The sequence below is a fragment of the Hymenobacter sp. HD11105 genome (assembly GCF_054051685.1).
Map to the genome: position 1 here is coordinate 516116 of NZ_JBSWBR010000001.1, position 55935 is coordinate 572050.

A 55935-nucleotide genomic window follows, 5' to 3' on the forward strand; every position below is an offset into this window, starting at 1 on the left:
CCGCAAAATAGCCGCTGAAATCAGCGAAGAAGAGCGGGAAAAAGAGCAAGCAGAGGAAGCCGCTACGGCTAAGTAAGAATCGTGGCGGTGATCCGCAGTTGTATTACAAGCCAACCAGACTCAGTTGAACATCTTACTAAGCCGCTACTTCCGTGGCGGTGGAGGCGGTTGACGACGCCGACTTTTTCGCGGCTACATCAAACAACATCTCGTTTAGTTTAGCCCGCAGATCAGAAGAAGACAGGTTGCGAAAAACTTCGCCACCGCGCACCAGCGAAATCTGGCCAGTTTCCTCACTTACCACCAGCACCACGCTGTCCGTAACTTCAGTAAGCCCAATGGCAGCGCGGTGGCGCAAGCCTAAGGAGGCAGGCACATCGGGGTTTTCACTCACGGGCAAAATGCAACGCGCGGCCTTGATGCGGTTGTGGGCAATAATAACGGCGCCGTCGTGCAGGGGGCTGGTTTTGTTGAAAATGCTCATCAGTAGGCGCTTACTCACGGCCGCGTCAATCAGGTCGCCGGAGTCGGCGTAAAATTTCAGCTCCGATGACATCGTAAAGGCGATGAGGGCGCCCGTGTTTTTGCCCGCCAGGCTTTTGGCCGCTTCTATAAAAGGCGTGATGCTCATGCGCTCGGTGGCTTGATCGCGGCGCCACGGAAATACGCGCATGCGGTCGAAGGTGGTTGCCTTGCCGATGGTGAGCAGAAAGCGCCGTATTTCCTGCTGAAACAGAATAATACCCGCCAGCACACCCACGCTCATAAACTGGCCTAAGATGCTGGTCAGCAGTTCCATACCAGCGGCTTTTACCACTAGATACAGCAGATAAACCGACATGAAGCCCAGAAAAACCTTCAACGCCACGCTTCCCGTCAGCAGCTTATAGAGCTGATAAAAGAGCACCGTGACCAGTAAGACGTCAATCACGTCTATCCAGCCAATGCGCAGGAAGCCGACGGAGAATGAGCCAATCACGGGGAGGAGGGAATAAAGGTTTGTTGGACGAGGCGTACTGTGTGCACGGCTTCCGCTACATCATGTACGCGCAATAATCGGGCACCGTTGAGTAAAGCCACGGTATTAGCGGCAATAGTGCCGGTGAGAGCAGTAGCAGGAGTAAGCCCTAAGGGCTTATATACCATTGATTTGCGTGATAAGCCCGCCAGTATAGGTAATCCTAAAGTAGCCAACTCGGATAAGCGCCGCAGTAGCTCGTGGCTTTGGTCAGGCGTTTTGGCAAACCCAAAGCCAGGGTCCAGAATAACATCGGTGACGCCGGCAGCGCGCAGCTGAGTAAGCTTATCACGGAAATAGCGCACGAGTTCCGTTACCAAGTCACCGTCGTAGTGGGTTAGCTGGGTCATGTTTTGGGGAGTGCCGCGCATATGCATGAGCACGTAGGGCACACCGAGCCGGCCAGCCGTAGCAAACATTTTCGCGTCGAGGGTGCCGCCGCTTACATCGTTGATGATGTCGGCGCCCGCGGCTATGGCCTCCGCCGCCACGTCGGCCCGAAAGGTATCAACCGACAGAAACGCCTCTGGAAATGCCCCCCGCACCGCTTCAATGGCAGGTAGCACCCGAGCCTTTTCTTCCTTAACAGATATATCCTCGGCGCCGGGCCGCGACGAATAGCCCCCCAGATCGAGGATAGCGGCCCCGGCCCGAAGCATGGCCTCAGCGCGGCCCAGCAACTCGTCGGGGGCAGCTATGCGGCTGCTGGCATAAAACGAATCGGGGGTCAGATTTAGAATGCCCATGACTTGAGGCCGGCGCAAATCCAACACGCGTCCGCTGGGGCAACGCAGCATTTGCCTCGGGGAAAAACACGTATCTTTCGCGGCGGTCTGGAGCATAGAAATCTGGGGTTTGAGCGCTTAGGGACTCGGTTTTAAGCGAAAAGCTGCACGGGTTTCCGGCTTCTTGCCAAAGAAGCAAAGCGCAACAAGCTCGCGCCACAAAGGGCTCTAGTTCTCCACGCCAGCCTACCTGCCAGGTACCCAAGTCACCACGATCCGAAGTTCCTTAAATCTATAGTGAAAATCTTGCAAACCCAAACCCAGCAGGAGTACGATCAGGTAATAGAGCAGTGCCGGGCGCTGTTTCTGGCCAAAACCCACGACTATGGCACGGCCTGGCGCATCCTGCGCCTGCCCTCCGTTACTGATCAGCTTTATATTAAAGCGCAGCGCATTCGCTCCATTCAAGAAAAAGGCACGCAGCTGGTGGCCGATGGCATAAATGAGGAGTTCGTAGCTATTATTAATTACTGCGTAATTGCCTTAATGCAATTGCACCTGCCCGCCGACGCGCCCCAAGATTTGCCCCCCACGGAAGTAGCTGCCGCCTACGACCGCGAAATACAAGCTAACCGCGACCTGTTGTTTGCCAAAAACCACGACTACGGCGAGGCCTGGCGCCAAATGCGCGTGCCCAGCATTACTGATATTATCCTAATGAAGCTGCACCGCACCAAGCAAATTGAGGATCTGGGGGGCAAAACGCGCGTGTCGGAAGGCGTGGAAGCCAACTACCGTGATATGCTAAACTATGCCGTATTTGCTTTAATTAAGATGAGCGGAGAAAATGGCAGCGCTTCGGCCTAACTGCTTTACCTACCTCGCTCTAGCCGCCACTTCCCCGATCTTTTTGTTTGCGTATGGGGTTTTACCTTTCGGCATACTACCCTAGTTCTATAGTCTACGCTTCATGAAACTTTTCACGCATATCTGCTGGGTGCTGCTCGGCTCCGTGTTTATTTTTTCGGGATTAATTAAGCTCAACGACCCCGTGGGAATGGGGCTGAAGCTGGAGGAATACTTCGAGGTATTTGCTCAGGATTTTGGTTCTTTCTTTTTGGTCTTTAAAGGCTTTGCCCGCACGATGGCCATTTTGCTCAGCTCCTTGGAGGTGGTGCTGGGTGTGTCGTTGTTGCTACGCTGGCACCTGCGCAAAACCCTCTGGACTCTACTGGCCCTGCTTGTATTCTTTGGCTTTTTGACATTTTACTCGGCCGCCTTCAACAAAGTAACCGACTGCGGCTGCTTTGGCGATTTTATCAAACTCACGCCCTGGCAATCGTTCTCCAAAGACTTGGTTCTGTTGGGTTTATGGGCGGTTGTGTTCTTTAATACTCGCTACTTGCGGCGCGTTTTTGCCAAAGGCACCTTAGGCGTCATGTACATCACGGTAGCCTTTGCGGTATCTATTGGGATCGGGGTGAGGGCGCTGGGCCACTTGCCGTACTTCGATTTCCTGCCGTATAAAGTAGGCAACGACATTGGGGCGCTGATGAAGCCCCAGGAGCAGGCGCGCTACAAGTACGTGCTGGAGCGCAATGGCCAGACCCAGGAGTTTGATCAGTACCCGACCGATACCACTTGGAAATACAAGAGCATGGAAGTACTTAACCCAGTGACATCCAAGCCTGTCATCACCGATTTTGCCATCTTCGACGCCGATGGTAAGGATCATACCCAGGAGGTGCTGCGGGGCAATAAGCTGCTGCTCATTATTCAGAACACCGCTAAGTCGGACCGTGACCGCTATAACTTAATTAACGCGCTGATAGCCGGCGCAGCCAAGTCATCTAACAAGCTGGAGGCTTTGGTGATTACCAGCAGCAGTCCCGCTGATATTGACGACTTGCGCCACGATGTGAACTTGTCGGCGCCTGTGTTCTACGCCGATGCTACCGTGCTGAAATCCATGATACGCTCAGATCCGGGCATTATGGTTCTGCAAAATGGGGTTGTGAAAGGCAAGTTTCATTACCACGACATTCCCGATCAAGAAGAGGTAGATCAGCTTTTGTAAAGCAGGTGATTACCTTGTCGGCCTGTTAACCGAATGTTTTTCCGCTGAGATGCTGAGCATGGGCTGATTGCCGGGCCCGGGAACTAAGCATCATTAATTTGCCCCCCAGACTTATGTTTTCGTTTGTACTGCGCCGTTTAGGACAAGGTGTACTGATACTGGCTGGCGTGGCGCTTACCGTGTTTTTCCTGTTCACAGTATTGCCCGGCGACCCCGTGGCCTTACTGGCTGGACAGCGCTCCGATGTAGCCACCCGCGCCGCCATCGCTGCCGATCTGGGACTTGATCAGCCGTTGCCTACGCAGCTTGTGGCTTACCTCAATGACGTGTCGCCGCTGGGCTTGCACCCGCGCGACTCGGCCGGCGTGGCTAAGTACGGCGGCGTGACCCTGCTGCCGCTGGGGGGCAAAAATGGCTTGGTGCTTAAAACTCCTTATCTGCGCCGGTCTTTTCAAAGCAACAAAGACGTGCTCAGCATCTTGCTCGACCATTTCACGGGCACACTCTGGTTGGCGCTCGCCGCTATGCTCATTGCGGCCGTCCTGGGCATTTTGTTCGGTGTATTGGCCGCCGTGCGTCCTCATTCCTGGCTCGACCGCGCCCTGATTACTACTTCCGTATTAGGTATTTCGGTGCCCTCGTTTGTGGCAGGTATTCTGATTGCCATGACGTTTGGGTTTTACTGGAGCCATTGGACGGGCCTCAACCTGACCGGGCAACTCTACGAAACCGACCCATTTACCGGCCGCCACTTAGTGCTACGCAACCTGCTGCTGCCGGCTTTTGCGCTTGGTATTCGTCCCTTGGCCGTTATTACGCAGCTCACCCGGTCGTCTATGCTCGATGTGCTGAGCCAAGACTATATCCGCACGGCGCGGGCCAAGGGCCTCTCCGGCTATCAAACTATTGTGGGCCACGCGCTTAAGAATGCACTCAATCCGGTCATTACCGCAGTTTCGGGCTGGCTGGCTTCCCTGATGGCGGGGGCTTTCTTTATTGAGTATATTTTCAATTGGAAAGGGCTCGGAACGGTGACGTTGCGCGCGGTGGAAAACCTGGATTTTCCCGTTGTGATGGGCGCTACTATTTTCATTGCCTTTCTTTTTGTAGTCATCAACATTGCCGTTGATGTGCTCTATGCGGTGCTTGATCCACGGGTCAAAATCAATTAAGCATTGAACTGTTAACAATTAACGGTTATCAATTAACACGCGGTTGTAAGGGTTGCGTATCGAGGCACAGCGTTTCAAGCATACTAATGCTGACCCTTATTACGCACGAGGATAATGATGCTGTAAGCCTTTATATACCCAATTGCTAAATGTTTATTGATAGATGTTAAATGAAAGTCTCTACCTGATTGGAATGCCCGGTGCCGGCAAAACCACGCTGGGGCGGGGCCTAGCTACGCGTCTGGAAATGCCTTTCCGTGATTTGGACCAGGAAATTGTAGAGCAAGAAGGCCGCAGCATTCCGGAAATCTTCGCAACTGATGGGGAGGCCTACTTTCGAGCTACGGAAGCCTCGGTGCTGCGGAAGTTGGTAGCCGCGCTGCCTCGCTTTGTGTTGGCTACGGGCGGTGGCACTCCCTGTTTTCATCAGAATATGGATTTGTTGCAGGCAACTGGTACAGCACTTTATCTATCTGTGCCAATAACTGAGCTAGTCCGGCGTTTGCTGCAAGCGAGCAGTAGCCGTCCACTCTTAGCTGCTATTCCCGATGAAAAAATCTTATTAACCCACTTGACTGAAACCTTAGCCTTCCGCGAGCAGTTTTACGCCCAAGCGCCATTGCGTTGTGAAGGAACCTGTACTGTGGAAGCCGTGCTGCATCTGCTGACCCGCTACCACTCCACCGGCTAATCGACAGCCTGCCGCGCTTTATTTGCGTTGTGGTTTGTACTTTTGCTCTGAATAAGAAGCTTATTTGTATATGAATACCGCTCCCGCCTCTCTACCTGATACTAAAGTTACGCCGGTTAAGACCCCGGATGCCATTAAGCCTAAGCACAAAGGCTCAGCTCGGCTTTTCGAAAACCCGGTGCTGGAACGGCTCACCCACACCCACATTGCTCTTCCCGTATCCATTTTCATGATTACGGCCTTGGGAAGCTTTTATTATGGCTTGACCCACGGTTTTATTGCAGGTTTTTCGGCCTTTGGGTTGTTTCTGATCGGCTGGTTCATGTTTACCTTCGCCGAGTACGCCATGCACCGCTACCTGTATCACTTGCCGGCTACCACGCCTAAGCGGGCCAAGTTTCAGTACACTATGCACGGCGTGCACCACGAGTTTCCGAAGGATAAGTCTCGCTTGGCTATGCCGCCCATTGTATCGGTTTTTGTAGCCTCGCTTCTTTTCTTCCTGTTTCGGTTCGTGTTTGGCAACGCTGCGTTTGGCATCTTGTCGGGCTTCATCTTCGGCTATGCGCTTTATCTGTTTGTGCATTATGCCATTCACGCCTACGCTCCCCCAAAAAACTTTTTAAAGGTATGGTGGCACCATCACGCCCAACACCATTATCGACAGGATGAAATTGCCTTTGGTGTGAGCACTACTATTTGGGATCATATCATCGGTACTATGCCCGATCAGAAAGACAATAAGCAGAAAGCTTGAAAGCACTTACAGTACTAACAAAAAAGGCCCCCCAGCGAGCGTGCTGGGGGGCCTTTTTTGTGCATTTTAATAACTCTTTAGCGTCTCATTTTACGCACCAGGAAAGCAATCAGTACGACCACCAGGAATACGCCAATCAGGGCAGTCCAGGCGCCGGCTTTGAATATGTCGCCAATTACGTCGCAGCTACTAAGCGAGAAAGTGAGTACTGCGAGAAAGGCGAAGAGAAAGGGACGAATGTTTTTCATAGGAAGTCAGGCAGGAGAGAGGGAAGCCGACACGAGGCCGGAATGATTTATAATACTGCCCGAAGTCACAAAAGGTTGAGAACGTAGCATCAGCTACCTTTTCAGGCTCTTGCGGTTCAGTCATGATCAACGAACTCTGAATAAAGCGAGGAGTAATAGTCTTGGTGGCTCCGAACACGTACTCCTGCGTATTCCAACCAACTATTTACCAGATGAAAGAGCATCACTTACAACGCTTTCTCGACGCCCAGGAATCTAGCTTCTCTCAGGCCTTGGCCGAGCTACAGCGGGGCAATAAGCAGAGCCATTGGATGTGGTATATATTTCCCCAGATTCAGGGCCTTGGCTTTAGTGCTACTTCTAAGTTTTATGCTCTTCAGGATATAGATGAAGCAAAAGCGTTTGTGCAACATCCACAGCTAGGAAGTCGGCTGCTACAGCTTTGCGAGGTCTTGCTGGCCCTCCCCAACCGCGACGCAAACCGCATTATGGGTAGCCCCGATGATATGAAGTTACGCTCCTCTATGACACTGTTTGCGGCTGCGGAGCCGACGCAAACAGTCTTCCAACAAGTGCTGGATAAATTCTATCAGGGCGAGCCCGATCCGCAAACGTTGCGCCTGCTTAAGTAGGATTCTTAAAGCTAGGGCAAGCTCGAGTAAGCACATGAAAAAAGCCGCTGCAATCAGATGATTACAGCGGCTTTCTCAGTACAAGCGCTCCCTCCTGGGCTCGAACCAGGGACCCTCTGATTAACAGTCAGATGCTCTAACCGGCTGAGCTAAGGAAGCGGTTATGGCGACTTTATCAGTCGTTGCGGGTGCAATGTTAGGGTAAAGCTTCAAAATTCGCAAATGCTTTTTGCCTTTTCTTTCTTCGTAATTTATTAGTTGGTGATAGTCAGTACGTTGCTAGATAGCGCCGTAGCATATTGTCGCAACGATCTAGCCGACGGGCCGCCCCGCACTTGGCCTTGCAAGGTGAATTGCGACCCGCAACAGGCATCCACCAAGAATAAACGAGAGGCATCGATGCTTACGGTAGAGCAGGACGCCTCGTACGGGCGGTAGGGGCAATTACGCTCAAAAGCTAAGTACGTATTGGCATTTTGACGCACAATTATAAGTCCCCGCACCCCACCAGGGATTTCTACCGCGCCATTATCAGTGCGTAGCTGCGGATAGCGCTGATCGAGCACGCTGATGCTTTCGTTGAAGCTAACGATAGGAATCAGCGGCTCCGCGTTGTTGGAGTTGCCGCAAGCCCCCAAGCTGAGCATAAGCATGAGCGCTACCACCTGAAGAAGGCGCTGGGGGACTTTTTTAACTGGAGTAGTCATAGAACCCTTTACCTGTTTTGCGACCATGGTGGCCGGCATCTACTTTCTGTTGCTGTATGCGGCTGGGGCGAAACTTCGAGTCGAAATGAAAAGCCTCAAACATGGCGCTCGTCACGGAAAAGTTGGTGTCAACGCCAATTAAATCCATAAGGCGAAAGGGACCCATGCGGAAGCCACTAGCCTCCAGTAGCTCATCTACCACCTCAAAAGGCGCGACTTGCTCCTCTACTACCTTGAGGCTCTCGACATAGAAGTGTCGGGCCACGCGGTTCACGATGAAGCCGGGTGCATCGGCGGCGCGCACGGGCTGCTTACCTAGTTGCTCAGCTAAGGCTTGCACCGCATCAGCCACCTCAGGTGCAGTAGCCACCCCGCTAATTACCTCTACCAGCGCCATCAGCGGGGCGGGGTTGAAGAAGTGCATTCCTACTACCCGCTCCGGATAAGGCACCGCTGCGGCGAGGCGCGTGATGGGTAGGGAGGACGTATTGGAGGCTAAAATGGTCTGGCGGGCATTTTGCGCAGCGAGCTGCTGAAAAAGCTCGTGCTTCACGGCTAGCTTTTCCACTACGGCTTCAATAATGAAATCAGCTTGCACGGTGGCTAGCTCGGTAGTGGGCCGCAGACGCGCCAGGGCCTCTTCGCGGGCCTTGGGGGGCATTTTGCCCTTATCTACCAGCTTGCCTAGGCCCGCTGCAATAGCAGCTTCGGCTTTAGCCAGAATAGCGCCATTCAAATCAAATAGAATAGTTGGGAAGCCATGCTGCACGCAGAGCTGCGCTATGCCTAAGCCCATCGTGCCCGCGCCCACCACCGCTATTGTCTTGATCGGGGGATAAGCCACTGCACCATTAGCGGGCTGTTCGGGGCGTGAGGGGTTGTTGGCGGAGGTAGGCATAGCAAATCACACGAGACTTAGGGGCAGAAAGCGTATTGGTCAGCTTCAGGCTGAGTTGGTGAATCAGGAAATTACTCCCTCAAACTGGCGCAGAAACCGCAAGTCGTTCTCGGTGAACAAACGCAAATCCTTGATTTGATATTTCAACATGGTAATGCGCTCAATGCCCATGCCCCAAGCATAGCCCGAGTATACTTCGGGGTCGATGCCGGAGTGCTGGAGCACGGCTGGATCGACCATACCGCAACCGCCAATCTCGACCCACCCAGAGCCTTTGCAGATGTTGCAGCCCGTGCCTTTGCAGATCAGGCAGGTAATATCAATTTCGGCGCTGGGCTCAGTGAAAGGGAAGAAAGAAGGACGAAAACGGATGTTAATATCTGCCCCAAACATCTCCTGCACAAAGTAGTACACCGTCTGTTTCAGGTCGGCGAAGCTCACGCCTTCGTCAATAAAAATGCCCTCCACCTGATGAAACATCATGTGGGCGCGGGCCGAAATAGCTTCGTTGCGGTACACGCGGCCGGGCATAATGCTGCGAATGGGCGGCTTCTGCGACTCCATTACCCGCACCTGCACGGTGCTGGTGTGGGTGCGCAACAGAAAATCCTCCCTGGGTTCGTTGGGGTTGCGCCGCACGAAGAACGTATCCTGCATGTCGCGGGCCGGGTGGTTCTCGGGAAAGTTCAGGGCCGTAAAGTTGTGCCAGTCGTCCTCAATTTCGGGGCCTTCCGCCACGTTAAAGCCAATGCGGCCGAAAATGCGCACCATTTCCTCCCTCGCCAAACTTAGCGGGTGGCGGGTACCCAGAGCCAGGGGTACAGCAGGCAACGTATAGTCGAAATCGGGGTTCTGGGGGGCATTTTCGCGGGCCGACTCCAGTTCTTGCTGGCGCTGAGTAAACCGATCCAAGGCCAGCTGCTTGAGCTGGTTAAGCTCCTGCCCAACGGCGCGACGCTCATCCTGCGGCACGGTCTTAAGCTGATCAAACAGATCCGCTAGCTGGCCTTTGCGGCCGGTGAAGGCCAGGCGAAATTGCTCTAGTTGTTCGGGCGTAGAAAGGTCGTGGGCTTCGATAGCCGCCCGCAGCTGGGTGATAGTCTCCTGCATAGTACTAGCAAAGGTAAGCGTCCGGCTTAAAATCCGACAGGCTCTGTTGCCTGTATCAAATTCGGGCTTTCCAGAAATTGGTACGATTGCTGCAAAAAGCTAGACATAACCGGTAAAACACTAAACGTGGGGCGCCACCCGTTTGGACTTCCGATAGCGACCAGGGGTCTGGTCCGATACGTACCATCTACTTGCCCTTCCTATGAAATCTCTCTTGTTATCTGCTTTGGCGCTGGTCGCCGCGTTTACTACTGCTACCACTGCTCAGGCACAAACCACTAGTGGTTCAAAGGCACCAACTAATGAGTGGTTTGAGCCAGCGGCCCCAGCTTCGGCGGCTCCTGCCTCGGCTGACGACGATGTGTGGGGAAGCGCCCCCACGACGGCCGCTCCGGCCGCCGCAACTGAAGAAGCCACTGGCTATCGCACCGGTTGGATGAGTGCCCCCGGCATTAGCCTCAGCACCCACCAAAAGCCCACTACTGATTATTGGGGACGCCCTTTGGGCAAAAAAGCCAAGGCTGCCAAGAAAGCATCTACTTCAGTTGCGGCTGCTATAGAGGCGGAAGCCAACGCCGAAACCGACCCTATGATGCGCTCCTCCGGAGTGATGGTAGCTCCAGGTATGAGCAGCTCGCCCTACCGTGGCGTAAGCACCGACTATTGGGGCCGCCCGCTCAAGCGTAAAGTGCGTCGCTCGGCCTCCTCTTCGCTGGCCGCGCAGCCAACACCCGCCACTGCCGACGACGATACCCCGACTTCCTGGTAACCAGGAGTGATGGCCTCAAAATACTGATTCAGCAGGGTAGCTGCTATTTCGGAGCTCAACTGTCTATCGTCGCAAAATACTCGCATAATACAATCCAGACGCCTGCCTGGCTGTCGGCCCGATTTTAGTAGCTGTCTGGTATAGCGTCGCGTATTTTGCCCCTACGATAAAAATCAGTTTCCGAAGTAGTCGATACAGCTTAAGGTGAGTAGGTAGGAGGCTACAACGCTGCTACCTACTCACTTTTTTATTATCTCACTTTCCACCCTTACCCTATGAGAATCAGTTTACTTGTCGCCGCAGTTTTCATCTTCTTCGTGGCTGAATCGGCCCAGGCCCAGACCACCGCAACCAAGAAGACGACCACCACTACTAAAAAGACTACTGCCAACGGCTACCACCGCACTAGTAATGTGCGAGCTAAGCCCCGCGCCGGCGCTTATTCCCGCTACGACCGCTCAGGCCGGCGCAACGAGGAAAACCTCAAGCTGGCTCCTGGCGTGCGCCTGAATATGCCCAGTCCGCCTACCACCGACTATATGGGCCGGCCCTTGAAAAAGAAGACTGTGGTTAAGGCTACTTCCACTTCCTCCACTATATCATCGGAGCCTGTCCCCGCCAAAAAAGCGCCCGCTACCACTCCTAAGAAGAAGTAGTAAAAGGTTGATTTTCAGAGAAAAAGTTGAAATGCCTGAATAGTTTTTCGAATAATCGATTACTATTCAGGCACTTTTATCTCAAGATTCGTATTAGGGGCGTTACAACCCGTAACACTAATCTTTCAGTTATGCTCCGACTTGCTTTTTCAGCCCTCTTACTAAGCGCTTGCCTAGGCGGAACTAAAGCGCTTGCCCAGCAGCAGCCAGCTCCAGCCGCGACGCCCGCACAGGCCGCGCCTCAATCCGCTCAGCCGGCTTCTAAAACCGACACACCACCTTCCTCCTGGATTGCGGCTGCCGCTTACGTAGACGAGGCCGAATCTGATCCGGTGACGCGCAGTGGCGGTCAGCAGGTGGCGCCCGGCTTTACCGCCGCCCCCACGCACCGCGTAACAACTGACTATCAAGGCCGTCCGCTGAAGCCATTCAAGCGCGTGCGCCGCTCAGTGCCAGGGGCTGAAACACCAGCTCCGGCACCGGCTCCGGCTACCAATACCATGGGCACCCCAACGGCGACCCCGGCCCCAGCACCTGCTACCCCCGCGCCTAAGTCAGGCAGCGACTGGTAAGCAAACAGTAACCACAGACACAAAAAAACCGGACGAAATAGTCCGGTTTTTTTGTGTCTGTGGTGAATTGGGCTGCTAGTGCTTTACTCAGCATCGACTAATTCTGCAACTGCTTTAGGCTGAGCCCGGTAGTACAGAGTGCTACTGTTTTCAGGGCGCAAAATTTCGCGGGCGGCTTCCAGCACTGCTTCGGGCGTTACAGCCTGAATACGTGCGCTTTCCTCGTTTACTAGGTTAGCGTCGCCCATGAGTTTGCTGTAAGCTAGGTTCATGGCACGGTTGAGCAGCTCAATTTCGCTGAAGACGATGCTGGCCTCCGCTTGATTCTTTACTTTCTCCAGCTCGTCGTGTGGCACGGCTACTTCGCGCAACTCGGCCACTACCGCTTCCACCGCTGCATCGGCCTCTTCCAAGCTAACCCCGGTGTTTAGCTTGCCACTGATTACGAGCAAGCCCGGCTCGAGCGAACCCGTGCATGAAGCCGAAATACCATTAAAAAGCTGCTGATCTTTTACCAAGCGCTGGTAGAGGCGCGAAGATTTGCCCCGGCCCAACACATCGGAGAGTAAGTCAGCGGCGGTGTACGCCTCATCGGCGCGACCAGGCATGTGGTACACTTTATAGAATGCACTTGCGGGCACATCAGCCGTGATTTCAAGGAAGCGGGCTTCCGTCTGACGCGGCTCTAGAGGCAGGTTGCGCTCATAGCGTGGGCCGCCAGCAATGGGACCAAACCACTTTTCGGCCAATCGTTTGGCCTCATCCAATGTCACGGCACCCGCGACTACCAGAATAGCGTTCTGGGGGGCATAATGCTTGGCAAAAAAGCTGCGTACGTCATCCATTACCGCGTTTTCGATGTGGCTGATTTCCTTGCCAATCGTTGACCAGTTATAAGGATGGTGCTGGTAGGCAAGTGGGCGCAGGCGCAACCACACGTCGCCGTAGGGCTGGTTGAGGTAGTTTTGCTTGAATTCCTCTACCACCACTTTGCGCTGCACTTCCAGGCCATTATCCGAGAAAGCCAAGCCAAGCATGCGGTCCGACTCCAGCCAGAAGCCGGTTTCGATGTTGGCAGCCGGTAGGGTCAGATAATAGTTGGTGATATCAGGCGAAGTGAAGGCGTTATTTTCGCCTCCCACGCGCTGCAGAGGCTCGTCGTAGCTCGGAATATTCACCGAGCCGGAAAACATTAAGTGCTCAAATAGGTGTGCAAAGCCAGTGTGGCTCGGGTCTTCGTCGCGCGAGCCTACGTTGTACAACACGTTGAGCACGGCCATCGGGGTGGAGTGGTCTTCGTGAACAATGCAGCGCAGGCCGTTGGCGAGGGTAAACTCCTGAAAGTGTATCATAGGAAAAGAAGGGTCGGAAGAAAGTTACTATTTCACAAACTACCAGTAAGGGCATTGGGTTCGGGCTAGTCACTTGGATACTCGCCAAAGGGAGGGCACCACTGATTACCACCCTTCTTTTTGGTAGTAGTATTTTTTGCTTTTAGTTATGCCCCAGTACTGCAGTAATTGGGCTTGTACTTCACTATGACCCGGATGCTCCATCCGACCCCAGGCCACCACTGTACAGCTGTTATCTAGCTCTACGATACTCTCTGGCGACTGAGCCAACTCTTGCAGTGCTCGACGCTCGCAGTTGTTGTTTTCCTTGATCCACAACTTGTCGGCATTCATATAGATAGCAGAAACTGCCACTACTCCGCCTATATACCAGCGCCGCCACTGCGAGGGCAAATGGTGAAGCAGATAATACGTAGATAGCCCATAAAAGTATATCAGGCCTAAAATCACGGGCATAATAGAGTCGCGCCGGACAATGAGGGGCCGGTAAGTACGATAGCCCCCAAGAGGCAGGAGTAAAATATAAATTAAAGCAAATAAGCCTAGCCATTGCAGAATGCGCAACAAGCGCTCACTCTCAGCGCTGGGGGGTAGAACCCGGCGAATAAGCTGGGCATTGAGTAAGATGGCCGCCAGTAGTACTGGTAGGCCCAGTTTGCGTAGCTGCCAAAAAATTCCGGATGGTATGCGCAGATACCTTTCCCAGAGCGGCAGAGTAAATGTTAGGCTCTCTGCCTCATTGAGACCAATATATAGGGAGTACAGGCAAAGAGTCGTGAACACTCCTAGCAGGAACAACGGCTGCCGAGGCACTTGCTGTACGCGGGTTAACCAGGCTCCTAGGTGTAGACGATCTGACCCAAGCGTTTTCCATTGCTTAATGAGCCAATGGAGCCCAATACCAAAAAACAAGACTGCAACTGCTCCCGTAATAATGGCCCCATTGAAAGCCAAAACGATCATCAGCAGAATTAAAGCCAGCTGACGAGGCCATGAAAGCTGCAATGGCTGGCCGCGGTACGCAGCCCTATAAAAGGGCAGCAGCAGCAGTAGCAGCAGCGTCATAGGGAAGGCATAAAAGAAGGTATAGGTGATCGAATGATCAATGATGCCCATTTGATCATTATAGCCAGCCCCCTGAAATAGCGGCGTCAGTAATGCCGCTGCTAGCCAAAGTTTGTAATTATTGAGCCGATAGGTGCCGGTAATGTAAACCCCCAATACATAGAGCAACAACGCTTGTAAGCACATAGCAAACAGTGCGCACGCTGCATAAACACTATTGATAGGCTCAGTAATCCGCTGAAACCAGAAAGGAACCGACTTGAAATACCCCACCATGGCTGCGTGGGCAAAGAAGCGATTGGGCGCTATATATACTTCATCCCTGACCAACGCTGCCCACCCAAATGGGTCCTCCAGCACTTGACGACACTCAGGGGCGGGCATTACGATAACGGCCAGATCGCCTTCTAGTGGGTACTGGTAAACTTGAAAGAAACTACAGCCCAAATCCACCAGCACAAACAAAACCAGCAGCCCAACCCAAAAAGGCTTCTTCATCGAAGTAATATTCTGATACATACTGTACGCTTGCGCCGATCTAGCTCATCAGCTGGCGAAAAATTCATCGTATCAGTACGGCCGATAATGCAGGCTCAACCAATACAAATTGAAACTAAACGCGGGCGTTGCGCGGCAAAGAAAAATCGAAGCTACGCGCTGTAGTTGATCTGTGCAATCAAAACAAATTTGTCATAAGCAGGCATGAGGTAGAGCGGCAGAGTAGTTTACGGGCATGGTAAGGCTCAACTTTCTACCTTTGGAACGACTAACCGCCCCCTTATTTTCGTCCTGCCCAATGCACTTTGACCGGAAAGAGTACACTCAAGATGTACTGCTGCGCTTATACCAAGGCTTGTTGAAGCCTCGTTTGATTGAGGAAAAAATGCTCATTCTGCTGCGGCAGGGGAAAGTGAGCAAGTGGTTTTCGGGTATTGGGCAAGAGGCCATTTCGGTAGGCAGTACGCTGGCTCTGGAGGCTGATGAGTACATTTTGCCCCTGCACCGCAACCTAGGCGTGTTTACGGGGCGCAATGTGCCGCTTGCTCAGCTTTTCGCGCAGTGGCAAGGCAAAACGACCGGCTTCACCAAGGGCCGCGACCGCAGTTTTCACTTCGGTACCAACGAGCACCATATCGTCGGGATGATCAGCCACTTGGGACCCCAGTTGGCGGTGGCCGATGGTATTGCTTTGGCCGACTTGCTTGATAAAAACCCAAAAGTAACACTGGTATACAGCGGCGACGGTGGAGCTTCGGAAGGCGACTTCCACGAGGCGCTGAATGTGGCGGCGGTATGGCAATTGCCGGTCATTTTTATGATCGAAAACAACGGCTATGGCTTGAGTACGCCCAGCCGGGAGCAGTTTCGGTTTGGCTCATTCGTGGATAAAGGCCCCGCTTATGGTATGGAAGCCGTGCAAGTAGACGGCAATAATGTGCTGGCGGTGTACGACACCGTGCGCCGCCTGGCCGAAGATCTGCGTGAAAACCCTCGTCCGGTGCTGGTGGAGGCCCTTACGTTTCGGATGCGTGGGCACGAGGAAGCATCGGGCACCAAGTATATACCGCAGGAACTGTTTGAGGAATGGGCCAAGAAAGACCCGGTAATCAACTACGAACAGTGGCTGCTACGCGAAGGCATTCTAGATGAAGAAGCCAAGATGCGCTTCCGTGAAACCATCAAGCGGGAGATTGAGGAAGGCTTGCACGTGGCCGATGCCGTGCCAATGCCAACGGCCAACGTAGCCGAGGAAATTGCCGACATGTACCGCCCCTTCGAGGCTCCAGTGCATGAGGCTGCCGAAAATGCCGCCCAGACCGAGAAACGCTACGTGGATGCAATCAGCGACGCGCTGCGCCAGAGTATGGAGCGCTTTCCGGAGCTAGTGCTTATGGGCCAAGACATTGCCGACTACGGTGGTGTGTTTAAAATCACGGACGGGTTTGTAGCTCAGTTTGGCAAAGACCGTGTGCGCAACACCCCGCTCTGCGAGTCGGCCATTTTGGGAGCCGGACTGGGGCTTTCTATTAAGAAAAAGAAGGCCATGGTAGAAATGCAGTTCGCCGATTTTGTGACCTGCGGCTTCAACCAGATTGTAAATAACCTAGCCAAAAGCCACTACCGCTGGGGCCAAAACGCCGATGTAGTGGTGCGTATGCCTACCGGGGCCGGCTCGGCGGCGGGGCCGTTTCATTCCCAAAGCAACGAAGCCTGGTTTGTGCACACGCCCGGCCTGAAAGTGGTTTTCCCCAGCAACCCTTACGACGCCAAGGGCCTGTTGAACGCGGCCATTGAAGACCCTAACCCCATCATGTACTTCGAGCATAAGCTGCTCTACCGCTCCGTGAGCGGCCCCGTTCCGGATGAATATTATACCGTGCCCATCGGTAAAGCCAAACTGGTGCGCGAAGGCGACACTATCAGCATCATTACTTATGGTTTGGGAGTGCATTGGGCCACACGTCTGGCTGAAGAAATGGACCTCGACGCCGATATTCTCGACCTACGTACGCTGCTGCCTTGGGATGAAGAGGCGGTGCGTCAAACGGTGGAGAAAACCGGCCGCGTACTACTACTCCATGAAGACACTCTCACGGGCGGTCTGGGGGGCGAAATTGCGGCCTGGATTGCAGAGCACTGCTTTGAGCACCTGGATGGGCCAGTGCAGCGCGTTGCTTCCCTAGATACGGCTGTTCCGTTTTCGCCGCCTCTGGAGCAAGCCTTTTTGCCTCAGCAACGCCTGCGCGAGCGAATAGAAAAGTTGTTAGCTTATTAGCCTAAGTAAGTAGAAAAAGTGGCCGCTACACTTCGGTTGGCGGCCACACTTCCGCACAAGCTATCTGAGTTTGTTGCGTTGGATTAATAATTGAGGAGGGTAGATAGAAATCCTGGCGAGGCCGGTGCCTTTCGGGATGATAGCGAGTATTCTTACTTATTTAGCCATGTTCACCCCTAGCTGCCGCTGGCTGTTTGTGCTGGTCGCTCTGACTTTTGCTACTGCTTGTCGGCCTTATCGTTTGCCTAGTCCGCAGGCGCCGCCTCAGCCCAAAGCCACCACCAATACGGGCGACAATGGCGGCGTGGCTCCGGTAACAGCACTCAAAGGCCAGCGCAATAGCTACGACAAAAACGGTCTGCTCAAAAAGAAAAAATACGAGCGTCGGCGCCTTAAGCGCAAAACCGGCCAGCGACTGCTCTTTGGGCGGCCGTTGCCTTTTGAGTAAGCAAGGCCCCAATTGTCGAAGCTGCACCAGTTTGCGTACAATTGAGTACTACAATATCCCTAACTCAGCCGACGAGGTAGCTGGGGAGCAAATTGAGCGATTTTTACCCTTATCCTTATTTCTTACTCCTATGCGCTACGTCTTACTGTTCTGCTGTAGCTTAATATTGAGTTGTATGGCACATACTGCATCGGCCCAAACGGTAGTTAAAAGCCCCGGGCGCCTGCGCGCTGAAAACCGGCGGGCGTTGCGCGAAACTAAGAAGTACGAAGCCGAATACAAGGACTCACACCTAGCCGTGAATCGGGATGACCTGAGACGTAGCCAAGGCCGGGAGCTGCCGCACGATGGACGTCGCCGCTTACAGTTCGATCATACGGGTACACCGAAGGTAAGCGAACCATCACGTGTCAATCTACGTCTGGGAAAGAGGAGAAAGAACTAATCCTTACCCCCAAACTATGATTCCCTGGCAACCCCTTACCCAAGCAGACCAACTAACTGATATTGCGCGCGAGTCGCATGAGCAGCCGGTTCTGATTTTTAAGCACAGCACGACCTGCTCCATCAGTGCGGCGGCCAAGAGCAAGCTAGAGCGGCAGTGGGCCGATGCTGGCCTCGCGGATGCCAAAATATATTACCTAGATCTGCTGCGCTTTCGTCCCATTTCCAGCGAAATAGCTGATAAGTTTAGCGTCCGCCACGAGTCGCCCCAATTGCTGCTGATTCAGGATGGTGAGTGTCGCTACAGTGCCTCACACATGGGTATTCGCCTCAGCGAGGTGAAAAGCGTAGTGAGCAGCTAAATAAACAAACGCCTACCGGCGTCGGCGACCAATGGTTAATTAAAGCAAAAACCACTGATCTGCCGACGCCGGTAGGCGTTTATAGTTCATCTACTTAATCTTCGTACGTGAACTGAACCTGTTGCTTGATGTCTGGGCTCAAGCTAAGCGCTACGGGGCAGGTACGAGCCGCGTTTTCGAGCACGGCGCGGTCCTTAGCCGATAGGGCAGAGGGCAACCGAAAGTCCACATCGATTTGGGAAATGCGGCGTGGGTCACTGGTCATGTGCTTGGTCACGGCGAAGGTAGCCGTGGCTAAGTCCAAACCGCTCCGCTGGGCTACGATACCCATAATGGTCATCATGCAACTACCCAAGGCTGTGCTTACCAAGTCCGTTGGCGAAAACCCCTCGCCCCGGCCATGGTTATCAATGGGAGCGTCGGTAAAAATTACGTTGCTGGAGGCTGTATGCGTTGCTTCAGTGCGCAAATGGCCGGTATAACGGGCGGTGGCGGTGCTCATAGTCAGATAGTCAGAAAGATGGCAATACTTTGCGCGCAAATTTACGTACTTTCGGTGGGGCCGCTATCTGGGGGCCATTTTTGTTTGAATTTCTCTGTTGTATAGCCGTGCAGCTACCCATACGACCTCTGCTTTTTCTCGGCATCGCCCTACTACTGCTCGGCACTGGCTCAGTGGCGCAGGCCCAGGACGCTACCCCCAACGATGGACCTTCTTACCGTAAGGAGTTCACGTACGGCATCAACTTTAACACCCGCGGAGGCCTAATCGGCGGAGTTAATGTGCGCTCCACTCGCGTGCTGAGCGATAAATGGTCACGCTTTTGGAGTATAGAAGGCGTGGAGGTGAAGCACCCCAAGGAGCAGCGTGTTGGCAATCAGTTTACGGGCGGCACTTATGTGCTGAATAAGTCGAACTATATGTTCGCTCTGCGTCCATCGTTTGGTGCTCAACGCGTTATTTTCCGCAAAGCGCCTGAGTCTGGGGTGCAGGTGAATGCATTGCTAGGGGGCGGCCCCTCAATAGCGCTGATGATGCCCTATCAAATTTATTACGACTACACCCAACGCGACGGCACCGGCCGGCCGATTGGGATAGAAGATATTCGGGCCGAGCAATTTGATCCTAACAGGCACGCACAAGCAACTCTGCTCGTTGATCGGGCGCCGTTGTTTAGTGGGGCCAATAACGTGAAGCCTTATGCTGGTGCTCACTTGCGCGGGGCCCTGAGCTTTGAGTACGGCCGCTACCGCGACGCTGTAGCCGGCATTGAGACGGGCTTCTTGTTTGAGTATTTTCCGGGCCGTCCCACTATCCTGCGGGCTACTGGCATCTCGGATACCAAGCTGAATGAAACGTTTTTCCCCTCCGTGTACTTAACGTTGTACTTAGGAACACGCAATTAAAAAATTTGCCCCCAACACAGCTACCCCGCAACGGAAACCAAGTTGGTGGCCGCTGCGGGGTAGCTTTTTTTGCCTCAACTTTGTTGTGAAGACTATTGCCAATGCGGCCGTGTCAGGGTTAGGTGCTACGTGCTGTTAACTCCTGTCTGACCCTTACCTTTGTAGTATGGACGAACTGTTGCTGACCTTACCTATTATTCAGCCCGAGCCGGCGGCCCCGGCCCGGCCGCGCAAGCCCGACTGGCTGCGTGTAAAACTGCCCGTCGGCCCCGAATACGCAAAAGTTCGTCGGCTCGTGGATGAGCATAAGCTGCACACCATCTGCGAGAGCGGCAACTGCCCGAATATGGGTGAATGCTGGGGCGCGGGTACGGCCACCTTCATGATTCTGGGCAACATTTGTACGCGCTCCTGTTCCTTCTGCGCAGTGGCCACTGGCCGCCCCAATGAATATGACACCGACGAGCCCCGCCGCGTAGCCGAAGCTATTCAGCTGATGGGCGTAAAGCATGCCGTAATCACCTCCGTTAACCGCGACGAGCTAAAAGACCGTGGCGCCAGCATCTGGCTGGAAACAGTGGTGCGGGTGAAAGAACTGTCGCCTTCTACTACCATTGAAACGCTAATTCCGGACGTGAAAGCGAACTGGGAGGCGCTGGATACTATGATTGCGGGTGGCCAAGAAGTTGTGTCGCATAACATCGAAACTGTGGGCAGCCTGTATCGGCTGGTGCGCCCTCAGGCCAAATACGAACGCTCCCTGGAGCAAATCCGACGCACCAAAGCAGTCGGTAAGCGCACCAAATCGGGTATCATGCTGGGCCTGGGCGAGAAGAAGGACGAAATGTATCAAGCCATGGACGACTTAGTTGCCAATGGTCTCGATATTCTGACTCTAGGACAGTATCTACAACCTACCAAACGTCACTTGGAAGTAGCTGAATTTATTCACCCCGACCTATTCGCTCACTATCGCGAGGAAGGGCTGGCTCGTGGATTGAAATACGTAGAATCAGGGCCCTTAGTGCGTAGTAGCTACCACGCCGAGCGCCACGTAAACGTGCCGATTTAAGCTCCGTTCTAGAGTTGAATTTGAGTGCAATATAAAAGCTCAACCCATAATGGGTTGAGCTTTTTGCTTTTTCTAGAAAAGCGCTTTAACGCCTTCTCTGGGAAGTCTATATTTGACTAATTGACCACTCGACTACCTTGGTTTAGCCCTACTGCATGAAAGAGTTTTTTATGTTTCGTGGGCGGCTGCGTCGCCGGGCGTACTGGGGTCGGGTGATAGGGTTGTATGGTGCGTTGCTACTCGCCTATGCCGGCTTAGATCGATGGGTGCAGCATCGGGCTGACCAGGAAGATCTGGCTATTCTGGTCATGGCGGTGCTACTGATTGGGATTAGTTTGCTGGTTATCGTTCAGACCGTAAAGCGCCTGCACGATACCAACCTTGCGGGCTGGTGGTGGCTGCTGCTGATAGTGCCAATAGTGGGTAACTTGTTTGGCGCCGGCATTCCACTAGTAGATGGTACTGCGGGACCCAACCGCTTCGGACCCGACCCTAAAAAGCGTCAAGCGTACAGGCCTCTTGACGAATCAGAAACGCTTGCTGCCTTCTAGAGAAAGCAAAAAGCAGCTTCGCCAAACGGCAAAGCTGCTTTCAAACTAAAGACGAAGCGAATTAGCGACGAGCGTTCGAGTTAGCACCATCCTGGGGTGGATAGTTCTCCAAAATGCCACCCACAATGCGGTATACTTCTTCTTCCGAAATCGTGTTCTTGTCTACCTGAGCTTGGCCCTGACCGCGCCATGCCAACTCCTTGCGCTTGGCATCTACAAGGTCGATGATAACGGTGCCGGCCTTGTACTGGGTTACTGGTGCATATGGCCCCCGGCCATACATTCCGTAGGCGCCATAACCATAAAAGGGATAGCCAAAGCCACCGCCATTAATCTGCTGCTTATCTTCTACTTTGGCGCTGTAAGCCACAAATAAATCGGGTGTTTGCTCTGTGTAGGTCAGGCCACGCTTTTTCATTTCCATTTCCACAGCCGTGCGTAGGCGCTTGTCGAGGAAAGAGTTATAGCCGCGGGCCGGGCCACCCTCGGCGTCAGCCGTTTGCTGTGGGTACCACGACCAAGTTTTGTAGTTGCGAAAATTAACGGAATGGTCGTAGTCGGAGGTAACGCCTACTCGGGAAGAAGAGCAGCTGGTAGCGCCCAGTAGTAAAGACAACCCCACGGCTACTAAAGCAACCGGACGGGTGAATAAACGGGTGAATAGGTTCATGTTGATTAGCGAAGAGTTAAAGTGATGAGCCAAGATAGCTTTTGCCCGTTACAACGAACGAGCAGAACTGATATTTGACTCTGGCCTTACAACGCTATGCTGGGGTGCAATGTTCCCAAAATAACGGCCTTGCAAAATGAGTAAAACCAAATTTTTTCGGGGAAAAAACCTTGATCAACTTGAAATTTCTATATCTTCCCCAACCTAAACTCTACCTATGCGCAAACTCTACCCCTGCCTATTTGGCTTCGCTCTGCTTGCTTCGTGCAGCGCCGTCCGCGACGATGCTTTCTCCTCGCGTAGCAACAAAAAACCAGTAGATCACAACACCGTTGTGGAGTGTATCCTTTACGATGGCATGACCAAAGAGTCTAACCAGCTAACTAACCTCGGCGTGAACACCAAAGTACAGGTGATCGACACGGTTGATGCATACTTCGTCCGAGCCCGCGTGACGGAAAACGGAAAGGTGCTGAATGGCTACCTCTACCGCACCTGCTTCCCGCAGATATAAGCCAGTTAACAGCAAGCCGAATATCTGCTATAAACATAAAAAGCCCCCCAGAACAGTTCTGGGGGGCTTTTTATGTGCCGATTAAGAGCCGAAGCTTAATACGATGGGCCTTTGTCGGTTTCGACCAGCTTCTCCTCGGCGTCCACATACTCCTCAATGGGCGTGCAGGCGCAGATTAGGTTCCGGTCGCCGAAAGCGGAGTCGATGCGGCTGACAGTGGGCCAGAACTTGGCGGCGCGCACGTACTCGATAGGGTACGCAGCCTGCTCACGGGTGTAAGGGCGGTCCCACTCGTTGGCCATGATGGTAGCCGCCGTGTGGGGCGCGTGCTTGAGCAAGTTGTCCTTGGCATCGGCGCGGCCTTCTTCCACGGCCCGAATCTCCTGCCGAATCTTGATCATAGCGTCGCAGAAGCGGTCGAGCTCTTCTTTGCTTTCGCTTTCGGTAGGCTCTACCATCAGCGTACCGGCTACGGGGAACGACACAGTCGGCGCGTGGTAACCGTAGTCCATGAGGCGCTTGGCAATGTCTTCTACCTCAATGCCAGCCTTTTTGAAGTGGCGGCACTCTAGAATCATTTCGTGGGCGCAACGACCTTTCTCCCCTACATACAGCACCGGATAGTGCTCTTCGAGGCGAGCTTTGATATAATTGGCATTCAGAATAGCAATGCGGGTAGCCTGAGTCAAGCCTTCACCGCCCATCATTGAGATGTAAGCGTAAGAAATAGGCAGAATGCTGGCTGAGCCCCAAGGAGCCGAAGAAACGGCGCCAGTAGCTTTCTCATGTCCTACTTCTACGACCACGTGGCCAGGCAGGTAAGGGGCCAAATCAGCTACTACACCAATCGGGCCTACGCCAGGACCACCACCACCGTGCGGAATGCAGAAGGTTTTGTGTAGGTTGAGGTGACACACGTCGGCGCCGATATTGGCGGGCGAGGTGAGGCCCACTTGAGCGTTCATGTTGGCGCCATCCATGTACACGCGGCCGCCGTGCTGGTGAATGGTGCGACAAATGTCGATGATGGTTTCCTCGTACACGCCGTGCGTGCTGGGGTAAGTCACCATGAGGCAAGAAAGATTGGCAGCGTGCTGCTCGGCTTTCTGCTTTAAGTCAGCAACGTCGATTTCACCTTTCTCTGAGCTTTTAACCACCACTACCTGCATGCCTGCCATAACGGCCGAAGCGGGGTTGGTGCCGTGGGCCGAAGCAGGAATCAGGGCAATGTTGCGGTGGCCTTCGCCCCGGCCTTCGTGGTAGGCACGAATAACTAGCAAGCCAGCATACTCGCCCTGAGCGCCAGAATTTGGCTGTAAGCTCATGGCAGCAAAGCCGGTTACCTCACACAGCCAGGCTTCCAGTTCCTCAAAAATCTGCTGGTAGCCTTGTGCTTGCTCCCGGGGGGCAAAAGGATGGAGGCCACCGATTTCAGGCCACGTTACTGGAATCATCTCAGCGGTGGCATTGAGCTTCATGGTGCACGAGCCTAGCGGAATCATGGAGTGAGCTAAGCTCAAATCCTTGTTTTCCAGGTGCTTCATGTAACGCAGCATCTCGTGCTCGGAGTGGTGCGTGTTGAAGATCGGGTGCGTGAGATAGTCGCTGGTACGTACCAACTCTTCAGGCCAGGTTAGCTCCACGTTGGCGGGCATTTCTACCGCGCTAGCTTCTTTACCAAGCACTTTGGCGAATACGCTTACGATGTCGGCAACGTCGTGAATTTCGGTGTTTTGGTGCAGAGAAATACCTACGCGCACCTCGTCGAAATAGCGGAAGTTCAAGCCAGCGGCTTCAGCTTCACGCTTCACAGCTTGCTGCAACTCCTGGCTTTCCAGACGCAGATTTAGCGCGTCGAAGTAGAACTCATTGCTTTGTTCCACGCCCAGCGCCGTCAACGCTTTTTCCAGCGTTTGGGTCAGGGCGTGAATATTAGTGGCAAACTGACGAATACGCTCCGGACCGTGGTACACGGCATACATACCGGCCAGCACGGACAGTAGCACCTGCGCCGTGCAGATGTTGCTCGTAGCTTTTTCGCGGCGAATGTGCTGCTCGCGGGTTTGCAGCGCCATGCGCAGCGCCTTATTGCCGGCCGCGTCGATGCTTTGACCGATCAGGCGGCCCGGAATGACGCGCTTAAACTGGTCTTTGGTAGCAAAGAAACCAGCGTGAGGGCCACCGTAGCCCATCGGTACACCGAAGCGCTGAGAGTTGCCTACGCACACATCAGCGCCCATTTCGCCGGGCGACTTCAGCAGCGTCAGCGCCATCAAGTCGGCAGCTACGGTTACGAAAAGGCCGTTAGCGTGTGCCTGCGTGATGAAATCGGTGTAGTCGAATACCTGGCCGTCGGCGGCGGGGTACTGGAGCATAGCGCCAAACAGGGCCTCATCGGTGAGGTCGGCGGTAAGGTGGTCGCCGATTATCAACTCGATATTCAGCGGCGTGGCGCGGGTGCGCAGCACGTCGATGGTTTGGGGCAATACCAGCTCCGAGACGAAGAACTTAGTGGTGTTCTTTTTCTTGGTCTGGCTATGAAACATGTTCATCGCCTCGGCGGCGGCAGTGCCTTCGTCGAGCAGGCTGGCGTTGGCAATTTCGAGGCCGGTCAAGTCAATTATCATCGTCTGATAATTGAGCAGGGCTTCTAAGCGGCCTTGAGCGATTTCGGCCTGGTAGGGCGTATAAGCAGTGTACCAGCCGGGGTTTTCAAGAATATTACGTTGAATAACGGCTGGCAGCTGGGTGTCGTGATAGCCCAGGCCGATGTAGTTTTTATAGATTTTGTTCTGACCAGCTATCTGCTTGAACTTAGCCAAAAAAGCGCGCTCGGTAAGCGCGGCGGGCAGGTTCAGAGGGCGTTTTAGGCGGATGGCCGCCGGCACGGTTTCGTCGATAAGCTGATCGAGGGATTCCACGCCAATGGTGCGCAGCATTTGAGCTACAGCAACTTCGTCGGGGCCGTTGTGACGGTCCACGAACACATCAGCGGGCTTGATTTTCAGCAACATAAAGAGAAGATAGAGGTGGCGGGAAGATGTGGCCGCGCGAGCAGCCGAACCTGTAACAAAGGTAAGGCGAAAACCTCTCCTGACGATAGGATTATTAGGCTTAGGAAGCCGGTTGCGCTTCTAGGCCAAAATAATTAACCAGATTTGTTCTCCCACCCATCCAATCTCTTTTCTCACATGCGCCCACTAACTATTGGTATCATTCGCGAAGGAAAAATGCCCCCCGACCTGCGCGTGACGCTCACGCCCAAAAAGTGTGTAGAGGCCGAAACGCTGTTTCCTGGTGTGCGCATTGTCGTACAGGAATGCCCTTTGCGCAGCTTTAAGGACCAGGAATACCGCGATCTGGGTATCGAAGTTCGGGCAGATGTATCTGGTTGCGACTTGCTGTTGGGCGTGAAAGAGGTGCCGCCTGCCAAGCTTATACCCAACAAAACCTACATGTTCTTTTCGCATACCGTAAAAAAGCAGCCCGCCAACCGGGAGCTCTTGCGGCAAGTCTTAAAGAAGAACATCACGCTGATTGACTACGAACTGTTGACCAATGAGAAGGGCGAGCGAATCGTGGCTTTTGGGCGCTGGGCCGGCATTGTGGGCGCTTATAACGGACTACTGACCTACGGCCGCAAGCATCAACTGTATGAGCTGAAACCCGCCTACCAGTGCGTGGACATGGAGGACATGCAGGAGGAATTTTTCAAAGTGAAAAAATTGCCCCCCATCAAGATGGCCGTGACCGGCTCGGGGCGGGTGGCGCAGGGCGCGGTAGAAGTGCTGGATAAAATGGGCATTCGGCGGGTGAGCGTCTACGATTACCTGTATCTGAACTTCAATGAGCCGGTATACACTCAGCTCCGCAGCAGCGACTACAACCGCCGTCGCGACGGCCGGGTGTGGGACACGCCCGATTTTCACCGCAACCCCCAGGAGTACGAATCAACCTTCGGAAATTTTCTGCCCGTTACCGATTTGCTGCTGGCCTGCGCCTACTGGCATCCGGCGGCACCCAAACTGTTCACCGAAGCCGACACCCAGCGCCCCGACTTTCGGATAAACACCATTGCCGACATTACCTGCGATGTGAACGGCTCCATCCCAACCACGAAGCGCAGCAGTAGTATTCAGGAGCCAGCTTTCGACTACAACCCCCAAACTGGCGAGCTGGAACCGCCTTATTCTCGGGCTAGCAATATCACGGTAATGGCAGTGGACAATCTGCCCTGCGAACTGCCCCGCAACGCCAGTCGCGACTTTAGTCGGCAGCTGCTTGACAAGGTGTTCCCTCACTTGGGCAGTGAGCAGCCTGAGCCCATCATTGAGCGGGCTACTATCGCCATGGGCGGCAAATTGACGGAGCGCTATAGTTACCTAGCCGACTACGTAGCTGATTAAATAAGCCAAACACAAACGGGCCTTTACCACGTCGTATAAGATATACCGACGCGGTAAAGGCCCGTTTGTGTTTAGGTCAAGAGCTGACTACTTATACGCCTCGCAGCACCGGATACTTAGCCTGGACCAACATATACACACCGTAGGCCATAAGGCCCAGCGCTACGATGGCTAATACTGCGGGGCCCATGCTGGCGAGCAAATCGAAGGCGCCCTCGGTGCCTTGGGCTGCGTTGGAGTTGGACTGCATAGCAGCTTGCAGCAAGAAATAGCCGATGATGGCCATCACGATGCCGCGGGCGGTATAGCCCACTTGGCCAGTACGGTACACAATTCTTTGCTGTTCAGCTGGCAATCCGCTGCTGTTTACGTGCTTGGAAAACTTGCCGGAGTAAGCCCGGTAGATCTGGTAAAGGCCGGCGCCAATTACACCTAGCGCAATAGCACCCAGCGCCCATTGGCCCCACGACTGATCTAGGAGCTTAGCAATTAATGATTGTTGGGTACCGCCGCCCTGGCCGCTGGCGCCGCCGCTTAGGGCTGCACGCCCAGCCGCGAAGGCTAAACCGGCGTAGAGCAAGCCACTACCCGCGTAGCCCAGTCGCCGGGCCATGCCTTTGGCATCAGAGCCTTTGTCTTCTGTGTCGCGGAAGGCCTGAACCAGCCGCCACACCACGTAGCCCAGTAGTCCGAAGGCAACTAGCCCCAGCAATACCCGCCCAAATGGCAGGTCCTGAATAGTTTGCAAAGCCTGCTGTTTATCAGCAGTTTTGCCCCCCTGCACACCAGTAGCGGCCATCACGGCTAAGGTGCCTACAACAATGTATACTACCCCTTTAGCCGCGAAGCCAAACCGGGCCAATGCTTTAATGCCCGAGGAAGGAGAGTGGGGGAGAGAAGACGTAACGGAGGAGGTGTTCATCATAGCGGTAGGTAGGAAAAGAGCGGAAAATGAAAACAGAGCAAACCCAAGCAGTGCTAGGAAGCCACTGAGTACATCATTGGCCGGCCTAGCAATCCTTCGGGCTGATACAACTCGGCTCCGAGCCGGAACAACGCTTCATTCTCGGCCAGATCGAGGGTGAAAATGGGCTTGCCTTCCAGAGCACCACTTTGCAGCAGGCGCTCCAAATTGCCTCCCGGCGTCATATACGGAATAAAGAATTGATCGGCCAGATCGGCTACCAGCAGGTTGCGGATGTCGGCAGTTTCCTGGGTGATGGTGGTTACATCCTCCTCGAAAGGAGTAAGAAAAAGCAGACGACCAGCGCCTATTTCCGTCTCATATTCCAGCCTGATATTAGGCCTGATACCCCGACCGAGCGCGTATACAATCGGCTGCTGCTCGCCCTGAAGCAAGTAGCGGAAGACGGTTTGCTCCAGCAGAGAGTGGAAGCCTGACACCACGCAGTTGCCGTTGGCACGTTGTTCTAGCGCCCACAAATAAGTAAGGTGCTCTACGTAACCGGGGTAATTGCGAGAGCAAAGGAAAGCTGTTTTGGGAAGCGTCAGTAAATCCAGGTTTCCCAAGGAATACAGTTCTTCCGGGAAGATCTTCATACACAAAAGCCAACGTAAGCTAACGGTGACGGGCCGGAGCTTATTAATAAGAAAGAATAGAGGGCAAACAGGGCGGGTACACAAAAAGCTCCACAGCAGCTTTTTACAGCTGGTACGGAGCTTTGTGAAAAAGGTCAACCGGAAAGGCTAAAAATTCCGATTAAACCAAGATTTTATTTCGTCGGCCGTTTTGCCCGCTTTTTGTTGCAGCTGGCCCAGCCACTCTTCCTGCTGGCCTTCGGCGTACTCCATATCGTCGTCGGTCATGTTGGCGTGCTCCTGCCGAAACTTTCCTTTTACTTCGTTCCAGTTGCCACGAGCGCGCCATTCGGTGCTTTTGTCGATATCCATTGTCGTAGAGCTTAAGGGTGGAAATGAAGTGCTTACCCTCTGGCTTACGCCTATGATGTTGTAAAGTTGAGCTTAGCAGTTAGAAGTGATTGGTACGCGAGAGGGCTACTACAAACCATAAAACCGTACCGGTGACGAGTCCTATACCCAAACCGCCCCCTACTTTGCCTAGCTTTTTGCGTTGGGCCTGCTTCTGGTAACCATCTAAGTAGTTTGGGTCATTGAGCAGTGCCTCGTCTGGGACTATAAAATTCTTATCCTGCACTGGGGAGGCAGCGATGGCGGTGCCAGTAGCTATACCGCCCAACGTGCCCAGCGCAGAAGGACCAAAAATCATCACACTTAAGGTGGTCGCGGCAGCAGTTCCAAATAAGCTTCCAGGTGCCTTGAAATACTGCTGCGCATCCATACGGCCCTGGATTGCCATTTCTGCTGCTGTGCGTTCTGAAGCTCGTTTCGGCGCTTTAGAAGCGGTAGTGTTTAACAGTACCTTTGAACCACTAGCGTAGCGAACCATAAATATATCGCTAGTAGCTAAATAGACGGTATCGGTGCTCGGCCGCTCGTTAATAGGCAGATATTTAACTTCCCCAAGTGTAATAGTTAACACTCGCGCCATTATTTCCTCGCCATTCGTGCGCAAAATAGTGTCTTGGGCCTGGATACGCAGTATAGTGCAGCACAGGAGAGTAAAAGCAAGTAGAAAAACGCGCATAGAGGATTGAAGCAAAATGATGCTTTGATATAAGAATGTAACTGCATTGGTAGGCTAAGCTTGAACTACTTAGTGCGCGCCGAAAGCTACCATCAGAGCAACAAAGCCTACTACTACTCCCGTTGCTAATCCTGTTCCAAATCCGCCGGCTGCACTGCCCCATTTTTTACGTTGGGCCTGCTTCTGGTAGCCGTCTAAGTAGTTTGGGTCGTTGAGCAGTGCTTGATCAGTAGTTATCATATTATGGCGCTTCGGTGGCGAGGCCGCAATGGCTACGCCGGTAGCTACTCCCCCGATGCCGAAGGCAGAGATGCTAACGAATGTAGCCCCAGCAGTGCCCCAAAAAGCACCTGGCGCTTTGAAATATCTTCGCGCATCCATGCGACCCAGGTTATTCATCTCCTGCGCCGTACGTCCTAGCCCTACAGCAGGAGCAGCGGTAGCCGAGGAGGTGACTATTTCTTTCGTGCCATTGGCGTAGCGAATTAAGAAGACGTCGGTGGCGGCTAGACGTAGTGTATCGGTGCTCGGCGGCTCGGTGATGGGTATGTATGTAATGTCGGTGGGCGTGATGCTTAGTACCCGCGCCTTCACCTCATCGCCGTCGGTGCGTAGTATGGTGTCTTGGGCTGAGGCACTTAGCGCAGCCAGGCAGTAGAAGCAAGCAAGTAGAAAGGAGCGCATAGTAGTAGAGATATAAGTCAGAGAAAGGGATATGGGTACGTTAGCGCCGCCGCGAGTTAAAGCCGACCAGCAAGCCGAACCGGACTCCCCCGTTGCCGGGAACCACGGCCAGATTCACGGGGAAGTTGACCCCATTAGAGCGAAAAGAGGTGCCCACGGCCAAGGCTATGCCAGCACTTTGAGGTGTCAGATTTGGTCCCAAACCGAACTCTAGTCCCTTTGGCCCGCGGATACCCACTAGGGCATTTAGGCTCGGAATGAATTTGCCCTGCTCTAAGCCGCCAATCAGCGGCACTATCTCTAGCAGGCCAGCGGTTCCGTTGGGCAATCGAAAAATGCGGGTTTCGAACTGCCAGCCGAACTGGGTGATGAACGGGTTGAGGTTACTCAAATAGCTGTTCTCGCGCGCCTTATCTAAGACACCGGATGAAAGGATGGAGAAGCCAACACGAGGACCATTTAGATGCACATCTTCATATGCAGAATCCTCGTCGCCGGGTACTACAGGACCGGGCGGGGGCGGGATGGTGCCGAGTTGGGGGGCATTTTGAGTGGGTCTAAATACCTCCTTGGAGCCCGAAGCGTACCGAATCATGAATACGTCGGCGCGGCGCACGCTGATAAGGGGGCCGTCGGGGTTGTCGGTGCGCTTGTAGCGCACTTCGGTAGGTGTAATCTCCAGAACTTTCACCTGGAGCTCCTCCCCATTTTGCTTGGTGAGCAGGTCTTGAGCCTGAGCTGAGAAGGCCACGAAAGCCAGCATCAGCAGAGAAAGTAGCAAGCGTTTCATATAGGTAGTGTTTAAAGTGAAATCCTAACCGAAGGTGCAGGCTTCACCCTATAAAACACGAACCACTTTTTGGATTTTTCAGACTTTTATTATCAATCAATAGCGAGGATAAATACTTGATTTACAGTTGTTATAAATGATATTTTATTAGACTTTACAAAATGGCCCCCAGCGGCTATATTTAGCTTTTCCAATTCGTATATGGATGACCTGCGCACCACCCTGGCTACTTTCTCGCCCGACGACCGCAAGGAGTTTGGCCGCTTTGTGCAGCGCCAGCGCAAAAAGGCTAAGGGGCGCATGGATTCGCGCCTGTATGAGCTGTTGTTGGCGCCCAAGGCTTATTCGACGGAGGAACTGCTAGCCAAGCTTTACCCCGACGAGCCCAACGCCGTGGCGTATTACGCCTTGCGCAAGCGCCTCATGCGCCACCTCACCGACTATCTGCTGCTGCGTCAGCGCCAATTCGATCCTACGGCGGCGTCTTCGGTGCGCGGGCAGCTCACGCTGGCCCAATACCTGTTCGACGCGGGTGTGCCGCGGCTGGCGTGGTCCACATTGCGCAAAGCCGAGAAGCTAGCCCACCAGAATGAGCAGTATGAGTTGCTTAATTCCATTTATAACCTTCAGATTGCCCAAGCCAGCAGCGAGTACGCCGACGACTTGGACGACATTATCCGCCGCCGCAACCACAACAAAAAGGCTGCCGACGAGGAGGAGCGCGCTGGTATTGCCGACAGCCTGATTCGGGCCCGCCTGCGCGAGGCCCGCAGTCGGGGCCGGGCCGGGGAAGCCTTTGATAGCATTATGCAGGAAGTGCTGCGCGAGTATGACTTGCAGGAAGCTTTTGCCCGCAGCCCGTCGTTGCTGTACCGGCTCATGTCCATTGCTCGCAGCTCTATGCTGGTGCGCCGCGATTTTGTGTCGTTTGCGCCCTTCGTGCGGCGCTGCTACACGCTTATGGAAAAGCGCCACGGCTTCCGTCCCGCCCACCGCTACTACCAGCTGGGCCTGCTGTATATGATTGCTCACGCCCAGTACCGCTCCCGTCGCTTCACCGAGTCGATAGCTTCCCTGGAGCAGCTGCGCACGGCGCTGTACGCAGGCTCGCGCAGCTACATGAGCGATTTTTACCCTAAATACATTTTTCTGCTAGCCGCTAATTATTCATTTTTACGTCGCAACGCGGAGAGTATTAGTCTACTAGAAAACTTGCTGCAAGGCCGCGAAGTAACGCTTACGCCCGCCGACCAGCTCACGGCTCGGCTGGGGCTAGGCTTTCATTACTTTGCCGAAAACCAATTTGCCAAAACCAACCAGGTTCTCATTGGTATCGGCCGCTCCGACCACTGGTGTGAGCAGAAAATGGGCGTGGAATGGGTATTTAACAAAAATATGGGTGAGATGCTGGTGCAGCTGGAACTGGGCAACCCCGACTTGGCCATGAACCGCCTGCGTGCCATTGAGCGCGGCTTCCGCGAGCGGTTTGGGGAAGGCGGCCCCTATCAGTACGTGCTTCGTTACCTGAACTTAGTGCGCGACATCATCGACGATCCGGCCGCGGCCACGCGCCCCGGCTTCCTAACGCGGGTGGAGCAAATGGCCGATGCCGTACCGCTGGATAGTGAGCGGGAAGACCTTCACGCCATGAGCTTCTACGCCTGGCTAAAGGCCCGCGCCCTGGACCGGCCGTACTACGATGTGCTAATGGAACTGGCCAGGGCGGGCAAACCCGAAGTGCAAGCGCCTGTACAGTAACCACAACAAAAAGCCCCCCAGACCAGGTCTGGGGGGCTTTTTATGATTGCTTAAGCAGCAGAACTAGTTTTGCTTAGCAGGTACTTTTTCTACAAGCTTGTCAGCTTCTTTGTTTTGAACTACAGCCGTATCGCCGGGCTCACGCTGCATATCAGCATTCAGGTCAGCAGCAGCGTTGTCGGTAGCACCTTCGATGGCGTCGCCAGCGTTTTCAACATTGTTAGCAGCATCGTTGGCAGCACCTTCAGCGGTAGCTTCGGCGCTCTTCTCGGTGCTCTCTGAGCAAGAAGCAAGAGCGAAAGGAGCGAAAGCGGCTAAAACGAGCAGGGATTTGAAAGTGGTTTTCATGGCTAAGGGAAATAAATTCTGGTGAGTAAATAATGGGTTCATACCGCTTTCTGTAAAAAGTAACCCGCTCACAACTAAATTTTTCTTGATACTAGCCAATTATGTAAGCAACTACAGCAGTTGGTGCAGTGCCCAGAGCCGCGAAATGAACTTGCTGCTGCGCCCGGTGGAAGCACCTAAGCTGCCGCAAAAGCAAGCGCTGCATCAGTCATTACACCTAGCGCTTAACTTTTAAGAGCTGATGCCAGTATAGCAAAGACGTTCCCTTCTCTTTGCCTCTCTGAACTATGGATTCCACCGCCCAAACCCCCCAAACGCCCCTCACGCCCACCATCCCGCTCGACGTGACTGAGCAGCAAAACACGGCGCTGCTCGACGATACCCTGAAGCTGCTCAACGACGGAGTGCCCAGCCGCGAGAACCAGTATGGACTAACTGAAATTGACCGCTGGATAGAAGTGTTGCGCGCATCGGAGCGCCCTGGCTTGGCCAAAATAATCCAGGAGCTGAACACACTGCGCGAGCAGCTCACCGACGACGATACCGAGTCGCACTCCATTGCCGAAACCTTAGCTACGCTAGGCGCCGAAGCTAATAAAGTGGCTGACGAAGCGAATAACACTTACACTGCCTCGCTCAATCATTTGGGCAAGGTTCTGATCAAGCTTGGTTCTTCCCTGTCGCGCTAATCAAAGCCACCAACGAATAAAAAAGCCCCCCAGAAGATTCTGGGGGGCTTTTTTATTCGTTGAGAAAGAGCGAATAGCTGCTGCTGTCGGCGGGAGGTGGATAAGGTGCGGGCTGCCGCCTATTTTTGCGCTTTCTTCTTTTGCTGCGCTATGCCTACCTCCACACCGCCCGACCTCACACTCTACGATCCGTTCAGCCGCATGCAATTCGGCGACCAGCACTGCTTTCTGTGCGGCGCGCCCACCGATCCGGCCCTGGATTCGGTGCCAGTGTTTGCCGAGTGGCTGCAAGCGCGCTACCAGCTAACCGAGCGGCAGATTCTGCTACTCGACCAAAGCATCCGCACCTATCAAGACCTGCGGATTCCGTGCTGCGCGCGCTGCCGCACCCAGTACGTGGAGCCCTTGGAAGCGCAAATGGCTGATACGGCTGCGAAAGAGCTGGAAGGCTGGCGCGCTTTGCCCGAGAAAACGTTGTTTCTGTGGTTGGGCAAAATGTTCTACGGTATTTTGACCACCGAATTGCTCACCGAACTCGACCCGCTGGTGAAGCCTCGTTATCCTTTGGCCGAAAACGCACAGATGTTTCGTCGCTTTCAAGCCTTCTTCCAAACGTTTCAGGCTTTACGCGTGCCCATCGAGTTCTCGGACTTCCTGCCAGCCTCGGTGTTCATTCTTGAAACCGCTCCGCACGAGGATACCATTGCCTTTGAGTACGACGACGACCTGACCACGATGGTCTTCAGCATCAAGCTGGATAATGTGGTATTGATGGCCTGTCTGATGGATAATGGCATCATTCGGCAGGCAATGGGACAGGTGCAGGCCGACGCCCAGCGTCCGCTGCACCCTATTCAGGTAGCCGAGTTCAAAGCCCGCGTATACTATGCGGCTTATTTGTTCGGCGTGATTCCCGATTACTTTGTGCGCACCCCACGGCCCGGCGATCAACGCCTTACCTACGATACGCTCATTGATGACGTGACAGGGGGCATTTTTGCTCCTTGGCAAAACTCAGCCTATGCCCAGTCATTACTGGAAATGTGGAAACGCTGGCAAATTCCGTACACTACCATTATGCGCGACCCGGAGCAGCCGTTAAGCTTTTTGTATGAGCCCGATGGGCAACCCCGCGAAATGACTGCGTACCAGCCGGAGGTACAAAGCTGAGCGTCTGGGGGCAAAATATGTGGCGTCGGCTTAACTGGCCTGCCACTGCAATTCGGGTTTGAGTACTTTGCTGATGCGCACATCGTCCCACTTGCCGTAAATCTTTTCGTCTTTGTGCACCAATAAGTCAATAGTGCGGCGTAAGCGACGATTCATTGTGTCGTGGAGTTCATACACGCCATCAAGTTTGGGCGAGATTCCACTGACGTGAACTAAGTCACCGTATTCAAACTTGCCACCATTTTGCTTAAGCATATCCCGGGAAAGAGCTATCCAGCGGTGCTTGCTCGAATGATTTCGGCTAATGCGCGAGTTATCGGCGGTAATAAGCGGGTCAGAGTCCGTTTGTCTGGGCTCAGCCCAATAAACTGTGGCCGTTACTTTGTAGCCAGGTAGGTGACGGGGCAGCACAGCGGCTACCGGTGTAGGAGCATCAAAAATGATGTGCCGAGGAGTAAGATTAGTAACCGCCGGCGTAAGTGGCAGCGGTGCAGAGGTACTTGTTTGAGGCGGGAAGAGGAGAGTTAGGATAAATAACGCAATAGACATGACATCAGGTGTGGTGACTCTTCTATAACTCCCGAAGAGGATGGGCCGCTCCCGCAGTCGCGCGAACAGAACCGATTAACTCGCACCTCCAGTAAAAGGTTGCACTACATTCTGACTAGTAGATGAATACGTTGTTTAAGGGGATGAAAGGGCTGTTTTTAGCAGTAAATTTATTTATGATTGGCTTTATTTAATATTTTAAGCAATATATTCGACTTTTTTAATTATAGAGCAAGTTTATAGTGTCGTCCAAACAGCATCATTATTACCCATATTTTCTGTTGCATTTCGCCCATCCGAATCAGGAAAACTTGCTTACGTAAGGGGACGTAAGGAAAGTACAGTCCGGGTTACTCCGTGATTTTTCGCCGCCTTCTTAACCCCTTACATCGTATGGCAGTATCTGCCCTAACTACCACGTGGCGCTCGACCTTAGCGCTCAGCGCGGGCTTGTTTTTAATAAGCGCCGCCTTCAGTTGCTCATCACCTTCTGGCTCTGGTGCTACCACTCCCGGCTCCGACGACAGTGACTCTACGGGTACCGCTCGGTCAGGAGCACCGGCCAACTCACCTCTTCAAGTGGTAGCTGAGTTTCGGGAGCCGCAGATAGTAGGAGTAGCCGTTGTGCCCGATGGGCGAGTATTTGGCGTTTTCCCACGCTGGGACAACAATCCCGTCGCTCCGGTAGCGCTAATTGGCACTGATAACTCAGTACAGCCTTACCCCGACGCTGGTTGGTGCACTTGGAATGACTCAGTGCGCAACGAGCCCCAAAAGCATTGGGTCTGCCCGCAGAGCGTGCACGTCGATCAAACCGGCATGCTCTGGGTTCTCGACCCCGCCGCGCCGGGCTTAGCCGCCACCGTGCCGGGCGGCCCCAAATTAGTCAAGATTGACCCCAGCACTAATAAGGTAGTGCAGAACATTAGCTTTCCAGCTTCCGTGGCCCCGCGCAAATCTTACCTAAATGATGTGCGCATCGACACCCAGCGCAACGTCGCTTACATCACCGACTCTGGCATGGGCGCCATTGTAGTAGTCGATTTAAAAAACGGTACCTCGCGCCGCCTACTCGCCGACCATCCATCAGTCCACCCAGAGCCCGGCCTCATATTGAAAGCCGACGGTCACCCTATGATTGACCCTAAAGGCAAACCCATGGCTCTACACGCCGACGGCATTGCTCTTAGCCGCGACAACGCCTATTTATATTGGGCACCTCTGACAAGCCACACGCTTTACCGCATCAAAACCGAAGCTCTGCGCAGCACGGCTCTATCAGCTGCTCAGTTAGGCCAGCAAGTAGAAAACATGGGTACGATACCGGCCACCGACGGTATGGAGATAGACGCCAAGAACAATGTGTATCTAACCTCCTTCGAGAATAATGCCTTGGTGCGGCGTACCCCCGATGGCAAAGTGCAAACTCTTGTGACCGAGCCTCGTTTGCAGTGGCCTGATACCTATGCCATTACTGGGAAGGATGAGTTGTTTGTGACAACTTCTGCTATTCATAAAGTACCAACATGGAATAAAGGCGTTGGTAAGCAGGATCAGCCCTATCGCATTCTTAAAATGGCTTTGCCACAGTAGAAATTCGCTTAAACATTCTGTGTTTTATCAAAGCCTTTCCTCTTTTAGAGGGAGGGCTTTGTTTTTATTTTGAATAGATTGGCTACTGAACGCAACGTAACGATTGCAGCGTAAAAATCAATTGGTTGAAATACAGGCGTATTTGTGAACTCGAATACAGGTTTTCAGCTTTAAACTAGGCTGTATACCTTTGACCTGACTCACTTAGCTCCTTACCCGATGGACGCTTACTCTTACATCGCCAATGCTCACGGCGACTACATAGACCAGCTTTATAAAACTTACCAGCAAGATCCCGAATCGGTGGATTTTGGCTGGCGCAAGTTCTTTGAAGGCTTTGACTTCTCCCAGCAGTTTCCAAATGGCGACGGTCAGACTACCCAACCTACTGGCTCAGGTGTATTAACTACTCCTGCTTCCACCAATGATGCGGAAGCCGTTCGAGCCGTGGACACGGTGGCTGCTGATAAAGAAACGCAGGTGCGCAACCTGATTCATGCATTCCGCAGCAGGGGGCATTTACGGGCCCGCACCAACCCCGTGCGGGAGCGCAAAGACCGCAAAGCCCGCCTCGACATCGCTGACTTTGGCTTGACCGAAGCCGACCTCGACACTCCGTTCAGAAACGGTGAGCTGTTGGGCTTGGGCACCGGCGCCAAGCTGCGCGACATTGTGGCCGCTCTGGAGAAGATCTACACCCGTAGCATCGGCTTCGAGTATATGTACATCCGCGACCCCCAAATTCTGGACTGGTTCCGAGATAAGGTGGAGAAAGATTCCTTGAGCTTTAATCCTGGTCTGGAGTATAAGAAGCGGATTCTGAGCAAACTAAACGAAGCCGTAGTATTTGAGAACTTCTTGCATACCAAGTTCTTGGGTCAGAAGCGCTTCTCGCTTGAGGGCGGCGAAACCACTATTCCCGCTCTGGATGCCATCATCAATAAAGCCGCCGATTTGGGCGTGCGTGAGGTGATGATTGGTATGGCTCACCGTGGCCGCTTGAACGTGTTGGCCAACATCATGGGCAAGACGTACGAGCAGATCTTCTCAGAATTCGAGGGCACTGCCGTACCCGACCTAACGATGGGCGATGGCGACGTAAAGTACCACATGGGCTACTCCTCTGAAGTAGACACCGAGGGCGGGCACAAAGTCAACTTGAAATTGGCCCCCAACCCCTCCCACTTGGAGGCGGTGAATCCGGTAGTTGAGGGCTTTGTACGCGCCAAAATCGCGCACCAATACAACGACGATTACCACCAGATTCTGCCCATCCTGATTCATGGTGATGCAGCGCTGGCTGGCCAGGGCATTGGCTACGAGCTTACCCAAATGTCGCTGCTGGAAGGCTACCGCACGGGTGGTACCATTCACTTTGTAATTAACAACCAAGTAGGCTTCACTACCGATTTCGAAGACGCTCGCTCCAGCATCTACAGCACCGATTTAGCAAAGATCATCGACGCGCCAGTGCTGCACGTGAACGGCGACGACCCAGAAGCGGTAGTCTTTGCTGTGCGCCTCGCTACCGAGTACCGCCAGCAGTTCCACGCCGATATCTTCATTGATATGGTGTGCTACCGCCGCCACGGCCACAACGAGTCGGATGAGCCCAAGTTCACTCAGCCTACGCTCTACAACATCATTTCTAAGCATCAGAACCCGCGCGAGGTGTACAACACTATGCTCGTGCAGCGTGGCGACGTAGATGCTGAGCTGGCCAACCAGATGGACCGCGAGTTTCGCGAGATGCTGCAGGCCCGCCTGGATATGGTGAAGCAGAAGCCTCTGCCATATAACTACCAGGCCCTCGAAAATGAGTGGCGCAACCTGCGTCGGGCCACGGATGCCGACTTCGAGCAGTCACCCGAGACGGGCATCAGCGAGGAGTCGATTATGAGAGTAGGCAAGGCGCTGACTACGCTGCCCGAAGGATTCCGGCCGCTGAAGCAGATTGAAAAGTTGACTGAGGAGCGCCGCAAGATGTTCTTCGAGACGCGCATTCTGAACTGGGCAGCGGCCGAGCTTTTGGCTTACGGCTCCCTGCTCCAGGAAAAACACATTGTGCGTGTGAGCGGACAGGATTGCCAGCGCGGCACTTTCTCCCACCGTCACGCCGTGCTCCACGACGCGGAAACTTCGGCTCCTTACACTTCCCTGAACCACATTGAGGAAGGCCAGGAGAAGCTGCGGATTTACAACTCTCTACTCAGTGAGTACGCGGTGTTAGGCTTCGAATTTGGCTATGCCATGGCTAACCCTACTGCCCTAGTAGTGTGGGAAGCGCAGTTCGGTGACTTTGCCAACGGTGCCCAGACCATGATTGACCAGTTCATCGTGTCGTCGGAGAGCAAGTGGCAGCGTATGAATGGTGTGGTAATGCTGCTGCCCCACGGCTATGAAGGCCAAGGACCAGAGCACTCCAACGCCCGCCCAGAGCGTTTCCTGCAGCTTTCGGCTGAAAACAACATCGTTGTAGCCAACATCACGACGCCGGCCAACTTCTTCCACGCCCTGCGGCGCCAGCTCACCTGGAGTTTCCGCAAGCCGCTGGTGGTGATGTCGCCCAAGTCGATGCTGCGGCACCCGCTGTGCGTATCACCAGTGGAGGAGTTTACGGGGGGCAATTTCCGCGAGGTTCTTGGTGACGTGTACGCTGATACCAAGAAGGTGAAGCGTGTACTGCTGTGCTCCGGCAAAGTGTACTTCGATTTATTGGAAGAGCAGCAGAAATCTCAGCGCAAGGACGTAGCTATCATTCGTTTGGAGCAGCTCCATCCTTTCCCCAAGAAGCAACTCAATGCTGAGCTAGCCAAGTATCCTAAGGCCAAGCTTTTCTGGGTACAAGAAGAGCCCGAAAACATGGGCTACTGGAATTACATGCTGCGCTTCATGCGCCGCGAATTGGAAGATGTGATTGCCCGTAAGCCCTCGGCATCGCCAGCTACTGGCTACAATAAAGTGCACGTGAAAGAGCAAAAGGACCTCGTGGCCCGCGCTTTCGAGACGTCAGCACCAGCCAGCGAAAATATTGAAGCAGTCACAGAAGTGGCTGACAAGAAACTGAGCAGCTAATAATAGACGCACCGGCCAAGAATGTATTTCGCAATACGTTTTTAGCCGGTGCTCATTGCTGTTCTTGAATACCTCAACTTCACCCTCCCGAAACTCTTCAACCGTTCCACCTATGGGTCTGGAAATCAAAATCCCCGCCGTTGGCGAATCTATCACCGAAGTGACCATTGCCAAATGGCTCAAAAAAGATGGTGAAACCGTGAAGCGTGACGAAGTTATTGCCGAGCTAGAGTCGGACAAAGCAACGTTTGAGCTGCCCGCCGAAGCGGATGGCACTCTGCAAATTCAGGTAGCCGAAGGTGAAACCATTGGCATCGGTACTGTCATTGCCAGTATTGGCGGTGATGGTGCAGCGTCCTCAACTTCGTCTGCCGCCACTCCGGCTGGCGGATCGGCACCTGCTACGGCCACCTTGGCTGATGCCAAAACGGATTCCGGCGACCCAGCCCAATCGAGCACCCAGAATAATACGGGCAGCAATGGGAATGGCAGTTCGGGGGGCAAATCCAACAATGCCGCTGACCCCATTACCCAGGGCGAGCAGAACCCCGAAGCCAGCAATCAATCAGGCTACGGCGGTTCCGCTGCCGGCTCGGCTGATAAGCCCACCGCACCCGCTACGGGCGGCAGTGCTCCTGCTAGCAGCGGCGCTACTGGTGGTGGTGAAGTGAAAGAAATGAAGATTCCGGCTGTCGGCGAGTCCATTACGGAAGTAACCGTAGCCAAGTGGCTGAAAGCTGATGGCGCCCAGGTAGAGCGCGACGAGGTAATTGCCGAGCTCGAATCTGACAAGGCGACCTTTGAGCTGCCCGCCGAAGCGGCTGGCACGCTCCGCCACGCGGCGCAGGAAGGCCAAACCATTGCCATCGGAACCGTTATTGCCCGCATTGAAGGCAGTAGCGGCGCGGGCGCAGGAGCCGCTCCGGCCGCTGCACCCGCCGCTCAAGAGGCGAAATCGGCTTCGGCTGCTCAGCCTGCTGCTTCTGCATCGGGCAGTGCTACCTATGCAACCGGCACGCCTTCCCCAGCGGCTGGCAAAATCCTTGGTGAAAAAGGTATTGCTAGCGCCGACGTTCAAGGTACTGGCCGCGACGGCCGCATTACTAAAGAGGACGCCCAAAACGCCCAAGCTAAGCCAGCTGCTCCTGCTCCGCAAGCACCGGCTGCCGCGCCAGTCGCCAGCGGTCAGCCAGCTGCTCCAGCTCAGCCCGCCGGTGAGCGCAACCAGCGCCGCGAGCGCATGAGCAACCTGCGCAAGACCGTAGCCCGCCGCCTAGTAGCGGTGAAAAACGAGACGGCCATGCTCACCACCTTCAACGAGGTGGACATGCAGCCCATCATGGACCTGCGCACCAAGTACAAAGACAAGTTCAAGGAGAAGCACCAAGTTGGTCTCGGCTTCATGTCCTTCTTCACGAAGGCCTGCTGCGTAGCCCTACAAGAGTTCCCCTCGGTAAACGCCCAGATCGACGGCACTGACATCGTATTCAACGACTTCTGCGACGTAAGCATCGCGGTATCGGCGCCGAAGGGCTTAGTGGTACCCGTGATTCGCAATGCTGAGAAGCTGTCTTTCGAAGGCATTGAGAAAGAGGTAGTACGCTTGGCTGTAAAAGCCCGCGACAACAAGCTCACCATCGAGGAAATGACCGGCGGTACGTTCACCATCACCAATGGTGGTGTGTTCGGCTCCATGATGAGTACGCCCATCATAAATGCCCCCCAGTCGGCTATTTTGGGGATGCACAACATCGTTCAGCGCCCCATCGCCGTGAACGGACAGGTGGTAATTCGCCCCATGATGTATTTGGCCCTGAGCTACGATCACCGCATTATCGACGGACGCGAGTCAGTGTCGTTCCTGGTGCGCGTGAAAGAGTTGCTGGAAGATCCAACTCGTCTGCTGCTCGGCGTATAGGTAGCTGTAGTATAGAAGCAAAAAGCCCCCCAGCTCTTACGGCTGGGGGGCTTTTTGTATGATGAGCGTACGCTAGTTTGGCTGTGGAAAGGGGCGGAACTCTACTCGACGCTGATGGCAATGGCTTGTGCTTTTACTTTGGCTTCTTCGGCCTTATCTCCCGCAAAGTTCTCCTCTACGGCTTTGCTGAATAAGCCAATCCACTGGCGCTGGTAAGGGCCGCGCGCAGGCATAGCTAACTGCTGCGGAATAGGACGACCTTCACCGTGAACGCGCCCAAACAAGGTGCTGCTCCAGTAATCATAGAGCGAGGTGAGATGGTTGGGCCAATGCACTGCGGCTACGGCGCTGAAAATGGGCGAAAGCAAGGCGTCTTGGTTAACCTTTTGGCAAAAGCAGTCTACCAAAACCTTGATATCGCCTTCGGTACGGATGTCAGGAAGAGCAGTTGGCATAAGTAGCTATATAGCAGTTGGGTGATACATACGTCAAGATTCCGACACCGTTGTCCCGCTACTATAAGCGTGACGTGTGCCCAAAGTAAACATACAAAACTTAAAGATATTAATTCAATTTAATGTGAGATAAATTATAGTGGTGAGTTGAAACACAGCTCTGCTATCATTAAAGGCTATACTTCTTATTGTTCGAACATGAGTTAGTATCAAGACCAAATAGTCGCGTAGCACTACTTGTGGCTAGACCACTTTCTTCCGCTCTTCTGTCTCAGTGGTTTTATTACTGAGTGGTGTTGGTGCCGGCTTGCGTCCGCCCAGCACGACCATCATAACCGCAATGACAATTAGAGTCGCGCCGCCAACCATATTGATGTTGAGCGTTTCGCCCGCAAAGGCCCAGCCTAGGAGCACCGCCACGACGGGATTTACGAAAGCATAGGTGCCCGCTAGCGCCGGCTCCACCGCACGCAACAGCCAGATGTAAGCCGTGAAGCCCACAATAGAGCCAAACGAAACCAAATACACGTACGCCCACCACGATTTGGCCGTCACCTGGGCTAACTCAAACCCGTTGGCTTCACCCCGAATCAGCCCGACCAGCAGCATCACCATTCCCCCACAAATCATCTGCATGCCACCGGCCACGAAAGGGGAGGGCGCTGCTTGCTTTTTCTTGGAATATAACGACCCGATGGACCAAAGCAGCGCCGCCGTCAGCACCATGGCAATACCAATGCCCTGCTTACCCGGCAGCGCCACGTGCGACGCCCCCGGATGGCTAGCCAACAAATAAACGCCCCCCAACCCGATAGCCAGCCCCAGCGCTACCAGCGCCGTGGGCCGCTGCGATACCCCGCTCATCCAACCCAGCACCGCCAGAAACATGGGTACCGTAGCCACCAGCAGCGAGGCCATTCCTGTCGGAATGTATTGCTCACCCAGCGTCACGCCGCCGTTGCCGAAGCCTAGCAGACATATCCCGATAATGATAGCAGTAACCCAGCCTTGGGCTGTGGGGGCTGGAGCTCCGCGCAGGCGCATGAAGCCGTAGAGCAGCACGCCCGCCAGCGTGTAGCGGGTGCCCGCCATGAGCAAGGGCGGCATGGAGTCGATGGCAAAGCGGATACCCAGGTAGGTAGAGCCCCAGATAATATACACGGCGGCAAAAGCCAGCAGGATAGCGACTTTGGAGGGCGCGGCCGCAGTTGCGGGCGTAGTGGAAGTAGTACTGGGGGGCATTTTCAACGGTTTTACAACTGCAAACCTACGGCAAACCCCTTTGGCTGTTCACCTGAATCTTGCGGTATCAAGCAAAAAGGACGCAAAATAACCCGAAGACGGCTTTGGGTAGAAAAACCCGCGATATTGGTGAGCTATTGCCGAGGTAGGTTACGCAACCGAACTCCGGCCGGTCGTGACTTTACTTACCTCTCGAAGTTTACTCAACTTAAACCCATGCGTTACCGCTTTTCTCTTGTCATTTGCTGGTTGTTGCTGCCCATGCTAGCCTCGGCCCAGCTCTTACAGACCAAAACCACTTTCACGCGGGCCGATTCGCTGCGCGGTAGCCTCACGCCCCTGCGCACCTGCTACGATATCAACTATTATCACCTCGATATAAAGCTCGACATCGATAAGCGGTTCATCAGTGGCTCTAACCTGTTTCGCTTCACTGCCACCCAGGATTTCACCCGCTTGCAATTCGACTTGTTTGCCAATATGGCGGTGGAAAAAGTAGTGCACAAGGGCCGGGAACTGCCTTACACCCGCGAGGCCAACGCCGTGTTTATCACTTTCCCCGAGCCTATTCAGAAAGGCAGCCAGCAAGAATTTACGGTGCACTACAGCGGCAAGCCCATTGTAGCCAAGAATGCGCCCTGGGACGGCGGCTTTGTGTTCACGCAGGATGCGCAGGGGAAGCCGTGGGTAGCCACCGCCTGCCAGGGCACGGGCGCCAGCCTGTGGTGGCCCACCAAAGACCACCAGAGCGACGAAGTGGATAGCATGCTCATCAGCATCAGCGTACCCAAGGGCCTGAAGAACGTGTCGAACGGGCGGCTGCGCGGTACCAAGCGAATGCCGGGGGGCTACACGCGCTACGATTGGTTTGTCGCCAGCCCTATCAATAACTACAATGTGGCCCTGAACGTGGGCAACTACCAGCACTTCAGCGGCGGCACTTACGCCGGCGAAAAAGGCCCCCTAACGCTGGACTATTGGGTGCTGCCCGAAAACCTGGACAAAGCCAAAAAGCAGTTTGCGGCTAACGTGCGGCCAATGCTCAAGGCGTTTGAGCATTGGTTTGGACCCTACCCATTCTACGCCGACGGCTACAAGCTGGTGGAGTCGCCGCACCTGGGCATGGAGCACCAAAGCGCCGTAGCCTATGGCAACAAGTACCAGAATGGCTACCTCGGCAAGGACCTCTCGGGCACCGGCTGGGGCGACAAGTGGGACTTTATTATCGTGCACGAAAGCGGCCACGAGTGGTTTGGCAACAACATCACGAGCAAGGACTTGGCGGATATGTGGATTCACGAGTCGTTCACCTCGTACTCGGAGTCGTTGTTTACTGAAAGCCTGTTTGGCAAGCCCGCTGGCCAAGAATACGTGCACGGGGTACGCCGCAGCATCCAAAACGACGGCCCTATCATTGGCCCTTATGGCGTGAACCAAGAAGGCTCGGGCGACATGTACGTCAAAGGCGCCAACTTGCTAAACATGGTGCGCACCATCATCAACGACGACGCGAAGTGGCGCAACATCCTGCGCGGCCTGGGGCAGGAGTTTTACCACCAAACCGTCACCGCCGAACAAATCATCGGCTATTTCAACCAGCAAAGCGGCCTGAACCTCACGCCCGTATTCGATCAGTACCTGCGCCACAGCACCCTGCCGGTGCTCGAGTTTCGCTTTGAACAAGGCAAAAATCTCTGCCGCTGGGTAGCCAACGTGAGCGACTTCGCCATGCCGGTACGCGTGCGCACCCGCGGCGGCGAGTACCAGTTTATCAGCCCCACCACCAAGTTTGAGCCAGTTGCTTTACCCGGCCTCACCCGCGAAAACCTCGAAGTGGATACCTTCAACTACTACATCGGCGTCTTGGTGAACTAGGAGGGTGTTTAATTTAAGGGCGGTCATGCAGAGCATTCTGCGCATCAAGCAGCGACGAAGCATCTCGCGTGCTGATTTCAGTCAATTGAGAACGTCATGCAGAGCGCAGCGAAGCATCTCGCCAGCGGTAGTAGGATTACTAATCTAGTGTCAGCACGCGAGATGCTTCGCTGTGCTCTGCATGACGTTCTTTGTTAATAATAAACACGTTCTACTGCTGAAGTTGGAGGCTACTACTTGAAGTTACCACGAACACAGTAGCACGAAAAATTGCCCCCCACCGCTCATTTTCATTCGCCGCCAAGCTCCACCTTATGAAGTTTCACAACCAAGTTGTTTGGGTAACGGGTGCCTCCTCTGGCATCGGGGAGGCACTGACCAAAGCTTTTGCCCGTGAAGGCGCTAAGCTTGTGCTTTCGGCCCGCAACGAAGCCGAACTGCGCCGCGTGGCCGCCGACTGCGCCCCCGCCGAAGTGCTGGTGCTGCCCCTTGACCTGGCCGATGCCGCCAGCCTCCCGCCCAAAGTAGAGCAAGTATTAGCCCACTACAGCCGCCTCGATGTGCTCATCAACAACGGCGGCGTGAGTCAACGCTCCCTGGCCCTGGAAACTTTCCTCGACGTCGACCGCCGCTTGATGGAGGTTAACTACTTCGGTACCGTGGCCCTCACTAAAGCGGTGCTGCCGCAGCTGCTTCGGCAGCGCAGCGGCCGCGTGGTCACGATCAGTAGTCTGGTGGGCAAATTTGGTACGCCTTACCGCTCGGCTTATGCCGCCAGCAAGCACGCTCTGCATGGCTTCTTTGACTCGCTACGCGCTGAGCTAACCGGGACTGGCGTGGACATTACCATTATCTGCCCCGGCTTCATCCGCACGGGCGTTTCCATCAACGCCCTCACCGGCGACGGCCGCACCCTCGGCACCATGGACGATGCCACGGAGAAAGGCCTCGACCCCGCCGAATTTGCCCGCCGCGCGCTGCCGATTATCGCCCGCGGCGAGCGAGAAGCCTACATTGGTGGCAAGGAAACACTTGGCGTGTATTTGAAGCGCTTCGTGCCCGGCATTTTCGCCAAGCTGCTGACGCGGGCGAAGGTGAGGTAGGTGAAAGTGGATTGTCCGATTATTTGCTAAAAAAGGCGGTCATGCTGAGCTTGTCGAAGCATCTCTCCCGCTTCGTTGTATTGGTTTTGAGATTAGCGTTGCGGGAGAGATGCTTCGACAAGCTCAGCATGACCGCCTAATTTCAAGAAGTTAGTATTGCAACGACCGCACGGGAGATGCTTCGCTGCGCTCTGCATGACGGGCTTAAAGCATGGCTTCACTACCTGGGGGGCAAATCCGGGCGGCGGCTTTCGGTACCCGGCATTTTTGCCGACCTTCGCCCTGCTGATTTACACTGAATGAACTCACTCTTAGCATGAATCAATACGACGTAACTGTCATCGGCTCCGGGCCCGGTGGCTACGTGGCGGCCATCCGCTGCGCCCAACTTGGCCTCAAAACCGCCATCATCGAGAAATATCCTACGCTGGGCGGCACCTGCCTCAACGTGGGCTGCATCCCCAGCAAGGCCCTGCTCGACAGCACCGAGCACTACCACAATGCCCACACCACCTTCAAGGAGCACGGTATTGAGCTGAGTGATTTGCAGGTGAATATGAATCAGATGATTGACCGCAAAAACGGCGTGGTGAAAGCCAACGTGGACGGCATTCAATACCTGATGAAGAAAAACAAAATCGACGTGATTCAGGGCCTCGGCTCCTTCGTCGATAAGACTCATATCAAAATCACGCCCACCGGCGGGGGCGAAGAGCAGCAGATTGAGACCAAAAATGTCATCATCGCGACGGGCTCCAAGCCGACTGTGCTGCCCTTTATTCAGCAGGACAAGCAGCGCATCATTACCAGCACCGAGGCCCTGAACATTCGCGAAGTGCCCAAGCACATGGTGGTGATTGGCGGCGGCGTTATCGGGCTCGAAATGGCTTCCGTGTATGCTCGCCTCGGCGCCAAGGTGTCGGTGGTGGAGTTCATGGACACCATCATCCCGACCATGGACCGCGCCCTGGGCAAGGAGCTGAAGCGCGTGCTAGGCAAAATCGGCATCGAGTTCTTCTTCAGCCACAAAGTAACCGGCGCCACCCGCGAGGGCGACACCGTGACCGTGACTGCTACTAACCCCAAGGGCGAGGAAGTGAAGTTTGAGGGCGACTACTGCCTCGTAGCCGTGGGCCGCTCGGCCTACACCCAGGGCCTGAACCTGGAAGCGGCCGGCATAGAGCTGGAAGAGCGCGGCCGCATCAAGGTCGATGAGCACCTACAAACCAACGTGGGGGGCATTTATGCCATCGGCGACGTGGTGCGGGGAGCAATGCTGGCCCACAAGGCCGAAGAGGAAGGCGTATTTGTGGCCGAAACCATTGCCGGCCAGAAGCCCCACGTCAACTACCTGCTCATCCCAGGCGTGGTGTACACTTGGCCCGAAGTGGCCGGCGTAGGCTACACCGAAGAGCAGCTTAAGGAAACTGGCCGCGCCTACAAAACCGGTTCCTTCCCCTTCCGCGCCTCCGGCCGCGCCCGCGCCTCCATGGACCTTGACGGCTTCGTGAAAGTGCTGGCCGACAAGGAAACTGACGAAATCCTGGGCGTCCACATGATCGGCCCGCGCATCGCCGACCTCATCGCCGAAGCCGTCACCGCCATGGAGTTCCGCGCCTCCGCCGAGGACGTAGCCCGCATGAGCCACGCCCACCCGACGTATGCTGAAGCTATGAAGGAAGCGTGTTTAGCTGCTACCGAGAACCGGGCGATTCATATGTAATTTCTAGCGTACGCCTAAAAACAAGAATGCCTCCGTTATTTTTAGCGGGGGCATTCTTGTTTTTGAGATTATGAGCAGGACAACAAAAGCATATTTCTTTATCATCCTAATAATAGCCTGTACTGGTTATTATTGGTGGTCATACTTTGACAGTATTCGCTGTGAACCTTGTCTTCCACCACCAGTACCTTGTCCTCCATGTCCGTCAGGATACGCTACAGCTGTGGCATGGGCTGCGATAAGTGCAGAAATATTACTAGTAAGTAGCTGGTATTTATTAAAAGAAAACAATAATTACACGGTCAACAGTTGAATCAAAACAGGCTGAAGCTACAGCCTCTTTTTCGTTTTATTCACTATAGGGCTTATTTTCTATGCAGGCTTTAATTATCGGTGAATACACCTCTGTAATCCGTTTCTCTGTTGCCAAACCGCCAGACATTATTTTAATAACTCTCCCCTGAGTGTTAATAAAAATGACATATGGAGTTGTGTTTTGGGTTAACGTTATATGCTTGTTACTACTTAATTTACTATCGTCAGCTTGAGGAAAATTCAGAGGATGCGCTTGCAAGTGACGTCTTGTTGTAGCAGAGTCATTGAAAGGAAATCCAAGAAAATCGACATTCTGGCTATACTTCCGATGGAGTCCATTCATGGCTGCAAACACAGCTAAATCTGACTTTTTAGAGTAGGCGGGAGCATCATCAAGCGTGGCTGACCAAAAGAACAAAACCACTGCTTTACCCTGCCTTGGTGATGTACTGACACTATCACCACGGTATGTTTTTACCACAAAAGCAGGCCCTATTGAGCCCTTCATACACTCGCGAATTTGCTCCTCAAATTGAAGCTCAGCATTCCTGCCTTCTATGCCAAGTGTGTCAATTCCCTCCGGAAAATGACTTAGCTTTTTTGTGCAAATGGCTAAATTTTCCTCATAGGTGTTCTCTCTATGAGTTGAACAGGAGCAAAGGGTGCAAAAAAGGAGAAAGAGTAAAAGTGTAAATCTCATAATTCAACTGAATCGATAAATCAGCTCCTACGTCTTCTGCACCAATTTAAACCCATCTTTCGTCACAAGGTACTGCTGGCCCTGAATAATGATGGTTTCGCCTTCCAGCAGCTTGCTTAGGTCCTCAATGTCGCCCTCGATGGTGTGCAGGGAGAAGCCGTGCTTGCGGGCCAGGGCCAGGTAGCGCGGGTTGACGTAGTCGCGCACCCCGCAGAGGATGACGCGGACGTGGGCCGTGGTGTTTTTGAGAAGCTTGGCGTCGCGGGGGAAGGTGTAGTTGTCGGCAATCAGGATGAGGTCGGGGGAGTCGGAGCCGCTGAGCTGCTGGGCGTAGAGCAGTGCTTCGGCGTCGTTTTCGGGCGCATCGCCGCCCCCGCCGGCCTTCATGGTTTCAATCAGCTTGTTCTTGATGGCCTCGTAGCTGTCGGTTTTTATGTGGTAGAGGCCACCGGTTTTGCCCACACGCTTGTCTTTATCGTTCTGGTCATTGCCATCGTTGAAGAACACGAAGGTTTTCTCGTCTTCGAGGGCGCTGAGCTGTAGCCAGGCCAACAGGTCGTAGGTGTAGGGAAACATGCTGCCGGTGGCGTCCGTCACCACCACTTCCTTGCGCCACTCGGGGTGGCGCTGCATCACGCGGGTTACCACGTTGGCATCGGCGGGGAGAGGTAGCTCTACGGCGGCGGTATCGGCAGTGGCCAGCAGCTCGCCGGCTTTGGTGATGCGGGCCTCGCAGTAGTCGTTTTTGTGCTGCTTGTTCTTCTTTTTCAGAAAGACGCGGTAGAGCCGGGCCGCCGAATCGGGGAGGGCGAAATGGGTAAAGCCCATATCCGGCTCGCCCAGCAGCTGCAAGGCCCCGATGGGGAGCCGCACCGCGCCTTTGGCCGTGAACGGGAACGTCTTGCCATTGATAGGAAAGCCGGAGTGGAACCCCACGCTCTTGCGGATGGCCGCTTCCAGCTCGGCCGTGCACAGCGGCTTGCTGGTGGGCAGCACTTTCACGGCCTGCACGGTGCCGTCGGCGTTTACTTTCAGCTCAAACTTCACGATTTGGGCGTCGCGCTGGGGGCACTTGTAGTGTTGGCGCAAGCTGCGGGCCATCTGGCGGTTGCTGAAGCGGCTGGGGGGCAAATTGCAGGCTACAGCTTTTCCTTGGCTCTTTTTGGCAACTTTCGGACGCTTCTTTTCCAAGATGCGCAGCTTGCGCGTGAGGCTGTCGAGGTCGGCGCGGCTGGTGGCGGCCGTGGCGTGGCGACTCACGTACACCACAAACCCGTGAAAAAACGGCTGGCACTCGGTGGGGCTATTGCAGCCGGTTTGCTCCACCAGCGTCCACGTCACCGACTCATCTTGGAGCAGGCCTGGTAGGCCTGCGGCCAAGTTGCGGAGTCGACTGAGGTTAAGCTGGCGCTGGTTGAACGTGGGGTTCAAGCGGAAGGCTGTGTACACCAGGTCAACCCGAACGATGTGGCGCTCTTTCAGGCGCAGGGCCTGCAAATCAGCTCCCGAAAAGGTGGAGGGCAGCCGCAGCGCCTCCAGGTCCGGCAGCGGCTGGTAGCGCTCGGTGCAGTAGGCGTTGAGTTGGTCGTAGAAGGTGTTTAGCTCCGGGTCGGGCGGCGCCGTTTGGGTATAGGCAGCGTGGGTGGTTAGCAGGAGAATAATACCACAGAGAAAAGCTCGAAACGATACGCAGGACATAAAATAGAATAGAAAATACAAGAAAGCGCAAAATACGGGTTTGCTGGATAGCAGTCGGAGTTCTTTTGCCCCCTAGCCTTATTCTATTCTCGCTTATTGCGCAACATCCTTTAGAAGAAGTGGAAGGCCAGATGCCCGTCATAACTTTCCGGCTGGCTCAACTGTATCATAAAGCACGAGTGATATGCGAAGCCTAACGGGCCAAAGCGCTTCACTACAATTCTTGATTTTAAAGCGGACGGTTCTCCGAACATCACCCGACGCAGCTAATAACATCACTTGTGGCAGACCGCACAGCAACTGACCGACCCAACCCCAATTCCAAATCCGCCACCATCGTACTAGCTGGGCCTACCGGCGACCTAGGTCTGAGGGTAGCTACGTTTCTGCGGCAGCGGGGAGCAATTGTACGGGCCCTGGTGCGCTCGGGCAGTACCAACCCCTCGGTGAAGCAGCTGCGCGAGCTGGGCGCTACCATCGTAGAGGTCGATTTCAATAGCTTACCGGAGCTAACCAAAGTCTGCGTGGGCGCCGACTGCGTGGTATCGACCCTGTCGGGGCTGCGCGAGGTGATTGTGGATACCCAGACGCGCCTACTCGAAGCGGCCGTAGCGGCGGGTGTGCCTCGCTTCTTCCCGTCCGATTACTCTATTGATTTTACCAAGCTGCCCTACGGCTCCAACCGCAACCTGGACCTGCGCCGGGAGTTCAGCGAACGGCTTAATAAGGCGCCCATCGCCGCTACTTCCATCCTCAATGGCATGTTCACGGACCTGCTGACTGGGCAGGCGCCAGTTGTGCTCTTTGGGCCCAAGCGGGTAGTGTACTGGGGCGATGCCGACCAGCCACTCGACTTCACCACCATCAACGACACCGCCGCTTTCACCGCCGCTGCCGCCCTCGACCCCACCACGCCCCGCTACCTGCGCGTAGCCGGCGAAGTGGCCAGCATAAGGGGCTTGCAAAAGGCCGCAGAGGACGCTACGGGGGGCAAATTTCGCCTGTTTCGGGTAGCGGGCCTGGGCACCTTCAAGACTGTTATCAAGGTAACCAAAGCCCTCATGCCCACCAGCGACGACGTGTTTCCGCCCTGGCAAGGCATGCAGTACCTCCACAACATGTTCACCGGCCTGCCCAAGCTAGCGCCTCTAAATAATGACCGCTACCCCGAAATCCGCTGGACGCCGGTGCGGGAGGTATTAGCAACAAGAGAAGATTAGTAGATAGCGCATAATGTAGCTGATAGGCCGAGATAGTAGAGACGCAAGATTATGCGTCTCGTCGTTAGCTTTGGCTGCCGAAGTTCTGTGGCATATGCAGTATTAATTGCTGACCGCGCTGATCTTCGATTCAACGACGAGACGCATAATCTTGCGTCTCTACCTTGTTCAAATCACGAAGCCATGACCTACATCGCCTTCCTGCGTGGTATCAATGTGGGCGGCCACCGCGTGACGATGGAGGTGCTGCGCCGCCTCTTCACGGAGATGGATTTCACCAACGTGCGCACCTATATCCAAACCGGCAACGTGTTCTTCGACACGGCGGAGGACGACCGCGCCCTGCTCACTTCCCGCATTGAGCAGCACTTGGAGCAGGCCCTGGGTTACGCCGTTCCCACGTTTCTGCGCACCCCCGAGGAACTAGAGCACCTGTTGGCGCTGAATCCCTTTCGCCACTTCACCGTGACGGACGACATGCGCCTGTGCCTGATGTTTCTGTCCGAGCCCGCGCCCACTGGCTTAGCCTTGCCGGTACGCTCACCCAAAGCCGACATGGAAATCGTGCACCTCACTGACCGCGAAGCCTTCGTCATTTGGTACATCATCGAAGGCCGTGCTCCGGCCACGACCAGCTTCTTGGATAAGACGCTCGGGCGCCGAACAACTACTCGTTTCTTCCCTACTGCCGCCAAAATTTTGGAAGCTGTAGGGAAGAAAGCCTGAAGGGGCCTAGTGCTTGTACTGTGAAAGCAGCTAGTGAACTGACTTGAGGGCGTCCGCTACAGCTGAGGATAGAGGCGTGGTTGGGCGCTCAATCAGTTTAGAAAGCTGACGGCTATCATCGAAGAGTGCACCCTGCGAGGCGCTCACGTCCCAGCCAGCAATTGCGTGGGCCAGCCCTTCAGGCAACCCGAAGCCAGTGAGCGCCGCTGCATACTCGGCCGCGGGCAGATCTCGATAAGGAATTGTCTTGCCAGTCTGGCGAGAGACTTCAGCGGCCAACTCGGCGAGCGTGTAGGATTCGTCGCCCGCGAGTTCGTACGTCTGGCCGGCGTGCTCTTCACTGGTGAGGGCCGCTACTGCCGCCTCGGCAAAATCTGCCCGCGTCGCCGACGAAATTTTGCCTTCCTGCGCGCTACCTAGAAATGCACCCCCGGCCAATGCACCCGGAATCGAGCCCAGGTAATTTTCGGTGTACCAGCTATTGCGCAGCAGTGTGTACGCCAGGCCAGATTCTTTTAGCAGAGCTTCGGTGGCGCGATGTTCCTCCGCAAGACTCAGCGAAGAGGTATCGGCATGCAACACGCTGGTATACACGATTCGCTGCACATCGGCCCGCTTGGCGGCCTCAATTACGTTGCGGTGTTGCTCAACGCGCTGCCCCACTTCATTAGAGGAAATCAAGAGCAGCGTATTGACGCCGGCCAGCGCGGCTTGGAGCGTATTAGGCTGGGAGTAGTCGGCTTCGCGGGTCGGAACGCCTAAGTCGGCTGCCTTGGCTGCCGAGCGCACCAGCGCAATGATATTGTCAGCACCAACCTGGGCTTTGAGCTTTTCAACGACGAGGCGGCCAAGCTGCCCGGTGGCTCCTGTGATGGCGATAGTCATAAATCAAGTAGTAAGTGAATAAAAGCCAAAGGTAAAATGTATACTTACATAAAGTAAGTACATACAGAAAGGTAAGTATGAAAAAAGGTTTGATTTTGCCCCCCACCTCTTCCGATTCATTATCCGAAAAGTTCCAGCGAGGCGATTTGCTGGCGGCAGCATGTCCTTCACGGACGGTGCTAAAACACATGACTAGTCGTTGGGGAGTGCTAGTACTCATCGCCTTGGAGGGACAGACGACACGCCGCTTTAGTGAACTCCGCCGAATGATAGGCGGCGTGAGCGAGCGAATGCTGGCTCAAACTCTACAATGGCTCGAAGCAGATGGCTTGGTAGATCGGGTAGCCTATGATGTGGTGCCGCCGCACGTTGAGTATAGCCTGACGCTGCTGGGGCAGCAAGCCGCCGAAAAGGTGCGGGATCTGGCTGACTGGATCGAAACCTCTCTCCCGCACTTTGTGGAACGGTGGGCGAAGCAGCCAAGCCGCGAAGGAGCCTAGGAGCGGCAAACACTAGCGGACTAACTTATAACCATTGCCGTAGCGAGGAGCAGACTACGTAGTGACGTTGGTCGCTGCTCGGAAAGTGTACACTTTGAATGACTTAAACTCTGACTTAAAGTCGTTGGACTCGCTTGATAAGGAGTCAATCTTGGGTACACATACTACCGATAAGAATTAGTTACCTATTATAACTGGCTTTCTCTTACAAATTAAGGGCAGCCGCGGCGGTATCAGCTGGAAGTCCGCTTACGTTTACTTGTCATGTTTCCTATACTGTACGCTCTTGCTCCGATCCATCCTGCTGCCTTGCTTGCTTCTGCTCACCGCCCCCCAGCTCGCTGCGCAGGTTACCAACGCTGTTACCTTACCCATCGCGGCGAACAGCCACAAGGTCACCTATACCGAGCAGGTTCCGATTAAAGGCGTCAGTCGGGACGAGCTGTACGCCCGGGCAAAGCGATGGCTCGTCCGTAGTCCTTCCATCGTCCAGAGTCCTTCTCTAACCCAGGCGGTGCTCGTGAAAGACAAGCCCGAGTTCGGGGCCCTTCTCTCGCGCGCCAAAATGACCATTTCCCTGCTGCAAGCAGGCGCCATGATCGAGCAGCCGATCGAATATACCATTGCCATCTTAGCCCGGGACGGCTCGTATCAATATTTCATTAGTGATTTCCAACTAGTTGGGGGCGGCAAACGCCTTGCCCTAGAGGCCCAACTCACCCCGGCCCGTCGGCAGGATCCGCAGCACGCCTTTACGGTGAAGCAGTATGAGACGCTAGTCAGCCGAAATTCTACCCAAGTAATTATCCTGCTGCAAGCGGCCATGCGCCAGCCGGTTGCAGGCTTAAAAAAATAGGATCAGTTGAAAATAAGAATTCCTTAAGCAGTCAGTAGCAGTAAGGTATTACTTTCCCTTAAAGGTCATTTATATAAGAGAAGTTACATACCTGACCTCAGAATAATGGTAAGCCTGTACACACTCACCGGAACACTTTATCTGCACTACCTACGCTACCTAAAAAGGCTTCTTTACACTGTCAGCGAGTATAGATATCAGTTCCTGCGTATGGTCGCCTGCCTGTTGGTTGGCAATGCTGTGTAAAGTTGACTAATGAAAGTCCTGTGACCCTAGCCTCATCAGTATTCAAGGCATGGAGTATCTATAACAATCCCTCGGCCCAACGCTTGCCAGTT

Annotated in this window: 56 protein-coding genes and 1 tRNA gene (1 of these 57 running past the window's edge); 32 read left to right on the forward strand and 25 right to left on the reverse strand. The window is 54.3% G+C overall.

Annotated features, from left to right (window positions below):
- A protein-coding gene (locus ACW9KT_RS02325; protein ID WP_457077776.1) for a cation:proton antiporter crosses the window boundary here: on the forward strand, positions 1-76 show its final stretch. It extends 1226 nt beyond the left edge of the window; 76 of the gene's 1302 nt are visible here — the last part of the coding sequence; its start codon lies beyond the left edge, outside the window; it ends in the stop codon at positions 74-76.
- Between the two features lie 60 nt (positions 77-136).
- Here ACW9KT_RS02325 and cdaA read toward each other — a convergent pair whose 3' ends face one another.
- Together cdaA and folP are read right to left on the reverse strand one after the other, a co-directional pair.
- Positions 137-979 carry a diadenylate cyclase CdaA gene (gene cdaA / locus ACW9KT_RS02330; RefSeq protein WP_457077777.1) on the reverse strand — a complete coding sequence of 281 codons (843 nt, stop codon included), beginning with the start codon at positions 977-979 and terminating at the stop codon, positions 137-139.
- Positions 976-1860 (reverse strand): dihydropteroate synthase, encoded by an 885-nt coding sequence (gene folP / locus ACW9KT_RS02335; RefSeq protein WP_457077778.1) that lies wholly within the window; start codon positions 1858-1860, stop codon positions 976-978. The genes cdaA and folP overlap by 4 nt, the downstream gene beginning before the upstream one ends.
- A gap of 189 nt (positions 1861-2049) precedes the next feature.
- On the opposite strand from folP, the gene ACW9KT_RS02340 reads away from it, so the two are divergent.
- From ACW9KT_RS02340 to ACW9KT_RS02360, 5 genes are all read left to right on the forward strand, one after another.
- Positions 2050-2610, forward strand: coding sequence for a DUF1599 domain-containing protein (locus ACW9KT_RS02340; protein WP_457078564.1), 561 nt, complete (start codon positions 2050-2052; stop codon positions 2608-2610).
- A 103-nt stretch (positions 2611-2713) separates the two neighbouring features.
- Positions 2714-3820 (forward strand): BT_3928 family protein, encoded by a 1107-nt coding sequence (locus ACW9KT_RS02345; protein WP_457077779.1) that lies wholly within the window; start codon positions 2714-2716, stop codon positions 3818-3820.
- 113 nt (positions 3821-3933) lie between these two features.
- Entirely contained in the window at positions 3934-4992 is a 1059-nt protein-coding gene (locus ACW9KT_RS02350) for an ABC transporter permease (protein ID WP_457077780.1), read from the forward strand.
- A 163-nt stretch (positions 4993-5155) separates the two neighbouring features.
- A complete protein-coding gene (locus ACW9KT_RS02355) occupies positions 5156-5683 on the forward strand; it encodes a shikimate kinase (protein ID WP_457077781.1) in 528 nt (175 codons plus the stop codon).
- A 70-nt stretch (positions 5684-5753) separates the two neighbouring features.
- On the forward strand, positions 5754-6440 hold the full coding sequence (locus tag ACW9KT_RS02360; RefSeq protein WP_457077782.1) for a sterol desaturase family protein: 687 nt from the start codon (positions 5754-5756) through the stop codon (positions 6438-6440).
- A gap of 77 nt (positions 6441-6517) precedes the next feature.
- Here the strand turns inward: ACW9KT_RS02360 and ACW9KT_RS02365 are convergent, their stop codons facing one another.
- The gene (locus tag ACW9KT_RS02365) at positions 6518-6688 is read right to left on the reverse strand and encodes a hypothetical protein (RefSeq protein ID WP_457077783.1); all 171 of its coding nucleotides are present in this window, start codon (positions 6686-6688) and stop codon (positions 6518-6520) included.
- Between the two features lie 212 nt (positions 6689-6900).
- On the opposite strand from ACW9KT_RS02365, the gene ACW9KT_RS02370 reads away from it, so the two are divergent.
- Complete coding sequence (locus ACW9KT_RS02370) at positions 6901-7320, forward strand: DUF1810 domain-containing protein (RefSeq protein ID WP_457077784.1); 420 nt, start codon at positions 6901-6903, stop codon at positions 7318-7320.
- Positions 7321-7405: 85 nt separating this feature from the next.
- Here ACW9KT_RS02370 and ACW9KT_RS02375 read toward each other — a convergent pair.
- From ACW9KT_RS02375 to pheS, 4 genes are all read right to left on the reverse strand, one after another.
- Positions 7406-7479, reverse strand: a tRNA-Asn gene (locus ACW9KT_RS02375).
- A gap of 95 nt (positions 7480-7574) precedes the next feature.
- A complete protein-coding gene (locus ACW9KT_RS02380) occupies positions 7575-8027 on the reverse strand; it encodes a hypothetical protein (RefSeq protein WP_457077785.1) in 453 nt (150 codons plus the stop codon).
- Positions 8011-8925 carry a 3-hydroxyacyl-CoA dehydrogenase NAD-binding domain-containing protein gene (locus tag ACW9KT_RS02385; protein ID WP_457077786.1) on the reverse strand — a complete coding sequence of 305 codons (915 nt, stop codon included), beginning with the start codon at positions 8923-8925 and terminating at the stop codon, positions 8011-8013. The genes ACW9KT_RS02380 and ACW9KT_RS02385 overlap by 17 nt, the downstream gene beginning before the upstream one ends.
- 63 nt (positions 8926-8988) lie before the next feature.
- Positions 8989-10035, reverse strand: coding sequence for a phenylalanine--tRNA ligase subunit alpha (gene pheS / locus ACW9KT_RS02390; RefSeq protein WP_457077787.1), 1047 nt, complete (start codon positions 10033-10035; stop codon positions 8989-8991).
- 202 nt (positions 10036-10237) lie between these two features.
- Between pheS and ACW9KT_RS02395 the strand changes: the two genes are divergently transcribed.
- From ACW9KT_RS02395 to ACW9KT_RS02405, 3 genes are all read left to right on the forward strand, one after another.
- On the forward strand, positions 10238-10804 hold the full coding sequence (locus ACW9KT_RS02395) for a hypothetical protein (RefSeq protein ID WP_457077788.1): 567 nt from the start codon (positions 10238-10240) through the stop codon (positions 10802-10804).
- 275 nt (positions 10805-11079) lie between these two features.
- A complete protein-coding gene (locus tag ACW9KT_RS02400) occupies positions 11080-11460 on the forward strand; it encodes a hypothetical protein (RefSeq protein ID WP_457077789.1) in 381 nt (126 codons plus the stop codon).
- 131 nt (positions 11461-11591) lie between these two features.
- Positions 11592-12032: a hypothetical protein gene (locus ACW9KT_RS02405; protein WP_457077790.1), complete on the forward strand. Its 441-nt coding sequence runs from the start codon at positions 11592-11594 to the stop codon at positions 12030-12032.
- A gap of 83 nt (positions 12033-12115) precedes the next feature.
- Here the strand turns inward: ACW9KT_RS02405 and ACW9KT_RS02410 are convergent, their stop codons facing one another.
- Complete coding sequence (locus ACW9KT_RS02410) at positions 12116-13384, reverse strand: M16 family metallopeptidase (protein WP_457077791.1); 1269 nt, start codon at positions 13382-13384, stop codon at positions 12116-12118.
- 105 nt (positions 13385-13489) lie between these two features.
- Positions 13490-14947, reverse strand: coding sequence for a hypothetical protein (locus ACW9KT_RS02415; protein ID WP_457077792.1), 1458 nt, complete (start codon positions 14945-14947; stop codon positions 13490-13492).
- Positions 14948-15245: 298 nt separating this feature from the next.
- Here ACW9KT_RS02415 and ACW9KT_RS02420 point away from each other — a divergent pair, with 298 nt between their 5' ends.
- The 4 genes from ACW9KT_RS02420 (at position 15246) to ytxJ (ending at position 18479) form a co-directional block, all read left to right on the forward strand.
- Positions 15246-17225 carry an alpha-ketoacid dehydrogenase subunit alpha/beta gene (locus tag ACW9KT_RS02420; RefSeq protein WP_457077793.1) on the forward strand — a complete coding sequence of 660 codons (1980 nt, stop codon included), beginning with the start codon at positions 15246-15248 and terminating at the stop codon, positions 17223-17225.
- Between the two features lie 166 nt (positions 17226-17391).
- A complete protein-coding gene (locus ACW9KT_RS02425; protein WP_457077794.1) occupies positions 17392-17673 on the forward strand; it encodes a hypothetical protein in 282 nt (93 codons plus the stop codon).
- Between the two features lie 175 nt (positions 17674-17848).
- The gene (locus ACW9KT_RS02430) at positions 17849-18118 is read left to right on the forward strand and encodes a hypothetical protein (RefSeq protein WP_457077795.1); all 270 of its coding nucleotides are present in this window, start codon (positions 17849-17851) and stop codon (positions 18116-18118) included.
- A 16-nt stretch (positions 18119-18134) separates the two neighbouring features.
- On the forward strand, positions 18135-18479 hold the full coding sequence (gene ytxJ, locus ACW9KT_RS02435; RefSeq protein WP_457077796.1) for a bacillithiol system redox-active protein YtxJ: 345 nt from the start codon (positions 18135-18137) through the stop codon (positions 18477-18479).
- A 94-nt stretch (positions 18480-18573) separates the two neighbouring features.
- On the opposite strand, the gene ACW9KT_RS02440 is transcribed toward ytxJ, so the two are convergent.
- Positions 18574-18981 (reverse strand): OsmC family protein, encoded by a 408-nt coding sequence (locus ACW9KT_RS02440; RefSeq protein WP_457077797.1) that lies wholly within the window; start codon positions 18979-18981, stop codon positions 18574-18576.
- Positions 18982-19088: 107 nt separating this feature from the next.
- Here ACW9KT_RS02440 and ACW9KT_RS02445 point away from each other — a divergent pair, with 107 nt between their 5' ends.
- The 3 genes from ACW9KT_RS02445 to ACW9KT_RS02455 all read left to right on the forward strand — a co-directional run bounded on the left by ACW9KT_RS02445 (position 19089) and on the right by ACW9KT_RS02455 (position 21509).
- Positions 19089-19886 carry a hypothetical protein gene (locus ACW9KT_RS02445; RefSeq protein ID WP_457077798.1) on the forward strand — a complete coding sequence of 266 codons (798 nt, stop codon included), beginning with the start codon at positions 19089-19091 and terminating at the stop codon, positions 19884-19886.
- A gap of 178 nt (positions 19887-20064) precedes the next feature.
- On the forward strand, positions 20065-20958 hold the full coding sequence (gene lipA / locus ACW9KT_RS02450) for a lipoyl synthase (protein ID WP_457078565.1): 894 nt from the start codon (positions 20065-20067) through the stop codon (positions 20956-20958).
- A 155-nt stretch (positions 20959-21113) separates the two neighbouring features.
- A complete protein-coding gene (locus ACW9KT_RS02455; RefSeq protein ID WP_457077799.1) occupies positions 21114-21509 on the forward strand; it encodes a DUF805 domain-containing protein in 396 nt (131 codons plus the stop codon).
- 61 nt (positions 21510-21570) lie between these two features.
- Here ACW9KT_RS02455 and ACW9KT_RS02460 read toward each other — a convergent pair whose 3' ends face one another.
- A complete protein-coding gene (locus tag ACW9KT_RS02460; RefSeq protein WP_457077800.1) occupies positions 21571-22179 on the reverse strand; it encodes a DUF4136 domain-containing protein in 609 nt (202 codons plus the stop codon).
- 217 nt (positions 22180-22396) lie between these two features.
- On the opposite strand from ACW9KT_RS02460, the gene ACW9KT_RS02465 reads away from it, so the two are divergent.
- A complete protein-coding gene (locus ACW9KT_RS02465) occupies positions 22397-22693 on the forward strand; it encodes a hypothetical protein (RefSeq protein WP_457077801.1) in 297 nt (98 codons plus the stop codon).
- Positions 22694-22788: 95 nt separating this feature from the next.
- Here the strand turns inward: ACW9KT_RS02465 and gcvP are convergent, their stop codons facing one another.
- Positions 22789-25707, reverse strand: coding sequence for an aminomethyl-transferring glycine dehydrogenase (gene gcvP / locus ACW9KT_RS02470; protein WP_457077802.1), 2919 nt, complete (start codon positions 25705-25707; stop codon positions 22789-22791).
- 177 nt (positions 25708-25884) lie between these two features.
- On the opposite strand from gcvP, the gene ACW9KT_RS02475 reads away from it, so the two are divergent.
- Entirely contained in the window at positions 25885-27099 is a 1215-nt protein-coding gene (locus ACW9KT_RS02475) for an NAD(P)-dependent oxidoreductase (RefSeq protein ID WP_457077803.1), read from the forward strand.
- 91 nt (positions 27100-27190) lie between these two features.
- Here the strand turns inward: ACW9KT_RS02475 and ACW9KT_RS02480 are convergent, their stop codons facing one another.
- The 6 genes from ACW9KT_RS02480 to ACW9KT_RS02505 form a co-directional block, all read right to left on the reverse strand.
- Positions 27191-28024 carry a DUF1206 domain-containing protein gene (locus ACW9KT_RS02480; RefSeq protein ID WP_457077804.1) on the reverse strand — a complete coding sequence of 278 codons (834 nt, stop codon included), beginning with the start codon at positions 28022-28024 and terminating at the stop codon, positions 27191-27193.
- 53 nt (positions 28025-28077) lie between these two features.
- Entirely contained in the window at positions 28078-28659 is a 582-nt protein-coding gene (locus ACW9KT_RS02485) for a hypothetical protein (RefSeq protein ID WP_457077805.1), read from the reverse strand.
- Between the two features lie 147 nt (positions 28660-28806).
- Positions 28807-29010 carry a CsbD family protein gene (locus ACW9KT_RS02490; protein ID WP_457077806.1) on the reverse strand — a complete coding sequence of 68 codons (204 nt, stop codon included), beginning with the start codon at positions 29008-29010 and terminating at the stop codon, positions 28807-28809.
- Between the two features lie 79 nt (positions 29011-29089).
- Positions 29090-29725, reverse strand: coding sequence for a hypothetical protein (locus tag ACW9KT_RS02495; RefSeq protein ID WP_457077807.1), 636 nt, complete (start codon positions 29723-29725; stop codon positions 29090-29092).
- A 69-nt stretch (positions 29726-29794) separates the two neighbouring features.
- Complete coding sequence (locus tag ACW9KT_RS02500; RefSeq protein WP_457077808.1) at positions 29795-30409, reverse strand: hypothetical protein; 615 nt, start codon at positions 30407-30409, stop codon at positions 29795-29797.
- A 40-nt stretch (positions 30410-30449) separates the two neighbouring features.
- Positions 30450-31199 (reverse strand): hypothetical protein, encoded by a 750-nt coding sequence (locus ACW9KT_RS02505; RefSeq protein ID WP_457077809.1) that lies wholly within the window; start codon positions 31197-31199, stop codon positions 30450-30452.
- Between the two features lie 201 nt (positions 31200-31400).
- On the opposite strand from ACW9KT_RS02505, the gene ACW9KT_RS02510 reads away from it, so the two are divergent.
- Positions 31401-32957: a hypothetical protein gene (locus tag ACW9KT_RS02510; RefSeq protein WP_457077810.1), complete on the forward strand. Its 1557-nt coding sequence runs from the start codon at positions 31401-31403 to the stop codon at positions 32955-32957.
- Between the two features lie 63 nt (positions 32958-33020).
- Here the strand turns inward: ACW9KT_RS02510 and ACW9KT_RS02515 are convergent, their stop codons facing one another.
- A complete protein-coding gene (locus ACW9KT_RS02515) occupies positions 33021-33305 on the reverse strand; it encodes a hypothetical protein (RefSeq protein ID WP_457077811.1) in 285 nt (94 codons plus the stop codon).
- Between the two features lie 287 nt (positions 33306-33592).
- Here ACW9KT_RS02515 and ACW9KT_RS02520 point away from each other — a divergent pair, with 287 nt between their 5' ends.
- A complete protein-coding gene (locus ACW9KT_RS02520; protein ID WP_457077812.1) occupies positions 33593-33994 on the forward strand; it encodes a hypothetical protein in 402 nt (133 codons plus the stop codon).
- Between the two features lie 150 nt (positions 33995-34144).
- Entirely contained in the window at positions 34145-35164 is a 1020-nt protein-coding gene (locus ACW9KT_RS02525; RefSeq protein WP_457077813.1) for a hypothetical protein, read from the forward strand.
- Between the two features lie 30 nt (positions 35165-35194).
- Here the strand turns inward: ACW9KT_RS02525 and ACW9KT_RS02530 are convergent, their stop codons facing one another.
- Complete coding sequence (locus ACW9KT_RS02530) at positions 35195-35713, reverse strand: hypothetical protein (RefSeq protein WP_457077814.1); 519 nt, start codon at positions 35711-35713, stop codon at positions 35195-35197.
- Between the two features lie 393 nt (positions 35714-36106).
- Here ACW9KT_RS02530 and ACW9KT_RS02535 point away from each other — a divergent pair, with 393 nt between their 5' ends.
- The 3 genes from ACW9KT_RS02535 (at position 36107) to odhB (ending at position 42299) form a co-directional block, all read left to right on the forward strand.
- On the forward strand, positions 36107-37306 hold the full coding sequence (locus ACW9KT_RS02535; protein ID WP_457077815.1) for an L-dopachrome tautomerase-related protein: 1200 nt from the start codon (positions 36107-36109) through the stop codon (positions 37304-37306).
- A 219-nt stretch (positions 37307-37525) separates the two neighbouring features.
- Positions 37526-40381 (forward strand): 2-oxoglutarate dehydrogenase E1 component, encoded by a 2856-nt coding sequence (locus ACW9KT_RS02540; protein WP_457077816.1) that lies wholly within the window; start codon positions 37526-37528, stop codon positions 40379-40381.
- A 112-nt stretch (positions 40382-40493) separates the two neighbouring features.
- On the forward strand, positions 40494-42299 hold the full coding sequence (gene odhB, locus ACW9KT_RS02545) for a 2-oxoglutarate dehydrogenase complex dihydrolipoyllysine-residue succinyltransferase (protein ID WP_457077817.1): 1806 nt from the start codon (positions 40494-40496) through the stop codon (positions 42297-42299).
- A 101-nt stretch (positions 42300-42400) separates the two neighbouring features.
- Here odhB and ACW9KT_RS02550 read toward each other — a convergent pair whose 3' ends face one another.
- Both ACW9KT_RS02550 and ACW9KT_RS02555 read right to left on the reverse strand, forming a co-directional pair.
- Positions 42401-42754, reverse strand: a complete 354-nt coding sequence (locus ACW9KT_RS02550) for a group III truncated hemoglobin (RefSeq protein WP_457077818.1) — start codon at positions 42752-42754, stop codon at positions 42401-42403.
- A 243-nt stretch (positions 42755-42997) separates the two neighbouring features.
- On the reverse strand, positions 42998-43996 hold the full coding sequence (locus tag ACW9KT_RS02555; RefSeq protein ID WP_457077819.1) for an EamA family transporter: 999 nt from the start codon (positions 43994-43996) through the stop codon (positions 42998-43000).
- 216 nt (positions 43997-44212) lie between these two features.
- On the opposite strand from ACW9KT_RS02555, the gene ACW9KT_RS02560 reads away from it, so the two are divergent.
- The 3 genes from ACW9KT_RS02560 (at position 44213) to lpdA (ending at position 48697) form a co-directional block, all read left to right on the forward strand.
- The gene (locus ACW9KT_RS02560; protein ID WP_457077820.1) at positions 44213-45871 is read left to right on the forward strand and encodes a M1 family metallopeptidase; all 1659 of its coding nucleotides are present in this window, start codon (positions 44213-44215) and stop codon (positions 45869-45871) included.
- A gap of 314 nt (positions 45872-46185) precedes the next feature.
- Positions 46186-46974 (forward strand): SDR family oxidoreductase, encoded by a 789-nt coding sequence (locus tag ACW9KT_RS02565; RefSeq protein ID WP_457077821.1) that lies wholly within the window; start codon positions 46186-46188, stop codon positions 46972-46974.
- Positions 46975-47290: 316 nt separating this feature from the next.
- Positions 47291-48697, forward strand: coding sequence for a dihydrolipoyl dehydrogenase (gene lpdA, locus ACW9KT_RS02570; RefSeq protein ID WP_457077822.1), 1407 nt, complete (start codon positions 47291-47293; stop codon positions 48695-48697).
- 349 nt (positions 48698-49046) lie between these two features.
- Here the strand turns inward: lpdA and ACW9KT_RS02575 are convergent, their stop codons facing one another.
- Together ACW9KT_RS02575 and ACW9KT_RS02580 are read right to left on the reverse strand one after the other, a co-directional pair.
- Positions 49047-49712 carry a peroxiredoxin family protein gene (locus tag ACW9KT_RS02575; protein ID WP_457077823.1) on the reverse strand — a complete coding sequence of 222 codons (666 nt, stop codon included), beginning with the start codon at positions 49710-49712 and terminating at the stop codon, positions 49047-49049.
- A 27-nt stretch (positions 49713-49739) separates the two neighbouring features.
- Positions 49740-51410, reverse strand: a complete 1671-nt coding sequence (locus tag ACW9KT_RS02580; RefSeq protein ID WP_457077824.1) for a hypothetical protein — start codon at positions 51408-51410, stop codon at positions 49740-49742.
- Between the two features lie 281 nt (positions 51411-51691).
- Here ACW9KT_RS02580 and ACW9KT_RS02585 point away from each other — a divergent pair, with 281 nt between their 5' ends.
- Positions 51692-52630, forward strand: coding sequence for an NmrA family NAD(P)-binding protein (locus ACW9KT_RS02585; protein WP_457077825.1), 939 nt, complete (start codon positions 51692-51694; stop codon positions 52628-52630).
- A gap of 183 nt (positions 52631-52813) precedes the next feature.
- Positions 52814-53356: a DUF1697 domain-containing protein gene (locus ACW9KT_RS02590; protein WP_457077826.1), complete on the forward strand. Its 543-nt coding sequence runs from the start codon at positions 52814-52816 to the stop codon at positions 53354-53356.
- Between the two features lie 30 nt (positions 53357-53386).
- Here the strand turns inward: ACW9KT_RS02590 and ACW9KT_RS02595 are convergent, their stop codons facing one another.
- On the reverse strand, positions 53387-54241 hold the full coding sequence (locus ACW9KT_RS02595) for an SDR family oxidoreductase (RefSeq protein WP_457077827.1): 855 nt from the start codon (positions 54239-54241) through the stop codon (positions 53387-53389).
- Positions 54242-54318: 77 nt separating this feature from the next.
- Between ACW9KT_RS02595 and ACW9KT_RS02600 the strand changes: the two genes are divergently transcribed.
- Positions 54319-54741: a winged helix-turn-helix transcriptional regulator gene (locus ACW9KT_RS02600; RefSeq protein WP_457077828.1), complete on the forward strand. Its 423-nt coding sequence runs from the start codon at positions 54319-54321 to the stop codon at positions 54739-54741.
- Between the two features lie 286 nt (positions 54742-55027).
- Positions 55028-55597 (forward strand): DUF4468 domain-containing protein, encoded by a 570-nt coding sequence (locus ACW9KT_RS02605; RefSeq protein ID WP_457077829.1) that lies wholly within the window; start codon positions 55028-55030, stop codon positions 55595-55597.
- Positions 55598-55935 lie beyond the last annotated feature (338 nt).

Coding starts and splice junctions, on each gene's coding strand:
- folP (WP_457077778.1), bottom strand. CDS start 1,860: ATGCTCCAGACCGCCGCGAAAGATACGTGTTTTTCCCCGAGGCAAATG.
- ACW9KT_RS02345 (WP_457077779.1), top strand. CDS start 2,714: ATGAAACTTTTCACGCATATCTGCTGGGTGCTGCTCGGCTCCGTGTTT.
- ACW9KT_RS02350 (WP_457077780.1), top strand. CDS start 3,934: ATGTTTTCGTTTGTACTGCGCCGTTTAGGACAAGGTGTACTGATACTG.
- ACW9KT_RS02355 (WP_457077781.1), top strand. CDS start 5,156: ATGTTAAATGAAAGTCTCTACCTGATTGGAATGCCCGGTGCCGGCAAA.
- ACW9KT_RS02360 (WP_457077782.1), top strand. CDS start 5,754: ATGAATACCGCTCCCGCCTCTCTACCTGATACTAAAGTTACGCCGGTT.
- ACW9KT_RS02365 (WP_457077783.1), bottom strand. CDS start 6,688: ATGAAAAACATTCGTCCCTTTCTCTTCGCCTTTCTCGCAGTACTCACT.
- ACW9KT_RS02370 (WP_457077784.1), top strand. CDS start 6,901: ATGAAAGAGCATCACTTACAACGCTTTCTCGACGCCCAGGAATCTAGC.
- ACW9KT_RS02380 (WP_457077785.1), bottom strand. CDS start 8,027: ATGACTACTCCAGTTAAAAAAGTCCCCCAGCGCCTTCTTCAGGTGGTA.
- ACW9KT_RS02385 (WP_457077786.1), bottom strand. CDS start 8,925: ATGCCTACCTCCGCCAACAACCCCTCACGCCCCGAACAGCCCGCTAAT.
- pheS (WP_457077787.1), bottom strand. CDS start 10,035: ATGCAGGAGACTATCACCCAGCTGCGGGCGGCTATCGAAGCCCACGAC.
- ACW9KT_RS02395 (WP_457077788.1), top strand. CDS start 10,238: ATGAAATCTCTCTTGTTATCTGCTTTGGCGCTGGTCGCCGCGTTTACT.
- ACW9KT_RS02400 (WP_457077789.1), top strand. CDS start 11,080: ATGAGAATCAGTTTACTTGTCGCCGCAGTTTTCATCTTCTTCGTGGCT.
- ACW9KT_RS02405 (WP_457077790.1), top strand. CDS start 11,592: ATGCTCCGACTTGCTTTTTCAGCCCTCTTACTAAGCGCTTGCCTAGGC.
- ACW9KT_RS02410 (WP_457077791.1), bottom strand. CDS start 13,384: ATGATACACTTTCAGGAGTTTACCCTCGCCAACGGCCTGCGCTGCATT.
- ACW9KT_RS02415 (WP_457077792.1), bottom strand. CDS start 14,947: ATGAAGAAGCCTTTTTGGGTTGGGCTGCTGGTTTTGTTTGTGCTGGTG.
- ACW9KT_RS02420 (WP_457077793.1), top strand. CDS start 15,246: ATGCACTTTGACCGGAAAGAGTACACTCAAGATGTACTGCTGCGCTTA.
- ACW9KT_RS02425 (WP_457077794.1), top strand. CDS start 17,392: ATGTTCACCCCTAGCTGCCGCTGGCTGTTTGTGCTGGTCGCTCTGACT.
- ACW9KT_RS02430 (WP_457077795.1), top strand. CDS start 17,849: ATGGCACATACTGCATCGGCCCAAACGGTAGTTAAAAGCCCCGGGCGC.
- ytxJ (WP_457077796.1), top strand. CDS start 18,135: ATGATTCCCTGGCAACCCCTTACCCAAGCAGACCAACTAACTGATATT.
- ACW9KT_RS02440 (WP_457077797.1), bottom strand. CDS start 18,981: ATGAGCACCGCCACCGCCCGTTATACCGGCCATTTGCGCACTGAAGCA.
- ACW9KT_RS02455 (WP_457077799.1), top strand. CDS start 21,114: ATGAAAGAGTTTTTTATGTTTCGTGGGCGGCTGCGTCGCCGGGCGTAC.
- ACW9KT_RS02460 (WP_457077800.1), bottom strand. CDS start 22,179: ATGAACCTATTCACCCGTTTATTCACCCGTCCGGTTGCTTTAGTAGCC.
- ACW9KT_RS02465 (WP_457077801.1), top strand. CDS start 22,397: ATGCGCAAACTCTACCCCTGCCTATTTGGCTTCGCTCTGCTTGCTTCG.
- gcvP (WP_457077802.1), bottom strand. CDS start 25,707: ATGTTGCTGAAAATCAAGCCCGCTGATGTGTTCGTGGACCGTCACAAC.
- ACW9KT_RS02475 (WP_457077803.1), top strand. CDS start 25,885: ATGCGCCCACTAACTATTGGTATCATTCGCGAAGGAAAAATGCCCCCC.
- ACW9KT_RS02480 (WP_457077804.1), bottom strand. CDS start 28,024: ATGATGAACACCTCCTCCGTTACGTCTTCTCTCCCCCACTCTCCTTCC.
- ACW9KT_RS02485 (WP_457077805.1), bottom strand. CDS start 28,659: ATGAAGATCTTCCCGGAAGAACTGTATTCCTTGGGAAACCTGGATTTA.
- ACW9KT_RS02490 (WP_457077806.1), bottom strand. CDS start 29,010: ATGGATATCGACAAAAGCACCGAATGGCGCGCTCGTGGCAACTGGAAC.
- ACW9KT_RS02495 (WP_457077807.1), bottom strand. CDS start 29,725: ATGCGCGTTTTTCTACTTGCTTTTACTCTCCTGTGCTGCACTATACTG.
- ACW9KT_RS02500 (WP_457077808.1), bottom strand. CDS start 30,409: ATGCGCTCCTTTCTACTTGCTTGCTTCTACTGCCTGGCTGCGCTAAGT.
- ACW9KT_RS02505 (WP_457077809.1), bottom strand. CDS start 31,199: ATGAAACGCTTGCTACTTTCTCTGCTGATGCTGGCTTTCGTGGCCTTC.
- ACW9KT_RS02510 (WP_457077810.1), top strand. CDS start 31,401: ATGGATGACCTGCGCACCACCCTGGCTACTTTCTCGCCCGACGACCGC.
- ACW9KT_RS02515 (WP_457077811.1), bottom strand. CDS start 33,305: ATGAAAACCACTTTCAAATCCCTGCTCGTTTTAGCCGCTTTCGCTCCT.
- ACW9KT_RS02520 (WP_457077812.1), top strand. CDS start 33,593: ATGGATTCCACCGCCCAAACCCCCCAAACGCCCCTCACGCCCACCATC.
- ACW9KT_RS02525 (WP_457077813.1), top strand. CDS start 34,145: ATGCCTACCTCCACACCGCCCGACCTCACACTCTACGATCCGTTCAGC.
- ACW9KT_RS02530 (WP_457077814.1), bottom strand. CDS start 35,713: ATGTCTATTGCGTTATTTATCCTAACTCTCCTCTTCCCGCCTCAAACA.
- ACW9KT_RS02535 (WP_457077815.1), top strand. CDS start 36,107: ATGGCAGTATCTGCCCTAACTACCACGTGGCGCTCGACCTTAGCGCTC.
- ACW9KT_RS02540 (WP_457077816.1), top strand. CDS start 37,526: ATGGACGCTTACTCTTACATCGCCAATGCTCACGGCGACTACATAGAC.
- odhB (WP_457077817.1), top strand. CDS start 40,494: ATGGGTCTGGAAATCAAAATCCCCGCCGTTGGCGAATCTATCACCGAA.
- ACW9KT_RS02550 (WP_457077818.1), bottom strand. CDS start 42,754: ATGCCAACTGCTCTTCCTGACATCCGTACCGAAGGCGATATCAAGGTT.
- ACW9KT_RS02555 (WP_457077819.1), bottom strand. CDS start 43,996: ATGCCCCCCAGTACTACTTCCACTACGCCCGCAACTGCGGCCGCGCCC.
- ACW9KT_RS02560 (WP_457077820.1), top strand. CDS start 44,213: ATGCGTTACCGCTTTTCTCTTGTCATTTGCTGGTTGTTGCTGCCCATG.
- ACW9KT_RS02565 (WP_457077821.1), top strand. CDS start 46,186: ATGAAGTTTCACAACCAAGTTGTTTGGGTAACGGGTGCCTCCTCTGGC.
- lpdA (WP_457077822.1), top strand. CDS start 47,291: ATGAATCAATACGACGTAACTGTCATCGGCTCCGGGCCCGGTGGCTAC.
- ACW9KT_RS02575 (WP_457077823.1), bottom strand. CDS start 49,712: ATGAGATTTACACTTTTACTCTTTCTCCTTTTTTGCACCCTTTGCTCC.
- ACW9KT_RS02580 (WP_457077824.1), bottom strand. CDS start 51,410: ATGTCCTGCGTATCGTTTCGAGCTTTTCTCTGTGGTATTATTCTCCTG.
- ACW9KT_RS02590 (WP_457077826.1), top strand. CDS start 52,814: ATGACCTACATCGCCTTCCTGCGTGGTATCAATGTGGGCGGCCACCGC.
- ACW9KT_RS02595 (WP_457077827.1), bottom strand. CDS start 54,241: ATGACTATCGCCATCACAGGAGCCACCGGGCAGCTTGGCCGCCTCGTC.
- ACW9KT_RS02600 (WP_457077828.1), top strand. CDS start 54,319: ATGAAAAAAGGTTTGATTTTGCCCCCCACCTCTTCCGATTCATTATCC.